Here is a 57,671-nt window from a genome sequence, read left to right as displayed (position 1 = left end):
GGTATTGGCACTGCCGGTAAACAGCAGACCGTCGATACCGGCAGACTGCGCCAGTGCTTCACCGGTAGCCCGTGCACCCTGAACCAGGTTGAGTACACCGGCAGGCAAACCCGCCTGCTCCCACAGCTTGACGGTTTCTTCCGCCACTTTTGGCGTCAGATCAGAGGGTTTAAACACCACAGTGTTACCCGCCAGCAGCGCTGGGACGATGTGACCATTTGGCAGGTGGCCTGGGAAATTATACGGACCAAATACCGCCATCACGCCCAGCGGACGGTGACGCAGTACGGCTTTGGTGCCAGCGACGTCTTTTTCACGCTCACCGGTACGCTCATTGTAAGCGCGCAGAGAAATGGCAATCTTACCCACCATGGCGCCGGCTTCAGTGCGTGTTTCCCACAGCGGTTTACCGGTTTCTTCAGCGATAGTGCGGGCAATGTGCTCGCTGTTATCTTTGACCAGGGCAGCGAAGCGCTCAACGATAGCCTGACGCTCTTCCAGGCGGGTATGACGCCAGGTAACCAGAGCCTGACGCGCACTGGCTACCGCCTGCTCAACCTGCTCGGTTGTGGCACTCTTACCTTCCCAGATCACTTCACCGCTGAATGGATTCAGCGATTGCATCGCTTCACCCTGACCGGCTTGCCAGTTACCTGCAATCCATTGTGTCATCTTGTATTCCACCCTAGTTATTGAGCAATCAGGCGAACCTGATCCCCGTTTTTCACTTCTAACACCTTGGCCATTTCCGGAGAAATGATGGCCAGATTACGTTCACCATCCAGTGCCGCTTTACCTACCGTTGCACGGAAACCGGCAAACCGGGTATTACTGATGATGTAATTATGCGAGCTGTGATGTTCGCCGATCTCAACCGTACAGCGCTGAGAGGCACGGACAGACTCAATATGGCGAAGATCGCATTCCACCGTGGGGCCGGCATCAAAAATATCAACATAGCCACGGTTGACGAAACCTTCCGCTTCCAGCAATTTTAGCGCCGGACGCGTATTGTCGTGCACCTGACCAATCACGGCCTGAGCTTCTTTGCTCAGCAGGTTGACGTAAATCGGCAGTTTCGGCATCAGATCGGCAATAAATTCTTTTTTGCCGATACCTGTCAGGTAATCTGCTTCAACGAAATCAATCGAGAAAAAGTGCTCTTTCAGCCATTCCCAGAACGGGGAGTTACCCTGCTCATCTGACACACCACGCATCTCGGCAATCACAGTGTCAGAGAAACGATGACGATGCTCGGCCAGCATAAGGAAACGGCACTTGGAGAGCAGTTTTCCGTTCAGTCCCTGACGCCATTGCGGGCGCAGGAATAAGGTACATAGTTCACTCACGCCCGTGTAGTCATTACCGAACGTCAGTACCTTCAGCACTTTATGCACATCCAGATGATGTGAATTATGAACAAGTGTGCTGAGGTGATAAGTATAGAATGGGTTATCCAGTCCGACCGCTGCTTCCAGCGCTGTCGTACCGGCAATTTCGCCTGTCTCAGTGTCTTCCGCTACCATGAGGTAGCCTTCCGGACCCGGTGCAGTGACGTCTTTATTAAAGCTTTCAACTGAATGAGCGATCCGATTGCTGAGGATCTCCTCATTAACCGGCAATGATGTGAATCCGTGGCCAGATTCTTCGGCGCACGTCATCAGTGCAGGCAAATCCGCTTTTGTAATTGGACGTATAACCAGCATCGAACTCCCTCCTGATGCAGGTAGCAACACAGGTTGCTAACTCTGAATATCTGTTATTTCTTACTCTTCTAACAACTACCCCGGGCGAACCCCGGGGCAGCAAGCAGGGCAAGCTATTGTGCCTGCCCTTGTCTTATTATTGGTTGTACAGCTTGGCGATAGCACGTTCCAGTCGAGCCATGCCTTCTTCGACGTCCGATTTTTCAATTACCAGCGATGGAGTGAAACGTACAACGTTGGTACCCGCCACCAGTACCATCAGACCTTCTTCACCAGCCGCCAGCAGCACATCACGTGCACGGCCCTGCCAGTCTGCATTCAGGACTGCGCCCAGCAACAGGCCCTTGCCACGTACTTCAGCGAAGATTGGGTATTGCGCATTGATTTTTTCGATGCCCTCACGGAACCACTGCTCACGCTCTTTCACGCCAGCCAGGACTTCCGGCTTGCTGACTTCGTCAACCACAGCCTCAGCCACGGCACACGCCAGCGGGTTACCGCCATAGGTAGAACCGTGAGTACCGATTTTCAGGTGCTGCGCCAGCTCAGTGGTAGTCAGCATAGCGCCGATAGGGAAACCGCCGCCCAGAGATTTCGCTGTGCTCAGGATGTCCGGCGTCACGCCCAGCCCCTGATACGCATAGAACTCGCCGGTACGGCCGTTACCCGTCTGTACTTCATCAAACACCAGCAGCGCATTGTGCTTGTCACACAGCTCACGCACGCCCTGGATAAATTCCTGGGTCGGAGAAATGATACCGCCCTCGCCCTGCAATGGCTCCATCATCACCGCACAGGTGCGGTCAGAGATATGTGCTGCCAGCGCTTCAAGATCGTTATACGGCAGGTGCGTAACCGCCTGAGGTTTTGGACCGAAGCCGTCAGAATACGCAGCCTGACCACCCACTGTCACAGTGAAGAAAGTACGGCCGTGGAAACCTTGTTTAAAGGCGATGATTTCGTCTTTTTCCGGGCCGAATTTATCAGCCGCGTAACGGCGCGCCAGTTTCAGCGCGGCTTCGTTTGCTTCGGCGCCAGAGTTGGCAAAGAAGACTTTCTCTGCAAAGCTGACTTCCGTCAGTTTTTTGGCCAGGCGCAGTGCCGGCTCATTGGTCATGACGTTGCTTAGGTGCCAGATTTTCTCACTCTGCTCTTTCAGTGCTGACACCATAGCCGGGTGACAATGGCCCAAGCAGCTCACCGCGATACCACCGGCGAAATCGATGTACTCACGATCATCCTGGTCCCACACGCGGGCACCTTTACCTTTCACCGGGATGATTTGCATTGGGGCATAACAAGGTACCATGACCTCATCAAAGGTTTGACGTCCTACTTTTTGATCCGTCGCCATTATACTTTCCTTCTGTGTATATCGCTTTGCGCATAGTATTTACATAATTTTAACCGATTCCAATAGCAGAAAATGTTTTTCCTTTGCGGAAAGTGCGTCATATAACTGCGATGGATACATATTTATGCGTGAGTAAGGAAAACTTATTAAGACGATTTTAAGGAAAGGTGTTTTTCCCTGTAGGAATCAATGCCCCTGTTGATGATTTCGCGAAATGCATAAGCTTGCGACAAAGGCCGGATGAATATTTTTTGGCCAATGTTAAGAAAAGTGATACAGATCGCGCTTGTGAGACAGCCAAAAACGCCCAAAACACCCATTAGTAAGACTAATGGGTCATTAGCCAGGCCACATTTGACAAGGCCTGGCAGCGAAAAACGCGAAATGAAAAAAGAGAAAAGCCGGTATCAGCGACGCAGAAAATTGGCCAGCAGCTGATGCCCCTGTTCAGTGAGAATACTTTCCGGGTGGAACTGAACACCTTCCAGCGGCAAAGTGCGATGGCTGATGCCCATAATCTCATCCGGCTCGCCGTCTTTTTCTGTCCATGCCGTCACTTCGAAACAGTCCGGCAGCGTATCAGGTTGAACGACCAGCGAGTGATAGCGGGTCACCGTCAGAGGGTTATTCAGGCCGCAAAACACACTGTGGTTATTGTGTCGCACCGGGGAGGTTTTGCCGTGCATGACTTGCCGGGCGCGCACCACTTTGGCGCCAAATACCTGCGCCATCGACTGATGCCCCAGGCAGACCCCCAGGATCGGCAGTTTGCCGGCAAAATGGGCAATCGCCGCCAGCGAAATACCGGCATCATCCGGGGTACACGGGCCAGGGGAAATCACCAGGTGGGACGGCGCCAGCGCGGCAATCCCCGCCAGATCAATCTCGTCATTACGAACCACCTTCACCTCAGCGCCCAGCTCACAGAAATACTGGTACAGGTTGTAAGTAAAAGAGTCGTAATTATCAATGATCAACAGCATAAGTATCCCTGCCCTGGCAAAATCGGCGCCCTATTTTGCAACAGGGAGGGAGAAAGGCAAGCAGGATTGCCTCCTGCCGGCCTTTTTAGCGTCAAAAGAGCGGGATCAGTGCTTCATCTGACAGCTGTCACCGTTGTACACCGCTTTCAGGCGGCCAGTTAAGCGCAGCGGTGCGTAGCTGCAAGGCACTTCGAACACCCCGTAAGCCAGCAGGCTCAGGCTCACCTGATCGCCGGCACCAATGCCGACATGGTTTAAGAACCGATTGTCCTCACGGTAGCGGCGCTGCTTGCCCGGCATCAGCCAAGTTTGCGTGCTGTCCCAGTACCAGCGATTGAACACCGGATAGACGGGATGGGCGCTCTTGTTTTTGAAGGTCAGCTGGAAACCGCGGTTATCCGGCTGTGCATAGCGCAGGCTGACCACCACAGGATCATGGTCTGAAGCGGAATAAGGCCCGGTCGATTTCACCAGATCTCCAGTGTGCTTATCTGAGTATTCAAACAGCGTACTTTCGACCGAATTAATGTGCCACTCTTCGATCCCCGCGACTTTCCCGGCCAGCGACAGGTTAGCCAGCGCGTGATCCAAACTGCCCAGCTCGCCCTCATAGCTGTAGGAATAAGCCGGCGTGTCGTGACCTTTGTCTGCCAGATTCACCAGACCCAGCCCTTTACCCGCTTCAATGCCCTGTTCATGCAGTACTTTGCCCGCCACAGACGTGCCCGACGCCGACAGTATCTTGCGCTCGGCACTGGCCGGATCATAGTCGGTCAGAATACGAATAGGATCTTCCTTGGCGTACGCATTCATATCGCCCAGTACCAGCAGATCGCCGTCGATATTTTTCAGCGCCTCAGACAACACCATAGCGGCAGAAACACGGAACGCATTACAGTGACCCTGCAAGTCAGCCGGATCGCTGTCAAACTCGCCGCTTACCCAGTCTTCGTAGCAACCTGAGCCTTTGGATTTCAGGTGATTCACCACCACGGTCAATGGCTGTGCATCCGCCGCATCTTGCACCACAAATGTCTGCATCAGGCTGTCACGCTGGTACTTGTCCAGCTGTTTCGTTTCGCCCTGAGGGCTCACTCCGGCCAGGTGCTGCTCCGGCATGCGGATCACCTGCGCCGCTGACGCTGGCTGGACTTTGCCCGGACGGTAGATCAGCGCGACTGTGATGGCATCTGAGCCCAGAAACTGGCCCTGGTGCATGTCCGCTTGCTCAATAGTAATGAAGCTGTAGTGATCCGCCGGATCACTGAACTGCTGGTTCAGCGTGCTGACCAGATTGGCCAGCGCACTGTGTTCGCCAAAGCCGTTATTTTCCATTTCCATGATGCCGACGATATCGGCATTCATGGCTGTGAGCGCATTGACTATCTTGCTGCGCTGCAGCTGGAAATCACTCAGGGTTTTGGCACCACGGTTACAGCCCTTGGCTGCATCGGCATCGGCCTGATCTTTACACATGGCATTCAGCGCGCCGCCTATGTCACTGTCGCTGGTAAAGAAATTAAGTACATTGAAACTGGCCACTTTCAGCTGCGTGTCCGGCACCTCCTGCGGGGCCAGAGTGCGATCGTCATGGTGGATAAAATCCGCCGCCGATACGGTATTGGTAGGCAGCAGACGGTACTCTCCGTAGCTGTAACCGATCACCCCTTCAAGATTAACGACAGTATCGCCTACCCGAACATAGCCCTGCTCGGCATCCAGTCCCGGGAAATACGGAATCACGCCTTCCGGCGCTTTGGCATCCGTGTCAATATAGAGCTGATTGCGATCATTCGCCGCAGCCAGGGCTTTGGCTTGCTCGCTGCCGGCCACGTAAAGCTGGGTCGGTTTCATTAATGGGGATGCGTGGGACAGCACCATATTGTTACGGTAGGAGGAATAATCGAAACCAAAATTACGGGTCACTTTCAGCTGGCTATCTGCCACCAGCCGGACACGCATGCCTTCATAGCGCTCCATGGCGTCGGCCAGCTGCTCACCGTCCCTGACGGTAATAGCAACCGGAGCCGGTGCGACACCGGGGGCTTCAATCACCAGCTTGTCCTGCTCAGCCAGTAATTGCGTCAGATCATAGTGCTCTTTTACCCTGGCTTTCAGGCACACCGTCATCCCCGGCTGCACGTCCGCTGCGACCTTAGCGCCGGTGTAGACAAAGATACCGTCAGAAGTATCAGCATTGCCGTCACCCTGCGGATCCTGCAGAAAGAAACCTTTATAAAGGCTGGTCACTCTGGCGGTTACCACCCCGCGCACGTAATAGGCATCTGGGCTGGTGTACTGGCCATCAGGGATCACCGGGCTCTTGAGGCCGTCCCCCTGCAGTTGATAAATCGGGGTCAGGGTTTGCGTGTCACAGCTAAAAGTGTCAGCCATTGCCTGCACAGGCAGTAAGCCCATGACAGCAGCCAATGGCAAAAGTGTGGTTCGTAACATGTCTGCAATCCTTTACATTTATTGAGAGCTATATCTAAAAAGGAATGCATTATTTAACACTTATACATCTCATAAATGTGACAGCATTAACAAACACCACACATATGCATCTTATGACATCATTTTAGTGATCTTACTCTAAAAATGAGAAGAAGGAATTTGCGTCAAACGGATACAAAAAAAGCAGAAGGTGCTGCCTTCTGCTTACATTTGTACGCTTAATGAGATTTACGATTAAGGGCGGGCAACAAAGCCCACAGCCTGGTAGACCTTCTTCAGCACCTCGGCGGCCCGTGCAGAGGCTTTTTCGGCACCGGTTTTCATTACCTGATCCAGGAAAGCGCGATCTTCACGGTATGCGTGATAACGCGCCTGTAGCGGCTCCAGCATCGCCACGACCGCTTCAGCAGTATCTTTCTTCAGATGGCCATACATCTTATCGCTGTACTCGGCTTCAATGTCGGCCAGGCTCTTGCCTGTCACACCCGACATGATACCCATCAGGTTCGACACCCCTGGCTTGTTCTCGATATCAAACACCACACGTGGCGGTTCTTCAGAATCGGTCACCGCGCGCTTGATCTTCTTGGTGATCGCTTTCGGATCTTCCAGCAGACCAATCACATTGTTGCGGTTGTCGTCTGACTTGGACATCTTCTTGAGCGGATCCTGCAGGCTCATGACGCGCGCACCAACAGGCGGGATGTAAGGTTCTGGCACCACAAAGGTATCGCCATACAGGTTGTTGAAGCGAATCGCGATATCACGGGCCAGCTCCAGGTGCTGCTTCTGGTCATTGCCCACAGGCACCTGATGCGCGCCGTACAGCAGGATATCTGCCGCCATCAGCACAGGATAAGAAAACAGGCCGGCATTGATGTTTTCCGAATGACGCTGCGACTTGTCTTTAAACTGCGTCATACGGTTCAGCTCACCCATCTGGGTGTAGCAGTTCAGCACCCAGGCGAGCTGTGCATGCTCAGGGGCATGAGACTGTACAAACAGGGTGCTCTTTTCCGGGCTGACGCCCACCGCCAGACACAGCGCCAGCGCATCCAGCGTGGCTTCACGCAGCGCGGCCGGATCCTGACGGACCGTGATGGCATGCAGGTCCACCACACAGTAGTGGCAGTTGTACTCATCCTGCATTTGTTCCCACTGACGCAGCGCACCCATGTAGTTACCAATACTTAACTCACCGGAAGGCTGTACGCCACTAAATACAATGGGTTTACTCATGATGGGATATTCCTGTTTTTCCTAAACATATCCGGCGACACCTATGCCGCCTGAAAACAATAAATGACCGGCTGAACCTGAACCGGTCGGAGCAACTCTGCGATTATGCGATAGCTACAACATCCAGCAACTGGCTGAACTGATCCAGCACCCGGTCAGGGTGGCTGTCGCTGATCGGCAGGCCATAGTTGTAGCCATAAGTCAGGCCGACAACATAGCATGAGGCTGCCTGAGCCGCCAGAACATCATTGCGGGAGTCGCCGACCATCAACATCTCGCTGCAACTCAGGCAATGTTTTTCCATCAGCCAGTGCAGCGCGTATGGATCCGGCTTTTTCTTCGGGAAGGTATCGCCGCCGATCACATCGGTAAAATACTGGCTGATCCCATACTCTTCAAGAATGTGCGGTACGAACTGAGAAGGTTTGTTGGTGACAATCGCCATCGGGAACCCTGCCTGATGCAGTGTTTCCAGCGTTTCTGTCACTCCCGGGTACAGCACTGTCTTCTTGTGGCCGCCTTCTCGATAAAAACGGTTAAACATCACCAGTGCTTTTTGGTGCAGCTCGGGATCCAGCGCCGGGTCCAGTTCAATGCTCTGACTCAGGGCACGGCCAATCAGCGTCTCAGCACCATTACCTATCCAGGTCTGGGTCTGCGCTTCGGTTACGCCGGGTAAGCCCAGTGCCTGCATGGTTTTATCGGCAGCGTCGGCGAGGTCAGGCACACTGTCGAGCAAGGTGCCGTCCAAATCAAACGCGATGAATCTAATACCTTCAATCTTCATTAACGCTTCACCTTTGCCAGCTCTGCCCGCATCTCGTCAATGACGGCCTTGTAATCCGGCTGACCAAAAATAGCCGAGCCGGCCACAAACATGTCGGCACCGGCCTGAGCAATTTCGCGGATATTGTCCACTTTCACCCCGCCGTCAATTTCCAGCCGGATTGTACGGCCAGAGGCCTCAATGCGCTCGCGCACCTGACGCAGTTTTTCCAGTGTATGCGGAATGAAAGACTGACCGCCGAATCCCGGATTGACCGACATCAGCAAAATCATGTCCAGCTTGTCCATCACATGATCGAGATAATGCAGCGGCGTACCCGGGTTGAACACCACCCCGGCCTGGCAGCCGTGGTCTTTGATCAGCTGCAGGCTTCTGTCCAGATGCTCTGTCGCTTCGGCGTGAATGGTAATCATGGTCGCGCCGGCCTTGGCAAAATCCGGAATGATGCGATCCACCGGCTTGACCATCAAATGCACATCAATCGGTGCTGTAATGCCATAGTCACGCAGCGCTTTACAGATCGGGGCCCCAAAGGTGAGGTTAGGGACGTAGTGGTTATCCATTACATCAAAGTGGATAACATCGGCACCGGCGGCCAGCACTTTTTCAACGTCTTCACCCAAACGGGCAAAATCGGCAGACAAAATGGAGGGAGCGATCAGAAAATCCGTCATGTTCAGCCTCTGTACTTGAATGGGTTCCCGCTTGGTATACCTATACGGGGCAGTAAATGAGCAAAATTCTACCCGATATCCACTCCGATGTCTTACCGATTTGTTCCGTGATCCTATCTGTGTTTACAGGCTAAGCTAAACCTTAAGGAAGCGCAGAGGACAGGAGTTGCACATGAAGCACAAGCCAGCGTCAAAGAAAACCAATCTGTGGCGCAGCGTGGGCGCTGCTCTGTTGGGAGTTCAGTCAGATCACAGCCGGCAACAGGATTTCAGCCAACCGAGTGCCCTGCCCTTTATTGTGGCAGGACTGGCCGCTATCTTTCTGTTTGTGGGAATGCTGGTGATTATCAGTCGTTTTGTGGCGGGCTGAACAGCGCCAGCAGTTCGTCTACTTTATTGCGGCCACCGCCATTTCGGCTGATCGTGCGTTTGACCCGCACCACTGACAACTCTGCACCGTGATACAGGCGGCGGGTCAGTGTGGTGTCATGATTGGAAATCAGCACCGGAATGTGCCTTTCTGTTGCGGCTTTTTCTGCCACATCGGCCAGCGCTGCCTGATCATCCAGGCTGAAACCATTGCCGGCATAGGACGTAAAATTGGCCGTGGTTGACAGAGGAGCATACGGCGGATCGCAATAAATCACACTGCCTTTGCGGGCGCGGGAAAACGTCTGGTGGTAGCCTTCACAGATAAAGGTCGCTTTTTTGGCCTTTTCTGCAAAGTGGTACATTTCTGCTTCCGGGAAATAGGGCTTTTTATACGAACCAAACGGCACGTTAAAGCCACCCTTTTTGTTGTAACGGCACAAGCCGTTAAAACCATGGCGGTTCATATAGAGAAAATACAGAGAACGCAGGTAAGTATCCTGAGTCTGGTTAAACGCTTCGCGGATAGCCAGATAGGCACCTTTCTGGTTGTATTCCGGAGTGAAATACTGCCGTGCGTCTTCGATATAACGCTCGGGTTCATGCTTAATCACATTGTAAAGATTGATTAAATCCGGATTGATATCAGCCAGCAGATAGTCGTCGTAGTCCGTGTTTAGAAACACAGAGCCCGCACCGACAAAAGGTTCAACCAGTTTTCGTGCAGGTGGCAGATGTCGTCTGATGTCCTCGACCAGAGAAAACTTGCCTCCGGCCCATTTCAGAAAGGCACGCTGCTTTTTCATTTGGTTAACCTACCACCCATAACGACTGTCTTTTCAAAGGTGGCGGATTGTAACCTATTTCTCACCTGACCCATACTGCTTGGGGACAATTATCCCCCCAACAACTGAATTACTGCCGACCGGACACCATGCGGTTACTGAACCCGATCGATTTCACGGTGGATCTGAGTATAAGATTTCACCCAGGGCTGCACCGATTGCACTTTCGCCGGTAGCTGTGCCTGGGCCCGGCGGGCGGCAGCCACACTGCTGTAATCACCTGTGACCACAATATACCAGCGCACTCCCTGCCGCTGCGTCTGATATACCTGAGCGATATCTTCAATCCCGTATTCATTGAGGAAACTGCGGGTAGCCTCCAGCGAATGCATAGCGGCCAGCTGCAACGCATAATGACGGCTATTGACCGACTTGAGCGTCTCTCTATCTGCGGTCATGACGGCCTGCAAGCCGGTCAGCTGAGGTGCTGTGGGTGCTCTGTCTGCCGGCGCTGTGCTGACAGGTTCGGCACCTTGCGCTTGCTCCGCTGCTGAAGCCACGGCGGGTATACCAGCCTGTGCCCCCTCTGCCGCGAGAGGGTTAGCCGCCTGACTGAGAGCGTCCTGGGCAGCCACGGCCAGCTCGCCTGAGCCACCGGTTTCCTGCTCGGTGATCATGGCATCCACCACATCCGAAGGCAGGACTACACGCTGACCTGCGGTATTGCTGCGGCCAACGGTCAATCCTTCAATCTTGACCGGCTCGGGCAAGATCTCCGCGTTAGCCTCGGCAGAGGCCGGCGCCCCTGTTTCTGCTACCTGGTTAACGCTATTGTCTGTGCGGTCAATGGCTACGCTGTCCGTTGTCATAGGTGACCGCTCATCATCCTCAGCCGGTGACACAACAAGGCCATCCGCTGATTGTGCCAGCACTTCATCTGCTGCCGCCATATCCGGGCTGAATGATTGCGTCTCGGCTTGAGATGATGCCGTCTGATCGGGAAAGTACCAGAACACGAGGCCAGCCGCTGCAATGACCAGCAACAACAGCAAGAGTGCTGCCGGGGAAAAAGCTCTGGAGCTTGTATTGGCCATATTCGCCACCTCCGTGTGATTGAGTGCCGATAAGGCGCCTGGGGTCGGTGTCACCTCCGCCGCCTGCGCTTTGAGGGCCCGGCGCTGATTGGCATCGAGTGAATGGGTGGCCAGAACCAATTCCAGAAACGCCTGTACTTCCTGTTCAGGCAACAAGGGAATTTCCAGCTCCAGTGGCGTCTGTCCCTGACCATGAGAGACCTGATGCAAGGCTTTGGTTAACCGACCAGTCTGACTAAAGAGTAGTACATTCACCTGCCAGTCTGCTGAATCTTGTGATTTCACAACCAGAGCCCACAGCTCGCCAATCAGTGCCGGACTGAGCAAATGCGCATCATCGATCACGAGCAGCAACTCGACCGGTTTTCCGGCCAGCAGACGCTCGACACTCTGGTGCAAGGGATCACTCTCGTTAAACACGGCGCCCGGAATCAGCTGATTAAGCAATATGGTTCTGTGCTGGCTGTCATTCTGTGCCGGGTGACACATCAGCAATGCCTGCCGGGTATGGGTAATACCGTCTGAGTCGGCCCATTGCTCAAGGTAACGTTGCGCCAGCCAGGATTTACCGGCCCCGGGTTCGCCGCTGATTTGGATCAAATGGGAGCTGAATCGGGTCAGGAACTGTACCCGGGAAAGCAATTGGATCTGGCTGTCCAGATCCAGTGACGTCAGAGAAGCGGCTATTGTCATGTATGATTACAACATCAGGGTTCTATCACCTGACGCAGGATGTCATTGGGTACATCAGAAACGACCTCAGCACGACCAATTCCAGTCGGTAATACCAGCCTGAGCTTACCTGACAACACTTTCTTATCCCGCATCATGTGCTTGATATAATGGTCAAAGTTCATAGTTTCCGGTGCAACAACCGGTAGGTCTGCCTGCACCAGCAATGAACGGATTTTTTCCGCTTCCGCTGATGTCATCAAACCTAACAGACAAGCCGTTTGTGCCGCTTGTACCGTGCCGGCAGCAACAGCTTCACCGTGAAGCCAATTACCATACCCCATCTCAGCTTCAATCGCATGACCAAAAGTGTGACCTAGATTCAGCAGCGCGCGTACACCTGACTCTTTCTCGTCCGCGGCAACCACATCGGCTTTGATCTGGCAGCAACGTGCAATCGCCTTGCTCAATGCTCCGGCATCCAGCGTACGCAATTGATCCAGATGTTGTTCCAGCCAGTGGAAGAAATCCTGGTCAACGATAATGCCGTATTTGATCACTTCCGCCATCCCGGCTGCAAACTCGCGGGCAGGCAGGCTTTTCAGACAGTCGGTGTCAATGATCACCGCCTGTGGCTGATAAAAGGCTCCGACCATGTTTTTACCCAAAGGGTGATTGACGGCCGTTTTACCGCCGACCGATGAGTCTACCTGCGCCAGCAGGGTTGTCGGAACCTGAATAAAATCCACCCCACGCTGGAAACAGGCAGCGGCAAAGCCCACGACATCGCCAATCACGCCACCACCCAGTGCCACCAGCACCACGTCGCGGCCATAACTGCCTTCCAGCAGAAATGTCATGATTTGATTAAAAGTATCGAGGGTTTTGTACTGCTCGCCGTCAGGGAGGTTGAGCAGGGCCACGTCCTTTGCCAGTGGACTGAGCGTGGCCTGCAGGGTGTCGGCATAAAGAGGGGCGACAGTGTCATTACTGACGATAACAACCCGTCGACCAGTCACAGAGGTGAAATAGTCCGGATCAGACAGTAATCCGGTGCCAATTGAAATATCGTAACTTCTCTCACCCAGACTGACTGTAATCCGCTCCATGACTCGTTGTTTCTCCGTCGTTAACGCTCTTCCAGCATTTTGATAATTTGATTAGCAACGACCTTAGCACTCTGGTCGTCGGTACGTACTGTGTAATCCGCTACTTCTTCATACAATGGATTACGCTCTTCTGCAAGCGCTTCAAGCACTTCACGAGGTTTATCGGTTTGCAGCAGAGGGCGCTTCTTGTCACGCTGAGTACGTGCCAGCTGTTTCTCAATGGTGGTTTCCAGATACACCACGATACCACGAGCTGACAGACGGTTTCGGCTCTCTTTGCTTTTCACCGAGCCTCCCCCGGTCGCCAGGACTATGCCTTGCTCCTGGGTAAGATCGTCGATGACCGCTTCTTCACGGGCACGGAAGCCTTCCTCGCCTTCTACGTCGAAGACCCAGCTGATGTCGGCGCCGGTACGCTCTTCGATCACAGTATCTGAGTCAAGAAACTCCATATGTAACTGCTGTGCAAGGTGTCTGCCAATGGTGCTCTTACCGGCTCCCATTGGTCCTACCAAGAAAATATTTCGTTTTTCAGCCATGTTTAGCAAATATACGCGCGATTAAAAAATAGACAAAACCGCCCACAGGCTATTGATTTGCAAGCCTGAGGCGCCAACTTCCTCACATTTCATTCGTGATAAGACCGAAAATTATCTCAGGACTCACTGCTGTTTGGCAATAGCCAGTCTCAGTCAAGCACCTCATCTCAGCAAAATAAACACCCCCTGCGCCTGCGCCTGGCCTCACTATCGGAGGATTTTCGGGGTCACGAAAATTAATAATTCACGCCTGGTATCACGTTCGAGCTCTTGCCTGAACAGACTGCCCAGCAAAGGGATATCCCCCAGCAAGGGCACTTTACGCACGGCCTGACTGAACTGATGCTGGAAAATGCCGCCCAGCACTATGGTCTCGCCATTATCCACCAGTACCTGGGTGCCAATCCGCTGGGTATCAATCGCAACTGCTTCTCCTGTGCCTGTCATCACCGTCTCGCCGGGCTTATTCTGCGTAACCTCAAGATCCAGCACCAGTTTATCATCCGGGGTGATCTGCGGCGTTACCATAAGGCTCAGTACGGCTTTTTTAAAGGAAACAGACACGGCGCCACTTGACGAGGCTTCGAGATAGGGAATCTCTGTCCCCTGCTCAATATAGGCCATTTTTTTGTTCGTCGTGACCAGTCGGGGACTGGAAATGATTTCTGCTTTCTCCTCGGCCTGCAGGGCCGACAATTCCAGATCCAGCAGTTGATCCCCCCATCTCGCCACCTGAAAGGCGATTCTGGCGGCGCCAGCCTGAGCGCCGAGGTTCACATTGAGATAATCACTGACATCCGGCTCGAGATTATCGGCCCCCAAAGCCGCCAGGTTTCCTTCAATGGACCCTCCGAGCGTCACGCTGCCACTGGTGTCTAACATCCCCCAACGTACGCCAAGATCCGTGATATCCTTTTCATTCATGCTGACAATGCGTGCTTCTATCTGCACCTGCTTGACCGGTTTATCCAAGGTGTCAATGATAGCAAGCAGGGTATCCATGCTGTCGGCCACCTCCTTGACAACAAGGGCGTTCGTTCTGTCATCCACATGCAGTGCGCCATACTCGGTCAGCAACCCCGACTGGCCGGGTTTACCCGCCAGCATGTCGGCTAAATCCGTGGCTTTAGCGTAACGGACCAGAATCACTTCAGTTTTAAGTTCCTGTCCCTGCAAGGGATAACGAGAAGTCTGCGCCTCCTGAGCAGCCATTGCCGCTCTTGGCGCCACCACCATAATATTGCCGTGGCGCTGATAGGCCAGCCCTTTCATCTGCAGCACAATATCCAGCGCCTGAGACCAGAGCACATCTTTGAGGTTAAGGGTAATATTGCCCTGTACATCATCGGAAACCACCAGGTTATGCTGCTGGTGATCGGCCATCACCTGTAACAACTGGCGCACCGGGACATCCTGAAAGTTAAGCGACAATCGCTTCCCATCTCCCGAGGATACCCCCTCAGACTCTGCCATGGCCGAGGCAGTGGCAAGCACAGCGATCATGCTGAATGTCAGCATGAACAGCGCACAAAAAGTATGCATGTTTTTTCTTTCCTGAATATGTATGCTCAGACCGAAGTCAGGAGAGGTTTTCTGGCACAATGAACCACCTGCCCCGTTGAGAAATATGAAGAATGTGATGCGTCTCAACAGGACAGCCGGGCACGCCGCGGGTCTGTAAAAGTAATCCTGTTTGCCTGGCATCCACGCTGAGTACTCTGACTCTGGGCCCGATAATCTGATCTGGTCTGGCTTCGAACAGCCGACCGTCATCAGCACTCAGCAACGCCGCCCATCCGTACTCATCCTTGACGCTGCCCTTCATCATCAGCCCTTTAAGCAGCATGTCGGTTGCCGATATCTGACACGTTACAGGTTCAGTTTCTATCACCTCAAAGCGCTGAAACGGAGAACCAAGCGGACTGACGCTAAACGCCGGTGCCTCTGCCAGGCTGAATCCTGTGACCGGCAAAGCCATTGGCAGCAAAGCAAAGCTGAACATGCGGTATAAAAAGTGGCGGTAAGAAAAGTCACGGAGGCAAAAAGTGATCATTGGCGCACCTCCAGTTTCGGGTCGTCAGCCAGAATCGAGTCACCACTCGGCACTGGCATCTGATAAAGGTGCGCACTTCCTGTGACCCGCAGCTCATCCGATTGTCCGTCGGCAGGCTGCATCGTCAGTTCATTAACCACCAGCAGCCAGTGCATGGATGCCAGCCGGGCTAACAATGTTCCTGCCGAACCATAGTCACCCTGCCATGCGAAGAGCAAAGGCTGCACACTGTACCACTGGTGATTTTCTCTTTTTCCCCACCTGAGATGCTGCAAGGTTACCTCTGCCTCCACACTGAGTGTTTCGATGTCAGCCAGTACTTGCGGCCAGGCTGATTGATCAGGCAACCGGGCCGCTTGCTGTCGGTAAAGGGCCATCATTTTACCTGTCCGTTCAGACCACTCAGGCAGCAACGCCGCCTGGGTGCGCTGCAGGGTAAGCTGCGCCATCAGTGACTGGGCCTGCGCTTGCAAATCATGATGCTGCTGGAGCAACGCTTTGATGCTCCAATGCCAAAAAAGCAGAATTAGCAGCCCCAGCAACCCCAGGCAGACAACCAACTGGTAACGCAGTGGCCAGCCTGGCATCGTCTCCAGTGTCAGATCCCGCCAGTCAGTCATGAACATCCTCCAATGGCGGCGAAACTAAACGCATGGTGACTGAAAATCGCTGAACGGCTGCTTCGCCGGCGGAGAGCGGCTCACCAGGTCCCGCGGAATGCTGGTGGCGTTGTACAGAATGCAGCTGACTGTTACTCACCCAATCCTGATGCTCGATGCGGGCCAGAAAATCCGGCAATGCCGTCAGTTGCCTGGTCTGGCCGGCCAGAACCAGGTTATTGTCTTTGAGTGTCAGCTTCTCCAGCCCGGCGGACAGCGGCAGGAGATCAGGCAAATTATTGAGCAGGTGGATCAAGGGAAAACGCGCATGATGCCAGCGGCTAACCGCCGCCAAGCGAGACTGGTACAACTGGTGCTGGCGCTGATAATCCGCCAGTTTGGCAAGATCAGGTGCCAGTGCGAGTATTTGCTGCTGAATGCGATCGTTACTGCTTTTCTGGCGTGCCGCCCGCTCTCCGTGATAAAGCCGCAAACTCCCCATGATCAGCACTGCCAGCACAACCGTCGCCGCCAGGCAGTACCAGAACCGGCGGGCATGCGCGACACGCAGTGCTTCACGCCAGGGCAAGAGATTGACCGGGATCAGCATGATAATGCCCCCCGGACCGCCAAAGCCGCAACTCTGGCCCAGGCGGTATCCAGCGGCATCGCCGCCGACGACCGGTGCTGTAGAGAAAACACCTGCCCGGGCGTCAGAAAAGCAACGGGCAATCCGCATGCTTGCTGCCACAAAGTCAGCTCGTCGTCTGACAAAGCTCGGCCCGTTAGCCACAGTCCGGTTAGCGGCGACAGGGAATGATAATGTTGCAGTTGCCGGATCAGTTCCGAGGAGGGCGCATTACCAGCCCGGCTCAGCAAAAAGGTACGATGCAGCGGCAGGTTATGTGAAAAACCGGCGGCCAGATCAGTATCCTCAGGGCCCAGACAGACCAGTGCCGGATTCGCTCCCATTGCCGTTATTGCCTGCCGGTGACAGTATTCCAGCAGCCACAAGAGTGCACGCGCCTGCAATTCCATGATCACCGGTTCAAAACCGGCCTCACGTACGCTCTGAGTTCTTGCTTCAACTAAGGTCGTCTTGGCCGCAAAGACCTGAAAACGCAAGGCACTGTCCGTTGCCCCCTGTCCGGGAGCCGGAGATGGATAATAATCCAGGCTCAGTGCCTCGGGATCCATCGACAAGGTACCCGCCAGTATCTTTGCCAGTTCGCTTCCGATATCCTGTCCCCAGCGTTGTTCTAGCGTAAGCTCGCGCTGCACCACCTCATTGTCGGGCAGTGACAGCACAGTGCGAACCGAACGCTTTGGAAGCAGAGTCCGTATTTTACGCAAGGCTGACAACAAGATAGGTCCGGACAGGCTATTGTGATGGAGCCCGCCACCGGGGGACGTCCCGGCAAATTCTGCAGGAGACAAAGCGACTTCAGCGTAATGCAATAACGCAAGCCGTCCTTTATTTTGCTTAAGCACGACCGCCTTTACACTATGGTGGCCGATATCTATCCCGGTCCAGACTGGCTTGTGCAACATGGCGTGGTATGCTCCCCTGGTAAAGACAAGGCAAAATTATTCGAATAAACACCTCTGACGGCGTTAAATTTATTTGAGTTATCTTTATACTACTGACTGAAATAGCGCGGATGGCCTAACGAAGGTGTAACGGGAATTCTCAAGTGAAGTTCATAAAGCGATTATTTATTTTTGCAATCATTTGCATCATTCTTGGAGTCAGCACGATTTTTGGTTTCTACCTTTATCTGAAACCGAATCTCCCTGATGTCGCAACGCTTAAAAACGTTGAGTTACAAACACCTATGCAGGTCTACAGTGCTGACGGCGAACTGATTTCCCAGTTTGGTGAAAAGCGCCGCATTCCGCTGACTCTGGATCAAATACCTCAGCAGATGATCAATGCGGTGATCGCGACCGAAGACAGCCGCTATTACGATCACCCGGGCATCGACCCTATCGGCATCGCCCGTGCGGCCTTTGTGGTAGCGACCTCAGGTTCGGCTAAGCAAGGCGCCAGTACCATTACCCAGCAGCTTGCGCGTAACTTTTTCCTCAGTAATGAGAAAAAAATCATGCGTAAAATCAAAGAGATTTTCATCGCTGTTCACATTGAACAGCTGCTGAGCAAAGATGAAATCCTGGAGCTGTACCTGAACAAAATTTACCTGGGTTACCGGGCCTATGGCGTCGGTGCAGCGGCGCAGGTCTATTTTGGTAAAGACGTCAGCCAGCTGACGCTGAGCGAAATCGCCATCATTGGCGGCCTGCCGAAAGCGCCTTCCACCATGAACCCTATCTACTCGCTGGATCGGGCAACCACGCGCCGTAATGTCGTCTTGAGCCGTATGCTGGATGAAGGCTACATCACCCGGACTGAATTCGAACAGGCCAAAGCAGAGCCAATCGTAGCCCGCTATCACGGTGCGGAAATTGCGCTCAATGCCCCTTACTTTGCCGAACGCGCCAGAGCCTGGATGCTGGATCGCTACGGTGAAGATGCCTACACCTCCGGCATGAAAGTGTTCACCACGGTTAACCCCAAATTGCAGCGGGCAGCACAACAGGCCGCCATACAAAACCTGATGGATTATGACCAGCGCCACGGTTTCCGGGGTGCGGTGGCCACCCTGTGGATGCCGGAACAGGCGGTATGGGATGAGCAGATGATCCTGGATCATCTGGCCAAACAACCAAGCTACGGGGAGCTGGAGCCTGCCGTGGTGATCAAGGTTGACCAGAAAAGCGCGGAAGTCGTCCTGCGCAGCGGCCAGCACCAGAGTCTCGAGTGGGATGGCATGAAGTGGGCACGCCGCTTCATTACCGACTCCAGCCAGGGCCCGGCACCGAAGTCAGCGCCTGAGATCCTGGCACCGGGCCAGCAAATCTGGGTACAGCAGAAAGGTGAGAGCTGGGTGCTGAGCCAGGTGCCCGACGCCAACACCGCCTTTGTCGCCATTTCGCCATACAATGGCGCAGTGCAGGCCATGGTGGGCGGGTTTAACTTTGTCCACAGCAAATTTAACCGGGCAACCCAATCTATCCGCCAGGTAGGTTCGAGCATCAAGCCGTTTATTTATTCAGCCGGTCTGAACTCAGGTATGACACTGGCGACTCTGATCAACGACGCACCGGTGAACAGCTGGGATAAAAGCATGGGCACCGCCTGGCGCCCGAAAAACTCACCGCCGACATACAATGGCCCTACCCGTCTGCGTATCGGCCTGGCGCAGTCGAAAAACGTTATGGCGGTCCGCGTCCTGCAAGATGTTGGACTGGACGATACCATCAGCTACCTGACCCGCTTTGGTTTCAAGCGTGAAGATATCCCCCGGGCAGAAGCCATCGCTCTGGGTGCCGGCAGCCTGACCCCGCTGGAAATGGTGCAGGGTTTCTCTGTGTTTGCAAATGGCGGCTACTTTGTTGAGCCTTATTTCATCGAACGCGTGGAAGATGCCTACGGCAACCTGGTGTATCAGGCCCATCCGAATGTTGTCTGTAATGATGATTGCCAGCGCAAAGAGCAGCTGGCCGGTAACCATGTGGTGGCCAGCCGCGCGGTGATGCATGACATCGCCATCAGTGAGGAAGAACTGGGCCCGACGGGCAGTGCCACTGAAGCCGATCAGCAACCGATTCGCATCGCACCGCAAGTTGTCACCGAGCAGAACGCTTTTCTGGTTCGTGAAATGCTGGAAAGCAATATCTGGGGCGGCGGTGACTGGCGCCATGGCAGTGGCTGGAACGGCACAGGCTGGCGGGGCCAGGTACTGAAACGCCGTGATATCGGGGGGAAAACCGGTACCACCAACGATTCCAAAGATGCCTGGTATACAGGGTTCGGGCCCGGTATTGTCGCCACCGCCTGGGTAGGCTTTGATAATCACAGCCGTGAACTGGGCCGTACCAGTACTAACCCCAACATTGATGATGATCAAACGGCCGGCGCGGAAGCCGGAGCCAAAACAGCGCAACCCGCCTGGATAGGCTTCATGGAGCAGGCGCTGCAGGATGTGCCAGAACAACACAAGCAATTGCCGCCCAACATAGTTCAGGTACGTATCGACCGTGACACGGGCAAGCTGACCAAAAAGAATGATTATACTTCTATGTTCGAGTACTTCATTCAGGGCAGTGAACCGAAAGAGTATGTCGGTGAAGGAGGCAGCGACGGCGGCCTGTTTGAATCCGACAGTTCGGACGAACTGTTCTGATTAACCGCTCTGAACAACAGGGTCTGAGCACGAAAAAAACAAGCGCGCCTTCAGGCGCGCTTGTTTTTTCTTAACTGTCCAGATGCAGACTGATACTGCGCCTGATTTGCTCCGCCAGCTGTTCATAGCGACCTTTGAGCGGTGAACCGGGACGGTAAGCCAGCGTAATTAAACGGCTCGGTTCAGGATCACAGGCTTTCAGATAGCACACGCCATCCCGCTTGGTCGCATGAGGCGTTGCCAGCTTAGGCAGCAAGGTTATACCACTGCCGGCTGCCACCATATTGCGCAGGGTTTCCAGACTGGTTGCCTTGAAACTGCCGTCCTCCTTCGCGCCGGCAGCAAAGCAAAAACCCATCGCCTGATCCCGCAGACAGTGTCCGTCACCCAGCATCAGCAGCGTATGACCATTCAGCTCGTGCATTGGCAACTCACTTCTGTCCGCCCAGGGATGCCCCTCCGGCACCGCCAGCACCATAGGTTCATGATAAAGAGACAGCTCTTTGAAATGCTCGCTTTCTTTTACAGCCGCCAGAATGATGCAGTCCAGTTTGCCTTCTTCTAATTGCTGCACCAGCACCTGAGTCTGCGCTTCATGCAGATACAACTCTAACTGGGGAAATGCCGCTTTAAGTGCTGGAATAATCAGAGGCAATAAATACGGCCCGACAGTAGGAATAAAGCCGACATGCAGCGGGCCGGCCATGCTTTCCCCCTGCTGACTGGCCATTTCTGCCAGTACTTTAACTTCGTGCAGCACCTTTCTTGCCTGAGTCACCAGACTGAGCCCGACATCCGTAAACAGCACCTTGCGGCTGGTGCGCTCCAGCAAAGACACCCCTAACTCGGTTTCCAGCTTACGTATCTGCCCGCTCAGGGTCGGCTGACTGACAAAGCACGCCTCTGCCGCTTTTCGGAAATGACGGTGCTCAGACAGTGCCACCAGATATTCGAGATCTCGGATATTCATCAATCAGTTCCCATTTTATTTAATAGAAATTAACGATTGATAAGATAACAGCAAACGATTAGAGCTATCAATCCAAATTTCGCATACTAGCCCCATCAACAGGAACAAGACAAAAACGTTCCACAAAATATTGAAATCAAAATATCCAGCAGGAGAACAACATGTTTACATCAAAAGAAGGTCAAGCGATTCCACAAGTTACTTTCCGTACCCGTCAGGGCGATCAGTGGGTCGACGTAACCACCGATGAGCTGTTCAGCAACAAAACCGTAGTCGTGTTCAGCCTGCCAGGCGCGTTCACGCCAACCTGCTCATCCAGCCACCTGCCGCGTTACAACGAGCTGGCTTCTGTCTTTGCTGCACACGGCGTGGATGACATCCTGTGTGTATCTGTCAACGACACTTTTGTAATGAATGCCTGGAAAGCCGATCAGGACGCGGAAAACATTACTTTCATCCCGGACGGTAACGGCGAGTTCACTAAAGGCATGGGCATGCTGGTACAGAAAAACGACCTGGGCTTCGGTGACCGTTCATGGCGCTACAGCATGCTGGTGAAAAACGGCGTTGTCACAAAAATGTTTATCGAGAACGACGAACCGGGCGACCCGTTCAACGTTTCTGACGCTGATACTATGCTGAACTATATCGCCCCTGACCATAAACTGCAGGAGTCGGTTACCATTTTCACTAAACCGGGCTGCCCGTTCTGTGCCAAGGCGAAGCAGAACCTGATCGACAAAGGTCTTCAGTTTGAAGAGGTTATCCTGGGTAAAGATGCCACCACGGTAAGCCTGCGCGCTGTCTCTGGTCGCAGCACAGTGCCTCAGGTCTTTATTGGTGGCAAGCACATCGGCGGCAGCGAAGAGCTGGAAGCCTACTTGGCTTAAGCCATTCCCCAAGGCAGGGCTGAACGCCCTGCCAGATTGCACACCGTTGAACTGAATGTCGTTGGAGAGAAAAGATGAAAACCTTAACCGTGGATGTGGCCGTCATTGGTGGTGGTACGGCTGGCCTGGGTGCTTACCGCGCCGCCAAAGCGCACACTGACAGCGTAGTCATGATCGAAGGTGGCCCATACGGCACCACCTGTGCCCGTGTGGGTTGCATGCCATCGAAATTACTCATTGCCGCTGCCGAAAGCGTCCACAACATTGAAAAAGCCCCCGCCTTTGGTGTTCATCCGCAAGGCGAAATTCAGATCAACGGCCGCGAAGTCATGGACCGGGTCAAACGTGAGCGTGACCGCTTCGTTGGTTTCGTGCTGGAGAGCGTCGATGAGATTCCGTCAGAAGACAAAATCAGCGGCTATGCCAGATTTGTTGATAACACCACACTTGAGGTCGACGGCCACACCCGTATTGAAGCCAAGCGGATTGTGATTGCCACCGGCTCCCGTCCGGCCTATCCCGGCGCATGGAATGAGCTGGGTGACCGCATGGTGATCAATGATGATGTCTTTGACTGGGAAGATCTGCCGGCCTCGGTGGCGGTATTCGGTCCGGGTGTGATCGGACTGGAGCTGGGTCAGGCGCTGCATCGCCTCGGGGTTGAGGTCAAGATCTTCGGTCTCGGCGGTCAGGTCGGTCCGCTGACAGACGATGAAGTCATGGCGTATGCCAATACTGCACTCAATGACGAGCTGTACCTGGATGCCGATGTCAAAGTCGAAAGCATGAAACGCATCGGCGACCGCGTTGAGATTCAGTTCCTCAATAAATCAGGCGAGCTGGAAACTCAGACGTTTGACTATGTGCTGGCCGCGACAGGTCGTCGCCCGAACACAGATAAGCTGGCGATTGAAAACACAGATATGGAACTGGATGAGCGCGGCGTGCCGGTCGCCGATCATTTCACTCTGCAAACTTCGGTCGCATCAATTTTCATTGCCGGTGATGCCAGCAACCAGTTGCCTTTGCTGCACGAAGCTGCCGATCAGGGCCGGATAGCCGGTGACAATGCCGGCCGCTTCCCGGATATTCGCGCCGGGCTGCGTCGTTCGAAAATTTCCGTGGTGTTCACCGAACCACAAATTGCGATGGTTGGCGAAAGTCGTCGCGAGATTACCGAGCGACTGGGCAACTGCGGCTGCTTCGAGGTCGGGACTGTCTCGTTCGAGAACCAAGGCCGCTCGCGGGTGATGCTGCGCAATAAGGGCATACTGAACCTGTACGGCGAACATGGCACCGGCCGTTTTCTGGGAGCCGAGATGATGGGGCCGAATGCTGAACATCTGGCGCATTTACTGGCCTGGGCACACCAGAGCAAGATGACAGTGGCGCAAATGCTGGACATGCCCTTTTACCATCCGGTGATCGAGGAAGGTGTCCGTACCGCACTGCGTGATCTCAACGCCAAACTGCATCTGGGGCCAGAAATGATCAAACACTGCATGGACTGCGGCCCCGGCTGTTAATGAAATCCAAATAGCACTGACGGGAAAGCAAAAGCGCCGGATAACCGGCGCTTTTTTATTAACTCGCAGACAGTGTGAATATCAGGCGACATTCACGCTCGGAATCACATGCTGCTGATCTAATCTGACTTCCAGTGCCACCTCGTCACAGGCATGCTGACGAGGACACATATCGCAGTCTTTCATGACTTTCTCCGGCAGCAGCGATTTTGAAGTCGGAATAAACTCCTGCTTCATGAAAAATTCAGGCACACGGGTCAGCACAAACACCCGCTTGATGGCCATCTGGCTGGCTTTTTCCAGCAAATGCTGAATCAGTGCCTTACCCTGCCCCTGGTGTTGCCAGCCCGCCTCTATACCCAGTGAGCGGATTTCCGCCAGCCCAGAGTCGTAGACATAAAGCGACGCACAACCTGTGACCACCCCCTGCGTTTCTGCCACGGCAAATGAGCCGATATCACGCACCAGTTCATTACGCGGCCGCGGCAGGTTCTCGCCCAGTCCGGCCCAGTAAGCCACCATACCTTCAATGGCATCAAGATCCGTCAGCCGCGCTCCCCGCACTTTCACACCCGGCGCATGGCGTTTCGACAAACGTTTTTCCGTCTGGGAAAGGGCGTGATCAACCTGATTCGGTGCGACACCGCCGAGGGCACAGCGTTTCTCCAGACAGGACTCAATCGTCAGAATCGGATACACATCCTCCGCAATCACAGGCGAGAAGGCTTTCATCTCCTCCAGTGACAGCTCTTCCAGCGCACAGCCTTTTTCGATAGCCGCGACGACAGCCACGCCCACGATATGGTGTGCTTCACGGAAAGGAATACCTTTGGCTACCAGGTAATCGGCCAGCTCAGTGGCATTCGAATACCCCTGCATCGCCGCTTCAAGCGTCCGATCTTTATTGACCTTGATACCGTCAAAACACAGCGCAGCCATTTCCATGCATTCATGCCAGGTGTCCAGTGCGTCGAACAAGCCTTCTTTGTCTTCCTGCATGTCTTTGTTGTAAGCCAGCGGCAGCGCTTTGACTGTCATCATCATGCCTGCCAGTGAACCGTATACCCGGCCACACTTACCACGGATCAGCTCCAGCGCATCCGGGTTCTTTTTCTGCGGCATCAGGGAAGAACCTGAAGTGACAGTATCGGCCAGCTCAATGAAGTTAGACTCGCCCGAATTGTAGAAGATCATGTCTTCTGCCAGCCGCGACAAATGCAGCATGGAAATCGACGCCGTCGACAACAGCTCCATCACATGATCACGGTCCGACACAGAGTCCAGACTGTTACGGGTTGCCCGGTGGAAACCCAGACTGTGAGCCAGAGCTTCACGGTCAATCGGGTAAGCCGTACCGGCCAACGCACCAGAGCCCAGCGGACAGGTATCTAACCGGTGCAGCGCATCACTGAGACGAGAATGGTCCCGTTCGAACATTTCCACATAAGCCAGACACCAGTGGGCAAAAGTCACCGGCTGAGCACGCTGCAGGTGGGTATATCCCGGCAGCACAGTGGCCTGATGTTCTCTGGCCACTGTGGTGAGCTGGCTTTGCAGATGGTCCAGCATCATGAGTAACTGATGTCCTTGCTGACGGCACCACAGTTTGAGATCGGTCGCCACCTGATCGTTACGTGAACGGCCGGTGTGCAGCTTTTTGCCCAAATCACCCACGCGGTGGATAAGCTGTTGCTCAACCCAGCTGTGGATGTCTTCGGCGTCAGACTGGAGGATCTGTTGCGGATCCTCCATCACAGCCAGCTTGAGCTCATTAAGTGCCAGCTCCAGCTTCTGCTGCTCCTCTTCGGTCAGTACCCCGACCTGACGCAGTGCTTTGGACCAGGCCACCGAGCCAACGATGTCTTGCTCCGCCAGGCGGTAATCAAAACGCAGGGAATCGTTAAACTGCTTGAACCGAGTATCTGCTGCCTGACTAAAACGTCCGCCCCATAGTGCCATGGTACTTCTCCTTTGCTGTACGACCGACTTGCTCACATGTCTTTGTTAGTAATGCGCTTTACGCTAGTTAGATTATTTTTTCTGTTCGTTCAGGGCACGGATACGGCTTGCCAGCGAGTACAGGCGGATAAAGCCACCCGCATGGCTGTGGTCGTACACTTCGTCTTCACCGAAGGTAGCGAACTCTTCAGAATACAGGCTGTTTGGCGAACGTTTCTGAACGGCAGTTACCTGACCTTTGTACAGCTTCAGTACCACTTCGCCATTGACGTCCTGCGCCAGCTCATTCGCCGCGGCCAGCAGTGAACGGCACAGAGGCGTGAACCAACGACCATCGTAAATCAGGTGAGAAGCTTTCAGACCAATGCTTTCACGGAATTCAAACGACTCTTTGTCCAGTACCAGCTGTTCAACGGCACGCAGAGCTTCCATCATGATGGTGCCCCCCGGTGTCTCATAGCAACCACGGGATTTGATACCAACCAGACGGTTCTCGACGATGTCGATACGGCCAACACCGTGCTCGGCACCCTTCTTGTTCAGGTACACCAGAGCTTCATACGGCGACATGGCTTTGCCGTCTACCGCCACAATTTCACCTTTTTCGATCAGTACAGACACTTCTTCCGGGGTGTTCGGGGCATCTTCAGGATCTTTAGTCCATACCCAGCACAGTTCATTAGACTGATTCCAGGTGTTTTCCAGTACGCCGCCTTCGGTTGAAATGTGCCAGGCATTCGCGTCACGGGAATAAATTTTTTCCAGCGTTGCCGTAGTTGGAATCTTACGCTCGGCCAGGTAATCAAGCAGGGCTTCACGGCTGCGCAGATCCCATTCACGCCACGGGGCAATCACAGTCAGTTGTGGTGCCAGGGCCGCGTAGGCACTTTCAAAACGCACCTGGTCGTTGCCTTTACCGGTGCAACCGTGACACAGGGCATCCGCCCCCACTTCCAGCGCACATTCAACCTGCGCTTTGGCGATAATAGGACGGGCCATTGAGGTACCCAGCAGGTATTTACCTTCATAGACAGCGCCGGTTTTCAGGCTTGGATAGATATAGTCTTTGACCATTTCTTCTTTCAGATCGGCGATATAACAAGCCGATGCACCTGAAGCCAGAGCCTTCTCTTCAATCCCGACCAGTTCCTCTTCACCCTGGCCCACATCGGCCACGAAGGCAATCACTTCACAGTCATAGTTCTCTTTCAGCCATGGAATGATGGCCGAAGTATCCAGACCGCCGGAATATGCCAATACAACTTTACTCACCTTGCTCATTGTTACTCTCCTTTGTTGCCTGCTCGACGGTCTACCCGTTCAGGCGATATCAATCTTTACTGTTTGAAACATCAAACGAAATAAGGGTAATTTTTATATCCAAACGCCGGTTTGCCGCCAGCGTTTGTACTCAATTCTGCTGGTTCAGAGCACAAATCGGGTGCCGATTTGCTCACCGTCAAACAAATTCACCAACTGCTCAGGGTAACGCCAGCCTGCAATTTCAACTGAACGCCCCAAGCCTTTGGCTGCCTCAAACGCGGCTTTCACTTTGACAATCATGCCATCGGTAATCACGGCCTGCTGGATCAGCGCATCCGCCTGAGGCTCGCTCAAAGAGGCAATCAGATGCCCTTTACCATCCAGCACGCCACTGACATCCGACAGCAACACCAGTTCGGCATCCAGCGCCGCGGCCACGGCCACCGCCGCCTGATCAGCATTCACATTCATCAGCTCACCGTCCGCCGTGAGGCCAATCGAGCTGACAATCGGCAGATAACCTGCCGCTATGATGCCGGACACTAAGTGGCTGTTTCCCGGGGCGGCTTTGCCGACCGCACCCAGCTCAGGGTCCAACTCAGTAACCTGACACAAACCACCGTCTGCCAGGCTTAATCCCACGGCTTTCACGCCGGACTTGATGGCCTGGCCCTGCAGCATTTTATTGGCCGTCCCCGCCAGCGCGCCGGCAATTACGCCAATTTGGTCAGCTGGAGTCACACGTAACCCCTGCTTTTTAACCGTTGGCAGATTCAGTTTTTTCATCAGGTCATCGACCAGATAGCCGCCGCCATGGACCAGCACCAAAGGCCTGTTGGCCTTAGCCTGATAGGCATTGATGGCACCAAATACTTTTTCCAGCGTGTCGGTGCACGACAGCACTGCTCCACCCAATTTGATTACTAACGGCGACTGTTCCATCCCGGTTCTCCTCTCAACAGCCAGACTTAACCAACCAACGCAGTCAATGGCGCAAAACCATTGCGAATATTTATGCATTGCATCGCCTGAGACGATGCGCCTTTTAATAAGTTATCGATAGCCGACGTGACAATTACATGCTGTCCCTGCACTTTCCAGCCGATATCACAGAAGCAAGTATTCACCACATCCTGCAAACGTGCTGCGTTATTGCCTAAAAGCCGCACCGCCTGATTCCCCGGCTGGTTATAGGCCGCTTCCATCGCTGCCGTCACTGCTTCAGGGCTCGCCCCGGGTGCCAGCTTGGCCGTAATAGTGGCCAGAATGCCCCGTTTGAAATTGCCCAGATGCGGGGTAAAGATGACATCTGTCCCCAGGTGCGCGGAAATTTCCGGTTGATGACGATGGGTAAAGACACCGTATGCCATCAGGCTGACTTCGCAAAAACTGTTGGTCATGCTGGCTTTCCGGCCTGCACCTGACACACCGCTGACGGCATTAATTACCGGCCATTGCTGGGTATCGAGCAAGCCCGCGGCCAGCAAGGGTTTCAGAGCCAGCTGCGACGCCGTCGGATAACAGCCGGGTACAGCCACTAACTGGGCGTGCGCTATCGATTCAGCATTCCACTCCGCCAGACCGTAAACAGCCGCATCCAGCCAGTTCGCATGCTGATGCGTGAAACCGTAATACTGAGTATAGAATTCATCGCCCTTCACCCGAAAAGCACCTGAAAGATCAAACACCTGACAGCCAGCAGCCAGGAAAACAGGCGCCAGGCCATGGCTGACTTCATGCGCTGTTGCCAGCAGCACAATATCGGACGCCTGTGCCACCGCGGCCACATCCGTCAAAGGTTGCAGTGGCAGATCAATCTGCCCGCGCAACTGGCCATGCAGTTCACTGATCGCCTTATTCGCGTCCAGACTGTTTTCTGACACATAAAGCCCTGCCAATTGCAGATGCGGGTGCTTATGGACCATAGCGGCCAGCTCTGCGCCGGTATAACCGCTGGCACCAATGATAGATGTGTTCAACATATTGGATCCCGTTGTCATCGTTGTGAAATTCACTATCAAGAAAATATGATTGCTGTGTTCAGCGCGTGGCGCCGGGCAGGCGCAAGAGAAAGGTGCCAGAGGCACCAGGCGATAGAGACTTAGCGTCGTCGGAAGGAATACTGCTTGTAATTCATCGCCTGGTTCATACTACTACTGATAGCCTCTGGTCATTCGGATAAAAGAGTTGTTAAACGTGATTCTTTGGTAAGAAAGGTTCGAGCGAACCCTGCAATTGCAAAGAATATTTTTATTCACTTATTATGAATTTTTATATTTACCTTTTCCTGCCTTTTGTGTCAAGAGAAGCAGAAGAAAAAATGCCTTATCTGGCGCAGAGGCAGTGTTAAAGCGCACGCTGAAACTGTAAAGGTAAAGAAAGTAAATTACAGGAATGAGACACACAGCGCCCTTATGCGGGATAAACTGATGGGATTTTGGTCTAAAAAGGGTGCACTTATTGACCTTTTGCCCCAATGAAGGCTAGATTGTTGGCTACGCCTTGGCGATTGGATGTAACAAAATTACGATATGGATGCGATATGAACGAAAAGTACAGTGCGTTAAAAAGCAATGTCAGTATGCTTGGTCACTTGCTGGGTAATACAATCAAGGACGCCCATGGCAGCGAACTGCTCGAGAAAGTAGAAACCATTCGGAAACTGTCTAAGTCGGCCTGCGCCGGCAACAGCGATGACCGGGAAAAACTGATCACAGAGTTGCAGAACCTGCCGGACGATCAGTTGCTGCCTGTGACTCACGCGTTCAGTCAGTTCCTCAACCTCACCAACATCGCCGAGCAGTACCATACGATTTCTCGCCATTGCGAGGAGCTGGTATGTAATCCGGATGAAATGGATTCGCTGTTCGCCAAACTGAAAGACGAAAAGATCGGCGAGCTCGACTCGTTGCAAGCGGTCCGCGATTTGAATATCGAACTGGTGCTGACAGCCCACCCGACCGAAATTGCACGCCGCACCATGATCCACAAGCTGGTGCAAATCAACAAATGCCTGTCTAAACTCGAGCTGAGCGAACTCTCTCACCGCGAACGACAGAAAGCCGAACGCCGCCTCGAGCAACTGATCGCTCAGGCCTGGCATTCCGACGTGATCCGTAAACAACGCCCCAGCCCGCTTGATGAAGCCAAGTGGGGATTTGCCGTGGTTGAAAATTCACTGTGGCAGGCGGTTCCGGAATTTCTGCGTCAGTTCGATGAGAAACTGCACCAGCACCTTGGTGAGAGCCTGCCGCTGGACGCTGCACCGGTCAAGTTCTCGTCCTGGATGGGCGGCGACCGTGACGGCAACCCGTTTGTGACGGCTGAAATTACCCGTGAAGTCTTACTGCTGTCGCGCTGGAAAGCCGCCGACCTGTACCTCAATGATATTCAGGAACTGGTCAGCGAGCTGTCTATGGTCGAGTGCAACAGCGAAGTGCGCGAACTGGCCAATGGTGCCCACGAACCTTACCGTGAAATCATCAAAGGCTTGCGGACGTTACTGACTCAGACCCGTGATGTACTCGATGCCCAGATTAAAGGCAGCGACAGCGTACCGAAAGTCGCTATCCTGGAAGACATCGATCAGTTGTGGCAACCACTGCATGCCTGTTACCGCTCACTGCACGAGTGCGGCATGTCTATCATTGCCGACGGGTTACTGCTTGATACCCTGCGCCGTATTCAGTGTTTCGGCGTCCACCTGGTGCGCCTGGATATCCGTCAGGAAAGCACACGCCATTCGAATGCCATTTCTGAACTGACCCGCTATCTGGGCCTGGGCGACTACGACCAATGGAGCGAGCAGGACAAAGTGGCTTTCCTGGTTCGTGAACTGGCGTCAAATCGTCCCCTGCTGCCCCGTAACTGGCAGCCATCGGAAGCGGTACAGGAAGTGCTCGATACCTGCCGTGTCGTGGCCGAGCAGCCGCGTCAGGCGCTGGGCGCTTATGTCATTTCCATGGCGCGTACCGCCTCGGATGTGCTGGCGGTCCATTTGCTGCTGAAAGAATCCGGCTGCACCTTCCGTCTGGATGTCTGCCCTCTGTTTGAAACTCTGGACGACCTCAATAATGCAGAGTCTGTCATTACCCAGCTGATGAACATCGACTGGTACCGCGGTTTCATCCAGAACCACCAAATGGTGATGATCGGCTATTCTGACTCTGCAAAAGATGCCGGTGTCACCGCAGCAGGCTGGGCGCAGTATCGCGCGATGGAAGCCCTGGTCAATGTGTGTGACGAGGCAGGTGTTGAACTGACCCTGTTCCACGGCCGTGGCGGCAGTATTGGCCGTGGCGGTGCGCCTGCGCACGCCGCCCTGCTGTCTCAGCCTCCACGCAGCCTGAAAGGTGGCTTACGGGTCACCGAGCAAGGCGAGATGATCCGCTTTAAGCTGGGTCTGCCTGACGTGGCCGTCAACAGCCTGAACCTTTACGCCAGTGCCATACTGGAAGCCAATCTGCTGCCGCCCCCGGCACCTAAACAGCAATGGCGTGATGTAATGGACGTGCTGTCAGATGTCTCTTGCGAGGCCTACCGTTCTGTCGTGCGTGGCCATGACTCCTTCGTGCCTTATTTCCGCGCGGCAACGCCAGAAATGGAACTGGGTAAACTGCCGCTGGGCTCACGCCCGTCCAAGCGGAACCCTCAGGGCGGCGTAGAAAGCCTGCGCGCCATCCCGTGGATTTTTGCCTGGAGTCAGAACCGTCTGCTGCTGCCAGCCTGGCTGGGCGCCGGTAAAGCAATTCAGCATGTCATCGATCAGGGCCATTCTGAGCTGCTGGAAGAAATGTGCCGTGAATGGCCATTCTTCTCTACCCGACTAGGTATGCTGGAAATGGTGTACAGCAAAACCAATATCCAGATTGCCGAATACTATGATCAGCGGCTGACCGATAAGAGTTTATGGCCGCTGGGACAGGAACTTCGCGATCAACTGCAACACGATATCAAGGTAGTTCTCAACGTGGAGAACAGTGACCACTTGATGGAGCAGGATCCCTGGGGGGCCGAATCTATCCGGCTGCGCAATGTGTATGTTGAGCCACTCAACATGCTGCAGGCGGAATTACTGCACCGTACCCGCCAGCAAGAGAGCGAGTCGCCGATTCTGGAAGAAGCCCTGATGGTCACCATTGCCGGTATTGCCGCCGGTATGCGCAATACCGGTTAATATTTCGGCTCTTCGTGACATGAAACAGGCCACCTTCTGGTGGCCTGTTTTTTTGTCCGTAATTTAGACAGCATATCTTTATTTCTTTCTACTAAGGTCTATATGAGTGCTGTGAATCAATTTGATTGAAACTTTGTGCACTGCGCGCAGTCTACATTATTGGACGAGCGTCACAAGATAAGTAATTGCTCACTGTTCATCATAGAATATTTATGCTTCCAGTGGTTGCAGAGAATAAATTGATGATATCCTATGTGATCTCGACCGGGCACTGCAACAAGACGATTATAAAAACGCCTCAGAGCGGAAGGGTAACGTTATGCCTGGTCGGTTTATTTTTTTGTAGTATTTTAACGGATAGAAGAGATGTCACTACCACACGTCATATTGACCGTGCTGAGTTCGCGCGATGCGACCGGCTACGACATAACAAAAGAGTTTTCTCACAGTATCGGCTATTTCTGGAAAGCCAGTCATCAGCAGGTTTACCGTGAGCTAAACAAAATGGCCACCAACAATCAGGTTACCTGCAAACTGGAACCTCAGGAAGGCAAGCCGGATCGTAAGGTCTACTCTATTACTGATCTGGGCCGTCAGGCACTGTTTGAGTGGTTCCAGGAGCCAGCCCGCAATCCGACCATCCGTGATGAATTCTCTGCCAAACTACTGGTTTGCGGTGTTCACAACTCACTGCCTATGCAGCGCCAGTTGGAAGCACTGATCGAGGAATCACACACCCTGATGAACCATTACCACGAGCTGGAAAAAGTCCATTTCGCCAATTACAAAGAAATGGATCGTCAGTCGCGCCTCGATCGCCTGACACTGCGCCGCGGGATCCATAACCGACAGGCTTGGATCGACTGGGCAGAAGAAGTTCTGGTGGAGCTGCAAGATATCGACAGCGCCGACAGCAATGTCGCCATGGCCGCTGAGTAACCCTGCAGACCCGATACTCAGGCATCATTGACTTATCGGCTCCTGCCACTCACGGGCCGATTCGTCAGTTGCCAGCCAGATACAAAAAAAGCCGCAATGCGGCTTTTTCTTTTCCTGTCCGATACAGCAATCAGGCAATGACGTCAGCTTCGGCGCGCACCCCTAAGGTATGGCAGATAGCATAAGTCAGCTCAGCACGGTTAAGGGTATAGAAGTGGAAATCTTTGACACCCTCACGGCTCAGTACCCGCACCATATCAATCGCATTGCTGGCACCTACCATCTGGCGGCTCAGTAAATCGTCATCCAGCCCCTGGTATTGCTTCTCTAGCCAGTTAGGGATTTTCACATTATTGGCCTGCGCGAAGCGCTTGGCCTGCTTCATGTTCACCACAGGCAGGATACCCGGGACGATTTCAACATCAATACCGGCGGCCACACAGCGGTCGCGAAAGCGCAGGTAGCTTTCAACATCAAAAAAGAACTGAGTAATGGCACGGCTGGCACCGGCATCGACTTTACGCTTCAGGTTAATCAGATCGGCCTGCGCACTTTTTGCTTCCGGATGCACTTCAGGGTAAGCCGCCACAGAAATGTCGAAATCCGCTTCCGCACGCAACAGCTCGACCAGATCGACCGCATACATGTCCGGCTTACCGCCCTGTGGCGGTAAATCGCCCCGCAGCGCTACGATATTGCGGATCCCGTTTTTCCAGTAATCACGGGCGATGGAACGCAGTTCATCACGCGTGGCATCGATACAGGTCAGGTGAGGTGCAGCCAGCAGGCCGGTCTGCTCTTTAATATCTTTGATGATAGAGTGAGTACGGTCTCGTTCGCCTGAGTTGGCGCCGTAAGTCACAGACACGAACTTAGGTTTCAGCGTCTTCAGACGATGGATGGATGACCAGAGGGTTTCTTCCATCGCAGGTGAACTTGGCGGAAAGAATTCAAATGATACATTGATGGCACCGTTCAGATCGGCGATGTTTTGATTTAATGCATCCAAGTGACTGGCGTAAGAATAACCCATAATTGAAACCTTCCTGCTGCTGGCCTGCGGCCTTCCCTCTGAACCCTGACGCCAAATAACCATTTAGACGTCTATATGTCCACAGGATGTCTTGTAACCAAATTAATGTCAACCGCATGAACATGAATTTTTCTCAACATCAAGATCCACTTTATTCAAGTCCAGAGTTTTACTATGCCGATTGCCCGCCAGGCAGCACTAATGCTGGGAAAAAACCAAAACAGTAAACAAAAAGGGCAGCTCAAGGCTACCCTTTGGATCTATCTCATAACGGGAAAATCTTACAAAAGCCGGGCCAGTCGGTTCAAATCCGACAGTAATGCCCCAGCGGTCACATCCCTGCCCGCACCAGGGCCGCGGATAACCAGCGGGTTGTCGCGGTACCAGCGGCTTTCAATCGCAAAGATGTTGTCGCAGGGCAACAGGTTCGCCAGCGCGTGCTCAGGCTCCAGCGCTTCCAGGCCCACCACGGCGTGACCATTTTTGTCCAGACGGGCGATATAGCGCAGCACTTTTCCCTCTCGCTTTGCTTTGCTCAGGCGTGCCTGCAAACGCTCATCAAGCACATCACTGTGCTCAAAAAAAGCGTCCAGGCTCAGGGCTTCCAGCTCTTCGGGCACCAATGACTCAACTTTGACCTGCTCCGGCTCCAGTGCCAGGCCGGATTCACGCGCTAAAATGACCAGTTTTCGCATCACGTCGCTGCCGTCCAGATCGTGACGCGGATCCGGTTCTGTCAGCCCCTGCTGCCAGGCCTGTTCAAGCAACTGGCTGAATGGCTGGCTGCCGTCGAACTGCTGGAACAGCCAGGAAAGTGTGCCCGAGAAAATGCCGGAGACGGCAATAATCGTATCTCCGCTGTCGCGCAAATCTTTGACCGTATGATTGACCGGCAACCCGGCGCCCACAGTGGCGTTATACAGCCAGTGGCGGCTGCTTTTCTCGAACGCATCGACCACAGCGCGGTAGACTTTGCCTTTTGCTGAGCCGGCAACTTTGTTGGCAGAGATCAGATGCAAGCCGTGACTGGCAAATTCCGGATAGCGCTCAGCCAGACTTTTGCTGGCAGTAACATCCAGCACCACCAGTTCATCATAGTCATGCTGGCCTGTGGCCGGCAGCCAGTCCGTACCGTCTATGGCTTCATCATCAAACCGGCTTAGTGCCTGAAGCGGCTCAATGCCCTGCAGATCCAGCCAGTAGCGCCGGCTGTCAGCCACCCCTATCAGGGTAAAGCTCATGCCGTGACGTTTTTCCAGCGCCACTTTTTCTTCTTCCAGCAATTCCAGCCAGCGGCTGCCGATATTGCCCTTACCGCACAAAATCAGACCGATACGTTTTTGCGCCTGGAACAGATTTTGGTGAATCAGCTGAACCAGGGCTTGGGTATCGGCCTGACGCAGTACCGCCACCAGGCTCAGCCCGGATTCGGCTTCCGCAATAAATTCGACCGGCTGGCCCTTGAGTTGCTGCTGGAAACCATGACAGTGCACAGGGTTGATCACCACCCCGGCCCCTACTGCGGCAACCATAGTAAAACCGTCGCGCAAACGGATCTCGGCCGGTAAGCCGCTGTCCTGCAGCAGTGCCAGCACCCCATTGGCCACTTCGGCGGTATACGCCAGCAGAATCTGCCCTTTATCGGTTTCAATTGACTGAGCCAATGGGATCAGCTGCGCTTTGGGCAGCAGAGTTGCCAGCTCGCGCTCCACCTGCTCCAGAGTCTGGGCACGTGAGACTGACAGCTCCAGCAGACAGACGTCATCCAGAGAGGTAATGATTTTGGCGCCGCGACCCGATGCCAGTACCCTTTCTACCCGGGTAGAGCCAGATTCCGGCTGCAGACTGCAGCGCAGCGTCAGGTCGATGTCACTCTGGGCGACAGGCTGAAGCGTGCGGCTGTGCAGCACAGGCGCTGCCAGACGGGCCAGCTCGTCGGCCTCATCAAGACGCAGCAGCGGCAATAAACAGGCATCACTGACCAGCCGGGGATCCGCACTGTAGACACCGGCGACATCGCTCCAGATGGTCACCCGGCTGACACCGGCCAGAGCGCCGATGACAGTGGCGGAATAATCCGAACCATTGCGTCCCAGCAGCACGGTTTCTCCGGCTTGATTGCTGGCCATAAAACCTGTGATCACCATGCGATGGCCACTGTGCTGCGCCAGTTCATTTTGCAGCAGCGGCAGTGAACGGCCACGGTCAACTTCCGGCTGCGCGGCGCGTTCGGCACGCAGGAAGCGCCGGGAGTCCAGCGCACGTGCCGCCATACCCTTGTGTGCCAGCAGCGCGGCCAAGAGCCGGGAAGACCACAATTCGCCGTGTCCGAGTACCCAAGCGTGTCTGGCCGGGGTGATATCACTGTCGGTGAGCTGGCCCAGCTCGCTGAATTCAAGGTGTAGCGAGGTCAACAATTCATCCGCTGTTGTCTCATCAAGCAGTTCTTCGATCAGGTGCTGCTGAAAGGTGCGTAAATCTTGCAGGCTTTCATGCGCCAGCCGGCCATCCTTGCTCAGCAAAGACAGCCACTGAATCAGCCGGTTGGTTGTTTTTCCGGCCGCCGAGACCACCACAAGATCCTCAGCGCTGGAATATTGCTCCAGAATATGGGCGACATTATGGTAACAGCTTGCATCCGCTAAACTGCTGCCGCCAAATTTGTGCAACTGACGTTTCAGGGTCATTCACTGATCTCCGCCGCTTTGGCAAAGGCCTGGGCCAGATCGGCAATCAAATCATCGGCATCTTCCAGGCCCACAGACAGACGCAGCAGTGACGGCAAAATACCGGCCTCGCGCTGCGCCTCATCCGACATGGCACGGTGGGTCATACTGGCCGGATGCGCAATCAGGCTTTCCGTGCCGCCCAGTGACTCAGCCAGAGAGAAATCATTCAAAGCCGCCACAAAAACGTCCAATTGCTGCATGCTGCCAGCCAGCTCAAAACTCAGCATGGAGCCAAAGCCTTTTTGCTGCCGGGCAGCAATCTCATGACCAGGGTGATCAGCCAAGCTGGGGTGGTAAATTTTACCCACCAGCGGCTGGGTTTGCAGATAGGCCAGCAACCGGGCGGAATTTTCTTCATGGACACGCATACGCGCCATCAGAGTACGCACACCACGCAGGGTCAGGTAGGCATCAAACGGTGCGCCAGTGGCGCCGATACAGTTGGCCCACCAGGACAAGTTCTCGGCGTGATCGCTGTCTTTTGCAATCAGCACCCCGCCCACCACATCGGAGTGACCATTGATATATTTAGTGGTGGAATGCACCACAAAGTCTGCGCCCAGCGCGATGGGCTGCTGCAGCGCCGGCGAGAGGAAAGTATTATCCACCGCGACCAGCGCCCCTGCGTCGTGCGCCTGCTGGCACAGCAGCTCGACATCAATCACCCGCAACAACGGGTTGGACGGCGTTTCGACCCACACCAGTTTCGGTTTTCTGGCCAGCGCTTCAGCCAGCGCCTGAGGGTTGCCCTGATCGACAAAAAGTACCTTGAAGTCACCTTTACCGGCACGGGTATTGAACAAGCGGTAAGTGCCGCCGTAGCAGTCATGAGGTGCCACAACCAGATCATCCGGCCCCAGTTGTGCCGTTGCCAGCAGGTTAATCGCCGCCGTGCCGCAGCTGGTCACCACACCGCCTGCCCCGCCTTCCAACTCCGCCAGGGTGTCTGCCAGTAAATTACGGGTTGGGTTACCTGAGCGGGAATAATCGTATTGAGGTAAGGTCCCTAATTCAGGGAAGCCATAGGTTGAGGTCAAGTAAATAGGTGGCACCACTGCACGAAATTGCTGATCGGTTTCAATCCCGCTGCGAACAGCGATAGTAGCTGTTTTCTTGTCACTCATGTAATTTGCTTCCTTGTTTCTGGGACCAGGTCAGAGGCCGACGAGAGTAAGATGCCTCAACCTTAGCGAGATTTAAAAAAGACGTCAACACTTCTAGACGTCCATATGTCTTTGCTTGTGGCAGTAAATGCCGCTAAAATTCCCCCCATACAATATTTCAAAACCCTATATCGCTGAGAAGGTAAACAATGGCAAAGTGGAACGGTGAGTACATCAGCCCTTATGCGGAACACGGCAAGAAAAATGAGCAGGTCAAGAAAATCACTGTCTCTATCCCATTAAAGGTGTTGAAAATCCTCACAGATGAACGCACCCGCCGTCAGGTAAACAACCTTCGCCACGCCACCAACAGTGAACTGCTGTGCGAGGCATTCCTGCATGCCTATACAGGTCAGCCACTGCCAACGGATGAAGATATCCGCAAAGATCGTCCTGACGATTTGCCGGCAGAAGCCAAGGCCATCATGGACAGCCTGGGCATTGAGTACGAAGACATCAACGAATAATCAACATAGCGCCCTGAGATAAAAAAAAACCAGCCATATGGCTGGTTTTTTCAATCATAAGCACACACTGTGTGTCATTACACTTCCATGTAACCCACAGGCATTTCGATACGGGCAACGCCGGATTCCACAGCCGCAACCGCGACCGCTTTAGCGACCCGAGGCAACAAACGCGGATCCATAGGTTTAGGGATAATATAGTCAGGACCGAACTCCAGCTTATCCACCCCTGCGGCTTTGGCAACTTCTGCCGGAACCGGTTCTTTGGCCAGTTCACGAATAGCATTAACCGCAGCCAGTTTCATTTCATCGTTAATCTCGCTGGCACGCACATCCAACGCACCACGGAAAATAAACGGGAAACAAATGACGTTATTGACCTGGTTCGGATAATCCGAACGGCCGGTTCCCATGATCAGATCATTGCGAACCGCATGGGCCAGCTCTGGTTTAATTTCCGGATCAGGGTTTGAACAGGCAAAGACGATCGGTTTGTCAGCCATCAGTTTCAGCGACTCAGGCGCCAGCAGATCCGGGCCGGAAACACCGACAAAGATATCCGCGCCTTCGATAACATCTTCCAGGGTGCGCTTATCTGTGTTGTTGGCAAACAGTTGCTTATACTCGTTGATATCATCACGACGGGTGTGAATCACACCTTTGCGATCCAGCATGTAGATTTTTTCACGCTGCGCGCCGCATTTGATCAGTAGCTCCATACAGGCGACGGCCGCTGCGCCGGCGCCCAGGCAGATGATCACCGCTTCTTTGATATCTTTGCCCTGTAGCTCCAGTGCGTTCAGCATACCGGCAGCCGTAACAATTGCCGTACCGTGCTGGTCGTCATGGAACACAGGTACCTGACAACGCTCAATCAGGCGTTTTTCAATCTCAAAACAATCGGGGGCTTTGATATCTTCCAGGTTAATACCGCCAAAGGTGTCGGCGATATTGGCCACAGTATCAACAAACTCGTCGATAGTGCGGTGCTTCACTTCGATATCAATTGAATCCAGGCCAGCGAAACGCTTGAACAGCAGGGCCTTGCCTTCCATGACCGGCTTAGAAGCCAGCGGACCAAGGTTACCCAAGCCAAGAATGGCCGTACCATTGGTAATAACAGCAACCATGTTGCCTTTACCTGTGTACTTATACACATTCTCTGCATTCTGGGCGATTTCACGCACCGGCTCAGCCACACCAGGGCTGTAGGCCAGAGCGAGATCTTCTACTGTATTCGCAGGCTTGCTTAGTTCAACCGAAATTTTCCCGGGGACAGGGTAAGCATGATAGTGAAGTGCTTGTTGACGAAAATCTTCAGACATAATTATTAGAATCCTGAATGGATGGATGTTCTGTTCGGTTCGGTATTGAACAATCAATCATATTCGATAGCAGCACAAAATCCTAGTTCGTACAAGCTGGTAATACCAAGACAATTACCGTGACAGGCCAGAAGATATGCAGGGAGGACGGAACGGAGTCAATGACAACAAATAAATCAGTCATTAAGGGCAGGAAGAAAGCGCAGACAGCAAAAAGGGACGCCTGAGCGTCCCTTTTTTTCGACAGTGTCTTAAAGCAATTACTTGCTAGACAGAGCGCCGAAACGCTTGTTGAATTTGTCGATACGGCCACCGGTGCTCACTTGACGTTGCTTACCAGTGTAGAATGGGTGACATTTGTCACACACATCCAGGTTGATGTCTTTTTTCATAGTTGAATTAAAGACAAAAGCGTTGCCGCAAGAACAACGTGCGTTTACAGCTGTGTATTCTGGGTGGATACCTTGTTTCATGGGAAACCTCTAAGCTAAGGCCGTGTCGCTCTCCCGATCCAAAGCCGGGCACCACACGTGGTTAATAAATACTGCCAGGCCGACGGCGCTGGACAAATAGGCGGCGTATGATAATCAATCAGCCGACACAGATCAACCTGCAATCACAGTGTCGTCTTGCTTTGCCTCACCCCCTGTGCAAGGTACACTGCCATCTACCTGTAAGTATAAGTGATATCAGCCAATACCCATGACTGCCACCATCGCCAGGGTTGCCCTGCCCGTTCCGCTGGACAAAAGCTTTGACTACCTGATCCCATCAGGCCTTCGGCCCGTGGTCGGTGGCCGGGTACGGGTGCCATTTGGCCGTCAGCAGCTAACCGGGATTGTTATTGCCCTGACCGGGCAGTCCGATTTTCCCCGCGACCAGCTCAAGCCCCTCAAGGCGGTGCTCGATAGCGAACCGCTGTGGCAGCCGCCATTGTTTCAGTTACTGGAATGGACCAGCCGCTACTACCAATACCCGTTGGGCGATACCCTGGCTAATGCCCTGCCTTCGGCCTTACGTAAAGGCAGACCGGCCAATGCCGAGATTCGTTACTGGCAATTAACAGAAAAAGGCCAAGAGCAGCCTCTGTCGGCGCTCAAGCGGGCACCGCGGCAGGCAAAAGTACTGACGCTGCTGCGCCATGGCGCGCTGAGTCACGATGCCTTGCTCGATCAGGACGTTAACAGTGCCACCCTGAAAACACTGGCCGAGAAAGGCTGGGTCGACAGTTTCCACACCACAGCGCACAGTGGCCACTGGCCAACGGATTTCGCTGTCACCGAAGAGAAACCCCGCCTCAACGAAGAACAGGCGCTGGCGATTGCCAGTGTCAACGCCAACCCGGATTATGCCTGTTATTTACTGGAAGGTGTGACGGGTTCAGGCAAGACCGAAGTCTATCTCAACCTGATTGAGCCGGTTCTGGCCGCCGGTAAACAGGCACTGGTACTGGTGCCAGAGATTGGTCTGACGCCTCAGACCATCAACCGTTTTCAGCGTCGCTTCAACGTGCCGCTGTTTACCATTCACTCCGGCCTGAATGATACCGAGCGCCTCAGTGCCTGGCTGGCCGGGCGCGACAATCAGGCCGGTATTATTATTGGTACCCGTTCCGCCCTGTTCACCCCGTTCGCGGATCTCGGCATCATTATTGTCGATGAAGAGCATGACCCGTCTTATAAGCAGCAGGACAGCCTGCGCTATCATGCCAGAGACATGGCCGTGCTGCGGGCGAACAAAGAAAACATTCCGATTGTGCTTGGTTCAGCCACCCCGGCACTGGAAACCCTGCACAATGCCAGAACCGGCAAATACCACCACCTGCATCTGACCCGCCGCGCCGGTAACGCGCAGGCCGCCCGCCACGGGGTACTGGACATGAAAGGGCTCCATCTCGAGGCGGGACTGTCCGCCCCGCTGATTGCCCGTATGCGCCAGCACCTGAGCGCCGGCAATCAGGTGATGCTGTTCCTCAACCGCCGCGGATTTGCGCCGGCCCTGATGTGCCACGAATGCGGCTGGCTGGCGGAATGTAAGCGATGCGACGCGTATTACACCTACCATCAGCATTCCGGTGAGCTTCGCTGCCACCATTGCCAGACCCAGCGTCCGGTCATGCCACAATGTCAGCAATGCGGCTCGACCCAGCTCCAGACAGTCGGAGTCGGCACCGAGCAACTTGAACACCAGCTTGCCAGCTTGTTCCCTGAGTTCCGCACAGTGCGCATTGATCGCGACAGTACCCGCCGCAAAGGCAGCCTGGACAATTACCTTGAAGCGGTCAGGAACCAGGAATACCAGATCCTGATCGGCACCCAGATGCTGGCCAAAGGTCACCACTTTCCGGATGTCACTCTGGTGGCTCTGGTCGATGTCGACAGTGCGCTGTTCAGCAATGACTTTCGTGCGGCGGAGCGGCTGGCACAGCTGTTCATCCAGGTCGCAGGCCGCGCAGGCCGTGCCAGCAAGCCGGGCGAAGTGCTGCTGCAAACCCACCATCCGGAACACAGTCTGCTTCAGGCCCTGCTCTATAAAGGGTACGACCACTTTGCTGTTCAGGCGCTGACAGAACGCCGTCAGGCCATGCTGCCGCCGTTTACTTACCTGGCACTGTTCCGGGCCGAAGCAGCGCAAAGTGAACTGACCGAGCAGTTTCTGCATCAGGTGCGCGGGATCCTGGAAACCAGCCCGCTGTTTCAGGCTCACACTCTGGTGCTGGGGCCCAATCCGGCACCTCTCTCCCGCCGCGCCGGTCGCTACCGCTGGCAGTTACTGCTTCAGGCGCCCGACCGTAAAACCCTGCAAACTCTGCTTTCTGTGGCCCGTCCTGCCATTAACTTGCTGCCATTGGCGCGGAAAGTGCGCTGGTCGCTGGACGTCGAACCTCAGGATTTAAGCTGAAGATAAGATAATTAATGCGATTTGGATCACAAGCCCAATGTAATTTATGCTATTTGGCACATGTTTAAACCCGCATAAAGCGCCTACAATAACAGGCTTGTTGGACCAGGTTTCTGCACCGATTTGGTTGCGATCCTCCAGCATTATTGAGAGAAATGTCTTAGAGAGGAACTATTTATGGCGACAATGAAGGATGTTGCCCAGCTAGCCGGAGTCTCTACCGCGACTGTGTCGCGTGCGCTGATGAACCCGGAGAAAGTGTCAGCTTCGACCCGTAAAAAAGTCGAACAGGCTGTCATGGATGCTGGCTATTCCCCGAATTCCCTGGCTCGTAACCTTAGGCGCAATGAATCTAAAACCATTGTCGCTATCGTCCCCGACATCTGCGATCCCTATTTCACGGAAATTATCCGGGGCATAGAAGAAGCGGCGATGGAATATGGTTATCTGGTGCTGTTGGGCGACAGCGGGCAACAGAAAAGCCGGGAAAACTCATTCGTGAATCTGGTGTTCACCAAGCAGGCGGACGGCATGTTACTGCTGGGTACAGATTTACCCTTTGATATCAGCAAACCGGAACAGAAAAACCTGCCGCCTATGGTGATGGCCTGCGAGTTTGCCCCAGAGCTGGAGCTGCCAACCGTCCACATTGATAACCTGACCGCCGCATTTGAAGCCGTGAACTACCTGACTCAGATGGGGCACAAGCACATCGCCCAGATCACAGGTCCCGACAGTGCCATGCTCTGTCAGTTCCGCTCCCAGGGCTATCAGCAGGCCCTGCGCCGCGCCGGCACTGAGCTGAATCCGGCTTACACGGTAAAAAGTGATTTCACCTTTGCCGGTGGAGCCCGCGCCGTGACCACCCTGTTATCGCTGCCAGAGCCGCCGACTGCCCTGCTGTGCCACAACGATGTCATGGCCATAGGCGCTATGCAGCAAGCCAAGCGCTTAGGGATCAATGTCCCTCAGGATCTGTCCATCGTCGGGTTTGATGACATTCAGTTCGCCGAATACTGCGATCCGCCACTGACCACAGTGTCGCAGCCGCGCTATGAAATTGGCCGTCAGTCGATGCTGATGCTGCTGGACATACTGCAAGGTAAGGACATAGCTGCCGGTTCGCGCCTGCTGGATGCCAAACTGGTGATCCGGGAAAGTGCTGCGCCACCGTCAAATCAACCGCAATAGCCACCGCGACCTGAGCTGAAAAAATCACCACTTTGAGCAAAAGGTCACAGAATGATCGGGAAGCTCTGCCTCTCTGGCAGGTACAGGCTTCCCGACACTAGCCAGTGTGAGCACTTCTTTGTACCATGTCTGACCATTAGTCCAACAATCATCAAAACATTGTGGCAACCAAAGATTACGTCAAGCGAGGCCGGGCCGCGAAAAAGCCCGCCAGAAAAACGCCTTCCCGCAACAGCAAACCCAGTGGACAGTTCCCGGTAAAATGGGCACTGATCGCCCTGTGCCTGGTCATTGCCCTTGGCTATGGCTTATATTTTCTGTCTTCGTCACCCAAGCCTGCGGCAACCAATGCGACTCCGGTTCAGCCGACGCCGGCCACAGTCAAAGACAAAACGCCGCCGGTACCTGCCGTCAAGCCCAAGCAGGAAACCAGCACCACAGCCGACACTAAACCGGTGACTGCGCCCAAGCAACAAGAAAAGTTACCGCCTAAACCGGCAGAAAAATGGCGCTACATCGAAGAGCTGGAAAATAAAGAAGTGCAGGTGGAAGCGAAAAAGGTGCCGGACAAGCCGGGTCGCCCTTATTTGATGCAATGCGGCGCTTACCGCTCGCCAGGCCAGGCAGAAGAGCGCAAAGCCATGATTGCCTTTCAGGGCCTCACCAGCCAGATCAAAGTGTCTCAGGGAGAAAAAGGCAGCTGGTATCGCGTAGTACTCGGTCCTTACCCTCAGAAACGCAAAGCTGAAAGCGATCGCAATATGCTGCGACGAGCCGGGATTGAACCTTGCGCCATCTGGTACTGGGACGCCTGAGTCGTTTGCTGACCTGAGAACAGCTAACTACACTGATGAAGGATGCTGAAGCAGACAAAACGCTGCCAGGGCATCCTTTTTTTATGGTCTTCACTGCGCAGATTCTCTTGTTTGCCTTGAAATCGGAAACCGCCATCCCCAGATCTGCGGCTATACCCATACCGGCCCACGAGCCGGACTGATGCTAAGAGGTAATACCGTGACAACCATAGTCTCTGTACGTCGCAATGGAAAAGTCGTCATCGCCGGTGATGGCCAGGTCTCACTGGGCAATACCGTCATGAAGGGCAATGCCCGCAAAGTCCGCCGCTTATACAACAATCAGGTACTGGCAGGATTCGCCGGCGGTACTGCCGATGCCTTCACCCTGTTCGAGCGCTTCGAGCGCAAGCTGGAAATGCACCAGGGGCACCTGATGAAAGCCGCGGTTGAACTGGCAAAAGACTGGCGTACCGACCGCAGCCTGCGCCGCCTGGAAGCCTTGCTGGCCGTTGCAGATGCCACCGCCTCGCTGATCATCACAGGTAACGGTGATGTGGTTCAGCCGGAAAATGACCTGATTGCCATCGGATCAGGCGGTAATTTTGCGTTATCCGCAGCCCGGGCGCTGCTGGAAAACACCGAGCTGGATGCTCGCACCATAGCTGAGAAGTCGCTGACCATTGCTGGTGATATCTGCGTTTACACCAATGACTTCCAGACTGTTGAAGAACTCGATACCCAGTAAGGATTCCCCATGTCTGAAATGACTCCCCGCGAAATTGTTCATGAACTGAACCGCCATATTATCGGCCAGGACAAGGCCAAGCGTGCCGTGGCTATCGCGCTGCGTAACCGCTGGCGTCGCATGCAGCTGCCGGAAGAGCTGCGTGTTGAAGTAACCCCGAAAAACATACTGATGATAGGTCCAACCGGTGTCGGTAAAACCGAGATCGCCCGCCGTCTGGCCAAACTGGCCAACGCGCCTTTCATCAAAGTCGAAGCCACCAAGTTCACCGAAGTCGGTTATGTCGGCAAAGAAGTGGAAACCATTATCCGCGATCTGACTGACGTTGCGGTCAAAATGACCCATCAGCAGGCCACCGAAAAAGTCCGCTTCCGTGCTGAAGAACTGGCAGAAGACCGCATCCTGGATGTCTTGCTTCCGCCACCGCGTGATGCCTGGGGCAAGAACGAAGAAAGCGACACCAATTCGGCCACCCGTCAGTCATTCCGCAAAAAACTGCGTGAAGGCAAGCTGGATGACAAGGAAATAGAAATTGACGTGGCGGCCCCACAGATGGGAGTCGAGATCATGGCCCCTCCCGGCATGGAAGAGATGACCAATCAACTGCAGGGCATGTTCCAGAATCTGGCGGGCAACACCACTAAAAAGCGCAAGATGAAAATCAAAGATGCGCTCAAAGCGGTGACCGAAGATGAAGCCGCTAAACTGGTCAATCAGGAAGAGCTGAAAGAGCAGGCTATCCACGCCGTCGAGAACAACGGTATCGTCTTCATTGATGAGATCGACAAAATCTGTAAGCGTGGCGAAAGCTCAGGCCCGGATGTGTCCCGCGAAGGTGTCCAGCGTGACCTGCTGCCACTGGTGGAAGGTTCAACGGTCTCGACTAAGCATGGCATGGTCAGAACCGATCACATCCTGTTCATCGCTTCCGGCGCCTTCCAGGTCGCACGTCCGTCGGATCTGATCCCAGAGCTGCAGGGCCGTCTGCCGATTCGTGTTGAACTCGAAGCTCTGACCAGCGAAGACTTCAAGCGTATCCTGACCGAGCCGAACGCGTCTCTGACCGAGCAGTACCGCGCCCTGATGGCCACGGAAAATGTCACCATCAGCTTTACCGAAGATGGCATAGCCCAGATTGCCGATGCGGCCTGGCAGGTCAACGAGCGCACAGAAAATATCGGTGCCCGTCGTCTGCACACTGTGCTGGAGCGCCTGATGGAAGAGCTGTCTTATGATGCGTCCGAACAGGGCGGTAAAGAGCAGATCATTGATAAAGCCTATGTGCATGCTCATCTGGGCGAACTGGTTGAAGACGAAGATCTGAGCCGCTTCATCCTGTAACCGGCTCTATCCCCCCTGTGGTTAGCTTAACCACTGGACGATCCTTACAAGCGGGATGCCAGATTATCGACTGGCATCCCGTTTTTTATCTTCTTGTTGCGCCAGAACAAGATCCCTGTCGGTAATCCGGCCATACTCCACCCTATGCTGTCTTTATCTTGGGATTATGGCTTTGTCCTCTTTCTCCGTCTGGCTGGATGCAACCCGGCCCAAAACTTTGCTGCTGGCCGTGGCCGCTTTGCTATGCGGTAACAGCCTGGCCGCAGCCGAGGGACATTTTTCGCCGGCGATCGCCCTGCTGGCGCTGCTGACGGCTTTGCTGCTTCAGATACTGTCTAATCTGGCCAACGATTATGGCGATGTGCGCAAAGGTACGGATAACCTCCACCGGCTGGGGCCGCAGCGCGGACTGCAACAGGGCCGAATCAGCCTCACTGCCATGCGTGCAGCCATAACCGTGACTCTGGCATTTACCACTCTGAGCGGCATCGCCCTGCTCTGGCTGGCCCGGCCATCCCTCACAGTCCTGCTCAGTTTTATGGCGCTGGGAGTGGCTTCTGTGCTGGCAGCACTGGCCTATACCTTAGGCGCTAAACCTTATGGTTATCGCGGGCTGGGTGATCCTGCCGTGCTGATCTTCTTTGGCTGGGTCGCCGTCGGCGGCAGTTACTACCTTCAGAGCCACCAGTTCCAATGGGCCATCTTACTGCCTGCCACCGCCAGCGGACTGCTGGCAGTCGGGGTGCTGAACCTCAACAACCTGCGTGATCTCGATAACGACAGGGCCTGCGGGAAACTCACCCTGGCTGCCCGGCTCGGGCCGAGGGCAGGCCGCTGGTATCACCTGCTGCTCATGGTTGCCAGCCTGCTTGGCTTTGCGGCCTATGCCCTGCTGACGGCCCGTTCGGCGTGGGGATGGTTATTTATGCTGGCCGCCCCTTGGTTGCTGGCGCATGCTGCTAACGTGCTGGTCACGCAAAAAGCGCAATCATTGGCTCCGATGCTGGGTTTACTGGCTAAAATCGCCCTGATGACTAACCTGCTGTTTGCCATCGGATTGCTTGCCGACCGCTAAAGCATGGCGTCGAGATTGCAATGCAGCCTGAGCTGGTTATACTTTCAGCAAGTTAGTGAATAGGCGCTTTCTGCTTCCTGTCCTGCTTAATATTACTGCCAATAAAGAAGCGAGCTTATGGAATACAATACCTCTGAACTCTGTGATATTTACCTCGACCTGGTTGACGTGGTTGAGCCAATGTTCAGCTCTTACGGTGGCCGAAGCTCATTCGGAGGCCAGATCACCACAGTGAAATGTTTTGAAGACAATGGTCTGCTTCAGACCGTGCTGGCAGAACCGGGCGCTGGGCGAGTCCTGTTAATTGATGGTGGCGGTTCGCTTCGTCGTGCACTGATTGATGCCGAGCTGGCACAACTGGCAGTACAGAGTGAGTGGGAAGGGATAATCGTGTATGGCTGTGTACGCCATGTCGATGAACTGGATGAGCTGGACATCGGTATTCAGGCCATGGCCTCCATTCCTGTCGGGGCAGACAAGCAAGGCACGGGCGAAGTCGATGTAGCCGTGAATTTCGGCGGCGTCACTTTCCTGCCGGAAGATCACCTTTATGCCGACAATACCGGGGTGATTTTGTCGCCGGAACCGCTGGATATCGACTGATATCACACAGACTCTCTGAGCATCTGAAAGAAAAACAGAGCCAACCGGCTCTGCTTTTTCTTGCCGATGGCGGCGGTGGAAATTACTCCACTGTCTCCATTTTACCCAGCAGCGTACGAACACGCTCCTGCCACGCCTGATGATCATTGCGCAGCTTCTCGTTATCCTGAACCAGCGACTCACGATCGGCACGCAGTTCCTGAGCAAGGTTTACCAGGTTATCGTTCTTCTCTTTCAGTTCTTCCACTTCCATCTGCAGCAGGGAAATGGTGTCGACAGCCATTTGCACTTTGGCTTCCAGCTGTTCCAGCATCTCTAAAGACATAGTTTTCACCCTATCAGCACCTGCGCAAGACCGCAGCTTAAGCTACGCCTACCAGGCAAATTACAATTCCAACGTAGCCCCTATTCTAACTAGGCCTTATTCGTCTGGCATCTACTAATACCATGCTTTGTCACAATCGGATAAAAATTATCCAAACTTCCACAACATTTTACCTTTGGCTAGCCGGAATGCGCTGTCAGCCGTGCTGAACTGTTAGCGAACACTCAGTTTTTCTCTGCGCATTTTGAACCGCTTCCACCGACATGCTAGTGTGCCTGCCTCGCAAACCAAAATAGAGTATTAACTCTACACCTTACTGTTCGCCACCTTTCGAAATCGACCAATAAAACAAATAACATGCTCGAACGCACATTTTTGATTCACTCCTCTTTCGGTAAAATCACCATTCGAGTATTTTTTGGTCACATAACGATAACATCTTTCTTACCTAACACTCGACATAAGGATTGGCACATGACAAAACGACAACCCCCTTCGCTGCTCGGTGAATGCCTGGCAGAATTCATCGGCACCGGACTGCTCATCTTCTTTGGTGTGGGCTGTGTCGCCGCACTGGTGTTAGCCGGTGCTGACTTCGGCCAGTGGGAAATCAGCATTATGTGGGGCCTTGGCGTCACCATCGCGATTTATTGCACGGCGGGTGTCTCCGGCGCGCACATCAACCCGGCCGTCACTATTGCATTAGCCCTTTTTCACGGCTTTGATAAAACCAAAGTGCTCCCTTACATTCTGTCTCAGCTGGCTGGCGCGTTCTGCTCAGCCGCTCTGGTGTACGGCCTGTACAGCAATTTGTTCACCGAGTTCGAAAGCGCGCATGGCATTATTCGCGGCAGTGCAGAAAGCCTGGCCACGGCAGGGATTTTTTCCACCTACCCGAATCCTGCCCTGTCATTCAACGGTGCTTTTGCGGTCGAGTTTGTCATCACTGCCGTGCTGATGTTTGCCATTCTGGCCATAGGTGATGAGAAAAACGGCGCTCCCCGCGGCGCGCTGGGGCCGGTACTGATAGGCGTTCTGATCGCCGTGATCGGTGGTTCGCTCGGTCCGCTGACCGGTTTTGCCATGAACCCGGCCCGCGACTTTGGCCCCAAATTTTTTGCTTACCTGGCAGGCTGGGGCGAGATGGCGCTGACTGGCGGCAAAGACATCCCTTACTTTATCATCCCTGTTCTGGCGCCGATTGCCGGTGCAAGCTTCGGGGCCTGGCTGTACCCGAAAGCCGTTGGCGTCTACCTGCCGGGTAACCGCTGTACCCTGCCGAACCAATGTGAATCAGACGATGAGAAAGAAGTCGCGCAAGCCTGATTGCAGCACTATCTATAATTAATCCAAAGAGAAGAGGACACTCAGATGACCACAGAACAAAAGTACATAGTCGCACTCGATCAGGGAACCACCAGTTCACGCGCCGTGATCTTGGATCATGACGCCAACATAGTTTGCACCGCGCAGCGCGAATTCACCCAAATCTACCCCAAAGCTGGCTGGGTTGAGCACGACCCGATGGAAATCTGGGCCAGCCAGAGCTCTACCATGGTCGAAGCCCTGGCCAAAGTCGGCATCCGCACCGACCAGATTGCCGGTATCGGTATCACCAACCAGCGCGAAACCACCATTGTCTGGGACAAGAACACAGGTAAACCTGTCTATAACGCGATTGTCTGGCAGTGCCGCCGTACTGCTGAAATCTGCCAGCAGCTGAAACAACAGCCGGGGCTGGAAGCTTACATTCGTGACAACACAGGCCTGGTGGTCGACCCCTATTTCTCAGGCACCAAAATCAAGTGGATTCTGGACAACGTTGAAGGCGCACGCGAACAGGCTGAAGCGGGTAACCTGCTGTTCGGCACCGTAGATACCTGGCTGATCTGGAAACTGACTCAGGGCCGCGTGCATGTCACCGACTACACCAACGCCTCACGGACTATGCTGTTTAACATCAACTCGCTGGAGTGGGATGAAAAACTGCTCAAATCCATGGATATCCCGCTGTCTATGATGCCGGAAGTGAAAGCCTCTTCCGAAATCTACGGTCAGACCAACATTGGCGGTAAAGGCGGAACCCGGGTGCCTATCGCGGGCATTGCCGGTGACCAGCAGGCCGCCCTGTTCGGTCAGATGTGTGTGGAACCCGGTCAGGCCAAAAATACCTACGGCACAGGCTGCTTCCTGCTGATGAACACAGGCAAAGAAAAAGTCAATTCGCAGAACGGCCTGCTGACCACCCTGGCCTGCGGCCCGAAAGGCGAGCCGGCATACGCACTGGAAGGAGCGGTCTTCATGGCTGGCGCCTCTATCCAATGGCTGCGTGATGAGCTGAAACTGCTCGGTGATGCCAAAGATTCTGAGTACTTTGCAGAAAAAGTGGGCAGTGCCAACGGCGTGTATGTCGTGCCGGCTTTCACTGGTTTAGGCGCCCCTTACTGGGACCCGTATGCGCGCGGTGCCATTGTCGGCCTGACCCGTGGTGTCAACAACAACCACCTGATCCGCGCTACACTCGAAAGCATCGCTTACCAGACTCGCGATGTCCTGGATGCCATGCAGGCTGACTCGGGGATCCATCTGGCCGCGCTGAAAGTGGACGGCGGTGCGGTGTCCAACAACTTCCTGATGCAGTTCCAGTCTGATCTGCTGAACACCGAAGTACACCGCCCTGTGGTCACTGAAGTCACAGCACTGGGCGCCGGGTATCTGGCCGGTCTGGCGGTAGGCTTCTGGGACAGTATTGATGAGCTGAAAAACAAGGCCGTGCTGGACCGCTGTTTCACGCCTTGTCCGGATGACAGCAAACGCGCCCGACGCTACAAAGGCTGGAAACGTGCGGTGGAATGCGCTAAAGGCTGGGCTACCGATGAAGACGAATAATCACCACGCGATTGTGTGGCGCTGAGTCTTTTCACGCCGATTGTTTCACGCTCAAAGCAAGCCTGCCCTTACCGGCGGGCTTGTTTTTTATCGAAACATTGCAGCAGGAAACGCTGCGCTGAGGTCTGTGTTACAATTCGCGCAGAGAATCGACACCCTGATATCTTTATACTGAGTAGTTCTGGAGTTCCCATGAAACGCGATTTAGCAATGGCTTTTTCCCGTGTCACTGAAGGTGCCGCGCTGGCCGGTTATAAATGGCTCGGCCGTGGTGATAAAAATGCCGCTGACGGCGCCGCGGTAGAAGTCATGCGCACCCTGCTAAACAAAACCGAAATTACCGGTGAGATAGTCATCGGTGAAGGGGAAATTGACGATGCCCCTATGCTGTACATCGGCGAACAGGTCGGTGCCGGTGGCGATGCGGTCGATATCGCGGTCGACCCGATCGAAGGCACACGGATGACCGCCATGGGTCAGAACAACGCACTGGCGGTGCTGGCAGCCGGTGAAAAAGGCGCGTTTCTCAAAGCACCTGACATGTACATGGAAAAGCTGGTGGTCGGTCCGCAAGCCAAAGGACAGATAGACCTCAATCTGCCACTGGAAGACAATCTGGTCAATATCGCCGCCGCGCTGGGTAAACCTTTGGAGGCCCTGGTGGTGACCACGCTGGCCAAACCACGCCATGACGGAATTATTGCCAACATGCAGGCCATGGGTATTCGTGTCTATGCCGTGCCGGACGGCGATGTGGCCGCTTCCATTCTTACTTGCATGCCAGACAGTGAAGTCGACGTGATGTACTGCATCGGCGGCGCGCCGGAAGGTGTGGTTTCGGCGGCGGCCATCCGGGCATTAGGCGGTGATATGCAAGGACGTCTGCTGCCACGTTTTCTGGTCAAAGGCGGCAGTGATGACAACTATCGCACGGGTCAGCAGGAAATGGACCGCTGCCGCGAAATGGGTATTGAGCCCAATCAGGTACTGTTGCTGGAGCAAATGGCGAAAAGCGACAATGTGATCTTTGCCGGCACAGGCATCACCAAGGGCGACTTGCTGGACGGCATTACCCGTAAAGGCAACATAGCTACCACCGAAACCCTGCTTATCCGCGGTAAATGCCGAACGATTCGCCGAATCAAGTCGATTCATTATCTGGACAGAAAAGATCCGGCTATCTTGCCTCATATTCTCTGACATCGCTCTGTCCTCCCGGTGCCTGTCCGGCACCAGGATAACCACCTGATCATAATAAGACTTTTACGGCTTTTTTTCGAAAGCTGGACTATGCTATTTAGTAAAGCCATTGCTTTATATACTTGGCTGGCCACATAATAGGCGCATGAATACAAGTAATACGACTATGAAAACCATAGATAAAATTCTCCACAGAATGAAGCAAGACGGCCCGGTCACTGCCAAAACCCTGTCTGAGGAACTGAGCCTGACGACTATGGGAGTGCGCCAGCACTTGCAGGGGCTGGAAGACGACGGCCTGGTGGGCTTTGAAGACATCAAAGCCAAAGTCGGCCGGCCGACCCGTCACTGGCACCTCACGGCCAAAGGCCACGAGCAGTTTGCCGATCGCCACGGTGATCTGATCATTCAGATGCTGGATTCGGTGGAAAACCTGTTCGGCCAGGAAGGCTTGCAGAAGATTTTGCTGCAGCGCGAAGAAGGCACGCTGAGCCAGTATCAGCAGGCCATTGCAAAGGCCACAGATTTAAAAGAAAAACTTCAGATTCTGACTACACTGAGGGAAAAGGAAGGTTACATGGCACAGCTGGAGTCCGATGAACACGGCTTCATTCTGATTGAGAACCATTGTCCTATCTGCCATGCCGCGAAGCGTTGCCCCTCTCTTTGTCGATCTGAACTGGCGGTCTTCCAGCGTCTGCTGGGAGACGGCGTGACCATAGAGCGCAACGAACACATTATTGCCGGCCAGCGCCGATGCAGCTACCGCATTAATCCGTCCTGAGAATCTGACTAGGTAAATCTGACAATGTAAAAGGAGATCAACAATGGCTGACTGGATCCCTGCCAAGGTTATCAGTAATCGTCACTGGAACAGCGAACTGTTCAGTTTAACGCTGGAGGCGAATATTGAGCCGTTTAAAGCCGGGCAATTTACTAAGCTGGCGCTGGAATGCGACGGCAAAATGATCCAACGCGCCTACTCCTTTGTCAATCCACCCAGCAGCCATCAGATTGAAATCTACGCCACCAGAGTGGCTGACGGCTTGCTGTCCCCCCGTCTTCACGCACTGGAAGCCGATGACGAGGTCTTCATCACCGCCCGGGCTAACGGCTTCTTCACCTTGGATGAAGTGCCAGACGGGGATAGCCTGTGGCTGTTGTCAACCGGGACGGCCATCGGGCCCTATCTTTCCATTTTGCGTGAAGCCACCGTCTGGCAGCGGTTTCGTAAAATCGTCCTGGTTCATGCCGTCCGCTTTTCCGCCGATCTCAGCTATCAGGCAGAAATCAACGCACTCAAAGCGGCCCACCCTGAACAGCTGATCGTCCAGCCGTTTGTCAGCCGGGAGCCGGCACCGCTGGCGCTCACTGGCCGTATTCCGCAGGCCATTTCAGACGGCCAGCTTGAACGCCATGTGGGCATACCGCTCGATCCGAAAACCGCGCAACTGATGCTGTGTGGTAACCCGGCGATGGTGAAAGACACCAAGGCAGTACTGGAAGCACGCGGATTTGTGAAAAACCTGCGCCGTAAACCCGGCCAGATCACTGTCGAGCACTATTGGTAATCCCAGGCAAAGCCAGCCAAAGTCGGGCTAGCTGTACACTCAGGTTACTTTTATTGAGCGTCTCATCAATGAGACGCTTTTTTCATTCCCCGCCATCTAGTGTTAAGTGAGTCACAGATTTGACGCTTGGGGGAATGAGTTATGCAGACGTTACCATCCTTTGATGAACTCAAAAGACTGGCCGAAACGGCACCAGAAGAGCTGGAAGCCTTACGACTGCGGATGAGCGAGGAAATCATTGAGAATGCCAGCCCTGACATGCAGCCACGCCTGCGAGCCCAAATGAGCCATATCAACCAGGTCATAGCACGGGGTAAAAACCCGATTCATACCAATATGCTGCTGCGGGCTGAACTACAACAACAATTACAGCGCTTTGCCCGTTCCCTTACCGCGCCTGAAACCCTGACGGAACATGAAGCGAAAGTGATGCCGTTTCGCCGTCAGGCATAATGCCAGCCTTCCAAACACAACGGGCCAGTCAAATACTGGCCCGTTTCCGAGTACGGCTTGAAATGACGGCTGTCGCGCCTGCCGTGTTGTCAGTCTATAACTGTCTTCTTGATTCCGGCTACCTTTTCGATTTCAGATAGGTTTCACTTTCCATATCCCGAATTTCTATCGTCAGGCTGTCAATCGACGCGGCGTGCTGCTCCAGCAGCGGCATCAGACGCTCTGCCAGTCCGCGCTTGCAATCATTGTCACGCCCGGACAACAAAGCCAGTTCAAGGTGAATAAAATTATGGGCATCACCGCCTTCTCCTACCTGCCACTGGTGGCAAGGATAAGCGCGAGATTTTACAGAGGCGGGCTCAAACACGCCGCAGGTTAACAACGACTGGTGTAAGTCTTCCAGTAATGCGGCAACGTTTACGCGCTCAGCGACAGGATCGGCAAATTCCAGTTTCAGGTGTGGCATACAACTCTCCTTGTTGGTCAGGGGCGACCCGATATTCCATTAACTGGCGCCTAACTTAGCCGATTTTACTGACGACAGCGACACAGGCATGCAGAAATCCCCTGTTGATCACTATTCACCGTCAATGTGGCTAACCGTACTGAGCTGGCACTGAAAATTTATTACAGCTCAGAGTTCACTTTTGCCGTTGAAACAGGTACAACCGGGCATGGATTTGTTCGAGATTAAGGAAGTTTACGTCTATCAGGCGTATACTATCGGACGTTTAAGCCAGCATGATCGGCCAGGCTGCACTGAACACACTACTGCCTGACAGCGGTGTACTCAGTTTAGTCTGACTTTAGACATCACATAGATATGGAGAAAATCTTATGCGTCATCCTGTAGTTATGGGTAACTGGAAACTAAACGGCAGCAAAGAAATGGTCACCAACCTGCTGACAGGTCTGGATGCCGCGCTGGCTGGCGTTGAGGGCGTTGATGTGGCAGTCGCGCCACCTGTGATGTACCTGGATCTGGCACAGCGCCTGATCAGCCAGGGCAAAAGCAACATCATCCTGGGTGCCCAAAACGTTGATGTGAACGCCAGCGGTGCGTACACAGGCGATATCTCACCAGAGATGCTGAAAGATTTCGGCGCCAGCCACATCATCATCGGCCACTCTGAGCGTCGTGAATACCATCACGAGTCAGACGAGTTCGTGGCTCAGAAATTCGCCTTCCTGAAAGAGCACGGCCTGACACCTGTACTGTGTATCGGTGAATCTGAAGCACAGAACGAAGCCGGTGAAACCGTTGCCGTTTGTGCCCGTCAGCTGGATGCCGTGATCAAAACACAAGGCGTTGAAGCTCTGAACGGCGCCATCATTGCCTATGAACCTATCTGGGCAATCGGTACAGGTAAAGCCGCGACCGCCGAGCAGGCGCAAGATATTCACGCTGCGATCCGTGCCCACATCGCATCTTTCAGCGCTGACGTTGCGAAAAACGTAGTGATCCAGTACGGCGGTTCTGTGAAAGCAGGTAACGCAGCTGAGCTGTTCGCAATGCCAGACATCGACGGTGCTCTGGTTGGCGGTGCCGCACTGGATGCAGAAGGTTTTGCAGCGATTGCCAAAGCCGCAGCAGAAGCAAAGAAATAAGACACCATCAGGGGCGGCAAACGCCGCTCCTGCAGCGTCCTGTCTTCTGGCAGGCGCACAAAAAAGCCGACTCACTTAGTGTCGGCTTTGTTTTACCTGTCCCGCCCTGAAATGATCAGAACAGCTTATCGGCAACCTTGTACAAATCGGTGCGCACCGGGCGTTTCATATTCTCGATGGCATCAATAATGTCGTGATGGACCATTTTTTCATTTTGTACCCCTACGCAACGGCCGCCCTCACCCTGCATCAGCAGATCAACCGCGTAGGCACCCATACGAGAGGCCAGAATACGGTCAAAAGCCGTTGGCTGTCCGCCACGCTGAATATGGCCCAGCACGGTGGCGCGGGTTTCACGGCCGGTTTCTGACTCAATGTACTTCGCCAGCTGGTTGACGTCTGTCATCAGCTCGGTAATCGCCACAATCGCGTGCTTCTTACCTTTGTAGATACCTTCTTTGATTTTGGCCAGCAGCTGTTCTTTGTGCAGGCCGGTTTCCGGGGTGATGATGTATTCACAACCACCGGCAATCGACGCCATCAGGGTAAGATCGCCGCAATGACGTCCCATTACCTCAACGATAGAAATACGCTGGTGTGAAGATGACGTATCGCGTAAACGGTCAATGGCATCAATCACGGTATTCAGCGCCGTCATAAAGCCGATGGTATAATCGGTACCCGCCACATCATTGTCTATGGTGCCGGGCAGACCGATGCACGGATAACCCATCTCGGTCAGCTTTTTTGCCCCCATGTAAGAGCCATCACCGCCAATCACCACCAGCGCATCGATACCGTGAATTTTCAGGTTCTCGATCGCCTGAGCACGGACTTTTTCATCACGGAATTCAGGAAAACGGGCAGAACC

51 protein-coding genes (2 of these 51 cut by a window edge) are annotated in these 57,671 nt (G+C 54.1%); 21 read left to right on the top strand and 30 right to left on the bottom strand.

Going from position 1 to position 57,671, the window contains the following annotated elements:
• The 8 genes from astD to rpe form a co-directional block, all read right to left on the bottom strand.
• Positions 1–672: the 5' end (the start) of a succinylglutamate-semialdehyde dehydrogenase gene (astD, locus tag D6M16_RS20780; protein ID WP_120513791.1), read on the bottom strand. The gene continues 786 nt to the left of window position 1, outside the view; the window shows 672 of its 1,458 coding nt (coding positions 1–672); it begins with the start codon at positions 670–672; its stop codon lies beyond the left edge, outside the window.
• Between the two features lie 17 nt (positions 673–689).
• On the bottom strand, positions 690–1,706 hold the full coding sequence (gene astA, locus D6M16_RS20775; protein WP_120513790.1) for an arginine N-succinyltransferase: 1,017 nt from the start codon (positions 1,704–1,706) through the stop codon (positions 690–692).
• 136 nt (positions 1,707–1,842) lie between these two features.
• Positions 1,843–3,060, bottom strand: a complete 1,218-nt coding sequence (locus D6M16_RS20770) for an aspartate aminotransferase family protein (protein WP_120513789.1) — start codon at positions 3,058–3,060, stop codon at positions 1,843–1,845.
• A gap of 407 nt (positions 3,061–3,467) precedes the next feature.
• Positions 3,468–4,043, bottom strand: a complete 576-nt coding sequence (locus D6M16_RS20765) for an aminodeoxychorismate/anthranilate synthase component II (RefSeq protein WP_120513788.1) — start codon at positions 4,041–4,043, stop codon at positions 3,468–3,470.
• Positions 4,044–4,148: 105 nt separating this feature from the next.
• Positions 4,149–6,497 carry an ExeM/NucH family extracellular endonuclease gene (locus tag D6M16_RS20760; protein ID WP_120513787.1) on the bottom strand — a complete coding sequence of 783 codons (2,349 nt, stop codon included), beginning with the start codon at positions 6,495–6,497 and terminating at the stop codon, positions 4,149–4,151.
• Positions 6,498–6,731: 234 nt separating this feature from the next.
• Entirely contained in the window at positions 6,732–7,736 is a 1,005-nt protein-coding gene (trpS, locus tag D6M16_RS20755; protein ID WP_120513786.1) for a tryptophan--tRNA ligase, read from the bottom strand.
• Between the two features lie 103 nt (positions 7,737–7,839).
• Positions 7,840–8,523: a phosphoglycolate phosphatase gene (locus tag D6M16_RS20750; RefSeq protein WP_120513785.1), complete on the bottom strand. Its 684-nt coding sequence runs from the start codon at positions 8,521–8,523 to the stop codon at positions 7,840–7,842.
• The gene (gene rpe / locus D6M16_RS20745) at positions 8,523–9,197 is read right to left on the bottom strand and encodes a ribulose-phosphate 3-epimerase (RefSeq protein ID WP_120513784.1); all 675 of its coding nucleotides are present in this window, start codon (positions 9,195–9,197) and stop codon (positions 8,523–8,525) included. The genes D6M16_RS20750 and rpe overlap by 1 nt, the downstream gene beginning before the upstream one ends.
• 172 nt (positions 9,198–9,369) lie before the next feature.
• Here rpe and D6M16_RS20740 point away from each other — a divergent pair, with 172 nt between their 5' ends.
• Positions 9,370–9,567 carry a DUF2970 domain-containing protein gene (locus tag D6M16_RS20740; protein ID WP_120513783.1) on the top strand — a complete coding sequence of 66 codons (198 nt, stop codon included), beginning with the start codon at positions 9,370–9,372 and terminating at the stop codon, positions 9,565–9,567.
• Here D6M16_RS20740 and dam read toward each other — a convergent pair.
• The 9 genes from dam to pilM all read right to left on the bottom strand — a co-directional run bounded on the left by dam (position 9,545) and on the right by pilM (position 17,968).
• Positions 9,545–10,372 carry an adenine-specific DNA-methyltransferase gene (gene dam, locus D6M16_RS20735; protein ID WP_120513782.1) on the bottom strand — a complete coding sequence of 276 codons (828 nt, stop codon included), beginning with the start codon at positions 10,370–10,372 and terminating at the stop codon, positions 9,545–9,547. The two genes, D6M16_RS20740 and dam, sit on opposite strands and share 23 nt — an antisense overlap.
• Positions 10,373–10,506: 134 nt before the next feature.
• Positions 10,507–12,138 carry an AAA family ATPase gene (locus D6M16_RS20730; RefSeq protein WP_120513781.1) on the bottom strand — a complete coding sequence of 544 codons (1,632 nt, stop codon included), beginning with the start codon at positions 12,136–12,138 and terminating at the stop codon, positions 10,507–10,509.
• 14 nt (positions 12,139–12,152) lie between these two features.
• On the bottom strand, positions 12,153–13,226 hold the full coding sequence (gene aroB / locus D6M16_RS20725; protein ID WP_120513780.1) for a 3-dehydroquinate synthase: 1,074 nt from the start codon (positions 13,224–13,226) through the stop codon (positions 12,153–12,155).
• A 20-nt stretch (positions 13,227–13,246) separates the two neighbouring features.
• Positions 13,247–13,765, bottom strand: a complete 519-nt coding sequence (gene aroK, locus D6M16_RS20720; RefSeq protein ID WP_027250635.1) for a shikimate kinase AroK — start codon at positions 13,763–13,765, stop codon at positions 13,247–13,249.
• Between the two features lie 207 nt (positions 13,766–13,972).
• Positions 13,973–15,307, bottom strand: a complete 1,335-nt coding sequence (locus tag D6M16_RS20715; protein WP_240435672.1) for a type IV pilus secretin PilQ — start codon at positions 15,305–15,307, stop codon at positions 13,973–13,975.
• 37 nt (positions 15,308–15,344) lie between these two features.
• Positions 15,345–15,818 (bottom strand): hypothetical protein, encoded by a 474-nt coding sequence (locus D6M16_RS20710; RefSeq protein WP_120513779.1) that lies wholly within the window; start codon positions 15,816–15,818, stop codon positions 15,345–15,347.
• On the bottom strand, positions 15,815–16,438 hold the full coding sequence (locus tag D6M16_RS20705; protein ID WP_162941124.1) for a type IV pilus inner membrane component PilO: 624 nt from the start codon (positions 16,436–16,438) through the stop codon (positions 15,815–15,817). Before D6M16_RS20705 ends, D6M16_RS20710 begins: the two co-directional genes overlap by 4 nt.
• Positions 16,431–17,027: a PilN domain-containing protein gene (locus tag D6M16_RS20700; RefSeq protein WP_162941123.1), complete on the bottom strand. Its 597-nt coding sequence runs from the start codon at positions 17,025–17,027 to the stop codon at positions 16,431–16,433. Before D6M16_RS20700 ends, D6M16_RS20705 begins: the two co-directional genes overlap by 8 nt.
• A complete protein-coding gene (gene pilM / locus D6M16_RS20695) occupies positions 17,021–17,968 on the bottom strand; it encodes a type IV pilus biogenesis protein PilM (protein WP_120513776.1) in 948 nt (315 codons plus the stop codon). Before pilM ends, D6M16_RS20700 begins: the two co-directional genes overlap by 7 nt.
• A 143-nt stretch (positions 17,969–18,111) precedes the next feature.
• On the opposite strand from pilM, the gene D6M16_RS20690 reads away from it, so the two are divergent.
• Complete coding sequence (locus D6M16_RS20690; protein WP_120513775.1) at positions 18,112–20,661, top strand: penicillin-binding protein 1A; 2,550 nt, start codon at positions 18,112–18,114, stop codon at positions 20,659–20,661.
• Positions 20,662–20,731: 70 nt separating this feature from the next.
• On the opposite strand, the gene oxyR is transcribed toward D6M16_RS20690, so the two are convergent.
• Positions 20,732–21,631 (bottom strand): DNA-binding transcriptional regulator OxyR, encoded by a 900-nt coding sequence (oxyR, locus tag D6M16_RS20685; protein WP_120513774.1) that lies wholly within the window; start codon positions 21,629–21,631, stop codon positions 20,732–20,734.
• A gap of 161 nt (positions 21,632–21,792) precedes the next feature.
• Between oxyR and D6M16_RS20680 the strand changes: the two genes are divergently transcribed.
• The gene (locus D6M16_RS20680) at positions 21,793–22,521 is read left to right on the top strand and encodes a glutathione peroxidase (RefSeq protein WP_120513773.1); all 729 of its coding nucleotides are present in this window, start codon (positions 21,793–21,795) and stop codon (positions 22,519–22,521) included.
• Between the two features lie 74 nt (positions 22,522–22,595).
• Positions 22,596–24,047: a dihydrolipoyl dehydrogenase gene (locus D6M16_RS20675; protein ID WP_120513772.1), complete on the top strand. Its 1,452-nt coding sequence runs from the start codon at positions 22,596–22,598 to the stop codon at positions 24,045–24,047.
• Positions 24,048–24,128: 81 nt separating this feature from the next.
• Here the strand turns inward: D6M16_RS20675 and argH are convergent, their stop codons facing one another.
• The 4 genes from argH to argC form a co-directional block, all read right to left on the bottom strand.
• Positions 24,129–26,006, bottom strand: a complete 1,878-nt coding sequence (gene argH / locus D6M16_RS20670; protein WP_120513771.1) for an argininosuccinate lyase — start codon at positions 26,004–26,006, stop codon at positions 24,129–24,131.
• Between the two features lie 72 nt (positions 26,007–26,078).
• Positions 26,079–27,287, bottom strand: coding sequence for an argininosuccinate synthase (locus tag D6M16_RS20665; RefSeq protein ID WP_046220339.1), 1,209 nt, complete (start codon positions 27,285–27,287; stop codon positions 26,079–26,081).
• A gap of 144 nt (positions 27,288–27,431) precedes the next feature.
• Positions 27,432–28,211 (bottom strand): acetylglutamate kinase, encoded by a 780-nt coding sequence (argB, locus tag D6M16_RS20660; RefSeq protein ID WP_120513770.1) that lies wholly within the window; start codon positions 28,209–28,211, stop codon positions 27,432–27,434.
• A gap of 26 nt (positions 28,212–28,237) precedes the next feature.
• The gene (gene argC, locus D6M16_RS20655) at positions 28,238–29,251 is read right to left on the bottom strand and encodes an N-acetyl-gamma-glutamyl-phosphate reductase (RefSeq protein ID WP_120513769.1); all 1,014 of its coding nucleotides are present in this window, start codon (positions 29,249–29,251) and stop codon (positions 28,238–28,240) included.
• A gap of 560 nt (positions 29,252–29,811) precedes the next feature.
• Between argC and ppc the strand changes: the two genes are divergently transcribed.
• Complete coding sequence (ppc, locus tag D6M16_RS20650) at positions 29,812–32,445, top strand: phosphoenolpyruvate carboxylase (RefSeq protein ID WP_120513768.1); 2,634 nt, start codon at positions 29,812–29,814, stop codon at positions 32,443–32,445.
• Positions 32,446–32,811: 366 nt separating this feature from the next.
• Positions 32,812–33,384 (top strand): PadR family transcriptional regulator, encoded by a 573-nt coding sequence (locus D6M16_RS20645; RefSeq protein ID WP_120513767.1) that lies wholly within the window; start codon positions 32,812–32,814, stop codon positions 33,382–33,384.
• Positions 33,385–33,514: 130 nt separating this feature from the next.
• Here the strand turns inward: D6M16_RS20645 and metF are convergent, their stop codons facing one another.
• From metF to D6M16_RS20630, 3 genes are all read right to left on the bottom strand, one after another.
• Complete coding sequence (metF, locus tag D6M16_RS20640) at positions 33,515–34,417, bottom strand: methylenetetrahydrofolate reductase (RefSeq protein WP_120513766.1); 903 nt, start codon at positions 34,415–34,417, stop codon at positions 33,515–33,517.
• 281 nt (positions 34,418–34,698) lie between these two features.
• Positions 34,699–37,104 (bottom strand): bifunctional aspartate kinase/homoserine dehydrogenase II, encoded by a 2,406-nt coding sequence (locus D6M16_RS20635; protein WP_120513765.1) that lies wholly within the window; start codon positions 37,102–37,104, stop codon positions 34,699–34,701.
• Positions 37,101–38,270: an O-succinylhomoserine (thiol)-lyase gene (locus D6M16_RS20630; RefSeq protein ID WP_120513764.1), complete on the bottom strand. Its 1,170-nt coding sequence runs from the start codon at positions 38,268–38,270 to the stop codon at positions 37,101–37,103. Before D6M16_RS20630 ends, D6M16_RS20635 begins: the two co-directional genes overlap by 4 nt.
• Positions 38,271–38,458: 188 nt before the next feature.
• Here D6M16_RS20630 and metJ point away from each other — a divergent pair, with 188 nt between their 5' ends.
• On the top strand, positions 38,459–38,776 hold the full coding sequence (gene metJ, locus D6M16_RS20625; RefSeq protein WP_027250617.1) for a met regulon transcriptional regulator MetJ: 318 nt from the start codon (positions 38,459–38,461) through the stop codon (positions 38,774–38,776).
• Between the two features lie 77 nt (positions 38,777–38,853).
• Here the strand turns inward: metJ and D6M16_RS20620 are convergent, their stop codons facing one another.
• Positions 38,854–40,101 (bottom strand): malic enzyme-like NAD(P)-binding protein, encoded by a 1,248-nt coding sequence (locus tag D6M16_RS20620; RefSeq protein ID WP_120513763.1) that lies wholly within the window; start codon positions 40,099–40,101, stop codon positions 38,854–38,856.
• A 260-nt stretch (positions 40,102–40,361) separates the two neighbouring features.
• Positions 40,362–40,574, bottom strand: a complete 213-nt coding sequence (rpmE, locus tag D6M16_RS20615) for a 50S ribosomal protein L31 (protein WP_046220348.1) — start codon at positions 40,572–40,574, stop codon at positions 40,362–40,364.
• Positions 40,575–40,803: 229 nt separating this feature from the next.
• On the opposite strand from rpmE, the gene priA reads away from it, so the two are divergent.
• The 7 genes from priA to rraA all read left to right on the top strand — a co-directional run bounded on the left by priA (position 40,804) and on the right by rraA (position 48,754).
• Positions 40,804–43,002: a primosomal protein N' gene (priA, locus tag D6M16_RS20610; RefSeq protein WP_120513762.1), complete on the top strand. Its 2,199-nt coding sequence runs from the start codon at positions 40,804–40,806 to the stop codon at positions 43,000–43,002.
• 177 nt (positions 43,003–43,179) lie between these two features.
• The gene (gene cytR, locus D6M16_RS20605) at positions 43,180–44,193 is read left to right on the top strand and encodes a DNA-binding transcriptional regulator CytR (RefSeq protein WP_120513761.1); all 1,014 of its coding nucleotides are present in this window, start codon (positions 43,180–43,182) and stop codon (positions 44,191–44,193) included.
• A 161-nt stretch (positions 44,194–44,354) separates the two neighbouring features.
• Positions 44,355–45,008: an SPOR domain-containing protein gene (locus D6M16_RS20600; RefSeq protein WP_120513760.1), complete on the top strand. Its 654-nt coding sequence runs from the start codon at positions 44,355–44,357 to the stop codon at positions 45,006–45,008.
• A 199-nt stretch (positions 45,009–45,207) separates the two neighbouring features.
• A complete protein-coding gene (hslV, locus tag D6M16_RS20595) occupies positions 45,208–45,735 on the top strand; it encodes an ATP-dependent protease subunit HslV (protein ID WP_027250611.1) in 528 nt (175 codons plus the stop codon).
• Between the two features lie 9 nt (positions 45,736–45,744).
• Positions 45,745–47,076: an HslU--HslV peptidase ATPase subunit gene (hslU, locus tag D6M16_RS20590; RefSeq protein WP_120513759.1), complete on the top strand. Its 1,332-nt coding sequence runs from the start codon at positions 45,745–45,747 to the stop codon at positions 47,074–47,076.
• A gap of 166 nt (positions 47,077–47,242) precedes the next feature.
• Positions 47,243–48,151 carry a 1,4-dihydroxy-2-naphthoate polyprenyltransferase gene (locus D6M16_RS20585; protein WP_120513758.1) on the top strand — a complete coding sequence of 303 codons (909 nt, stop codon included), beginning with the start codon at positions 47,243–47,245 and terminating at the stop codon, positions 48,149–48,151.
• Positions 48,152–48,268: 117 nt separating this feature from the next.
• Entirely contained in the window at positions 48,269–48,754 is a 486-nt protein-coding gene (gene rraA, locus D6M16_RS20580; RefSeq protein ID WP_046220353.1) for a ribonuclease E activity regulator RraA, read from the top strand.
• 82 nt (positions 48,755–48,836) lie between these two features.
• Here the strand turns inward: rraA and zapB are convergent, their stop codons facing one another.
• Positions 48,837–49,079, bottom strand: a complete 243-nt coding sequence (gene zapB, locus D6M16_RS20575) for a cell division protein ZapB (RefSeq protein WP_120513757.1) — start codon at positions 49,077–49,079, stop codon at positions 48,837–48,839.
• A gap of 474 nt (positions 49,080–49,553) precedes the next feature.
• Between zapB and D6M16_RS20570 the strand changes: the two genes are divergently transcribed.
• The 6 genes from D6M16_RS20570 to D6M16_RS20545 all read left to right on the top strand — a co-directional run bounded on the left by D6M16_RS20570 (position 49,554) and on the right by D6M16_RS20545 (position 55,192).
• Positions 49,554–50,405 (top strand): MIP/aquaporin family protein, encoded by an 852-nt coding sequence (locus D6M16_RS20570; protein WP_120513756.1) that lies wholly within the window; start codon positions 49,554–49,556, stop codon positions 50,403–50,405.
• Positions 50,406–50,450: 45 nt separating this feature from the next.
• Positions 50,451–51,968, top strand: coding sequence for a glycerol kinase GlpK (glpK, locus tag D6M16_RS20565; protein WP_120513755.1), 1,518 nt, complete (start codon positions 50,451–50,453; stop codon positions 51,966–51,968).
• Between the two features lie 192 nt (positions 51,969–52,160).
• Positions 52,161–53,168: a class II fructose-bisphosphatase gene (glpX, locus tag D6M16_RS20560; RefSeq protein ID WP_120513754.1), complete on the top strand. Its 1,008-nt coding sequence runs from the start codon at positions 52,161–52,163 to the stop codon at positions 53,166–53,168.
• 166 nt (positions 53,169–53,334) lie between these two features.
• Entirely contained in the window at positions 53,335–53,952 is a 618-nt protein-coding gene (locus D6M16_RS20555) for a helix-turn-helix transcriptional regulator (protein ID WP_120513753.1), read from the top strand.
• 43 nt (positions 53,953–53,995) lie between these two features.
• Complete coding sequence (locus D6M16_RS20550; RefSeq protein WP_120513752.1) at positions 53,996–54,739, top strand: ferredoxin--NADP reductase; 744 nt, start codon at positions 53,996–53,998, stop codon at positions 54,737–54,739.
• Between the two features lie 141 nt (positions 54,740–54,880).
• Positions 54,881–55,192 (top strand): DUF3135 domain-containing protein, encoded by a 312-nt coding sequence (locus D6M16_RS20545; protein ID WP_120513751.1) that lies wholly within the window; start codon positions 54,881–54,883, stop codon positions 55,190–55,192.
• A gap of 118 nt (positions 55,193–55,310) precedes the next feature.
• On the opposite strand, the gene D6M16_RS20540 is transcribed toward D6M16_RS20545, so the two are convergent.
• The gene (locus D6M16_RS20540) at positions 55,311–55,658 is read right to left on the bottom strand and encodes a 5-carboxymethyl-2-hydroxymuconate Delta-isomerase (protein WP_046220361.1); all 348 of its coding nucleotides are present in this window, start codon (positions 55,656–55,658) and stop codon (positions 55,311–55,313) included.
• A gap of 371 nt (positions 55,659–56,029) precedes the next feature.
• Between D6M16_RS20540 and tpiA the strand changes: the two genes are divergently transcribed.
• Complete coding sequence (gene tpiA, locus D6M16_RS20535) at positions 56,030–56,800, top strand: triose-phosphate isomerase (RefSeq protein ID WP_120513750.1); 771 nt, start codon at positions 56,030–56,032, stop codon at positions 56,798–56,800.
• Positions 56,801–56,915: 115 nt separating this feature from the next.
• Here the strand turns inward: tpiA and pfkA are convergent, their stop codons facing one another.
• Positions 56,916–57,671 carry the 3' portion of a 6-phosphofructokinase gene (gene pfkA / locus D6M16_RS20530; protein ID WP_046220363.1) on the bottom strand. 207 nt of this gene lie beyond the right edge of the window, so only the last 756 of its 963 coding nucleotides appear in the window; its start codon lies off the right edge, out of view; the stop codon is at positions 56,916–56,918.

Source organism: Photobacterium salinisoli, from assembly GCF_003614885.1.
Classification (GTDB): domain Bacteria; phylum Pseudomonadota; class Gammaproteobacteria; order Enterobacterales; family Vibrionaceae; genus Photobacterium; species Photobacterium salinisoli.
This window is presented reverse-complemented; position numbering and strand designations above follow the sequence as displayed.

Coding starts and splice junctions, on each gene's coding strand:
- D6M16_RS20765 (WP_120513788.1), bottom strand. CDS start 4,043: ATGCTGTTGATCATTGATAATTACGACTCTTTTACTTACAACCTGTAC.
- D6M16_RS20550 (WP_120513752.1), top strand. CDS start 53,996: ATGGCTGACTGGATCCCTGCCAAGGTTATCAGTAATCGTCACTGGAAC.
- metF (WP_120513766.1), bottom strand. CDS start 34,417: ATGGGTTATTCTTACGCCAGTCACTTGGATGCATTAAATCAAAACATC.
- D6M16_RS20730 (WP_120513781.1), bottom strand. CDS start 12,138: ATGACAATAGCCGCTTCTCTGACGTCACTGGATCTGGACAGCCAGATC.
- zapB (WP_120513757.1), bottom strand. CDS start 49,079: ATGTCTTTAGAGATGCTGGAACAGCTGGAAGCCAAAGTGCAAATGGCT.
- oxyR (WP_120513774.1), bottom strand. CDS start 21,631: ATGAATATCCGAGATCTCGAATATCTGGTGGCACTGTCTGAGCACCGT.
- pilM (WP_120513776.1), bottom strand. CDS start 17,968: ATGTTGCACAAGCCAGTCTGGACCGGGATAGATATCGGCCACCATAGT.
- D6M16_RS20620 (WP_120513763.1), bottom strand. CDS start 40,101: ATGTCTGAAGATTTTCGTCAACAAGCACTTCACTATCATGCTTACCCT.
- argB (WP_120513770.1), bottom strand. CDS start 28,211: ATGGAACAGTCGCCGTTAGTAATCAAATTGGGTGGAGCAGTGCTGTCG.
- dam (WP_120513782.1), bottom strand. CDS start 10,372: ATGAAAAAGCAGCGTGCCTTTCTGAAATGGGCCGGAGGCAAGTTTTCT.
- D6M16_RS20665 (WP_046220339.1), bottom strand. CDS start 27,287: ATGAGCAAGGTGAGTAAAGTTGTATTGGCATATTCCGGCGGTCTGGAT.
- hslU (WP_120513759.1), top strand. CDS start 45,745: ATGTCTGAAATGACTCCCCGCGAAATTGTTCATGAACTGAACCGCCAT.
- cytR (WP_120513761.1), top strand. CDS start 43,180: ATGGCGACAATGAAGGATGTTGCCCAGCTAGCCGGAGTCTCTACCGCG.
- ppc (WP_120513768.1), top strand. CDS start 29,812: ATGAACGAAAAGTACAGTGCGTTAAAAAGCAATGTCAGTATGCTTGGT.
- D6M16_RS20740 (WP_120513783.1), top strand. CDS start 9,370: ATGAAGCACAAGCCAGCGTCAAAGAAAACCAATCTGTGGCGCAGCGTG.
- D6M16_RS20635 (WP_120513765.1), bottom strand. CDS start 37,104: ATGACCCTGAAACGTCAGTTGCACAAATTTGGCGGCAGCAGTTTAGCG.
- trpS (WP_120513786.1), bottom strand. CDS start 7,736: ATGAGTAAACCCATTGTATTTAGTGGCGTACAGCCTTCCGGTGAGTTA.
- glpK (WP_120513755.1), top strand. CDS start 50,451: ATGACCACAGAACAAAAGTACATAGTCGCACTCGATCAGGGAACCACC.
- D6M16_RS20710 (WP_120513779.1), bottom strand. CDS start 15,818: ATGATCACTTTTTGCCTCCGTGACTTTTCTTACCGCCACTTTTTATAC.
- priA (WP_120513762.1), top strand. CDS start 40,804: ATGACTGCCACCATCGCCAGGGTTGCCCTGCCCGTTCCGCTGGACAAA.
- D6M16_RS20675 (WP_120513772.1), top strand. CDS start 22,596: ATGAAAACCTTAACCGTGGATGTGGCCGTCATTGGTGGTGGTACGGCT.
- rpmE (WP_046220348.1), bottom strand. CDS start 40,574: ATGAAACAAGGTATCCACCCAGAATACACAGCTGTAAACGCACGTTGT.
- D6M16_RS20760 (WP_120513787.1), bottom strand. CDS start 6,497: ATGTTACGAACCACACTTTTGCCATTGGCTGCTGTCATGGGCTTACTG.
- glpX (WP_120513754.1), top strand. CDS start 52,161: ATGAAACGCGATTTAGCAATGGCTTTTTCCCGTGTCACTGAAGGTGCC.
- aroK (WP_027250635.1), bottom strand. CDS start 13,765: ATGGCTGAAAAACGAAATATTTTCTTGGTAGGACCAATGGGAGCCGGT.
- D6M16_RS20700 (WP_162941123.1), bottom strand. CDS start 17,027: ATGCTGATCCCGGTCAATCTCTTGCCCTGGCGTGAAGCACTGCGTGTC.
- metJ (WP_027250617.1), top strand. CDS start 38,459: ATGGCAAAGTGGAACGGTGAGTACATCAGCCCTTATGCGGAACACGGC.
- D6M16_RS20555 (WP_120513753.1), top strand. CDS start 53,335: ATGAAAACCATAGATAAAATTCTCCACAGAATGAAGCAAGACGGCCCG.
- D6M16_RS20545 (WP_120513751.1), top strand. CDS start 54,881: ATGCAGACGTTACCATCCTTTGATGAACTCAAAAGACTGGCCGAAACG.
- D6M16_RS20585 (WP_120513758.1), top strand. CDS start 47,243: ATGGCTTTGTCCTCTTTCTCCGTCTGGCTGGATGCAACCCGGCCCAAA.
- rpe (WP_120513784.1), bottom strand. CDS start 9,197: ATGACGGATTTTCTGATCGCTCCCTCCATTTTGTCTGCCGATTTTGCC.
- D6M16_RS20770 (WP_120513789.1), bottom strand. CDS start 3,060: ATGGCGACGGATCAAAAAGTAGGACGTCAAACCTTTGATGAGGTCATG.
- argH (WP_120513771.1), bottom strand. CDS start 26,006: ATGGCACTATGGGGCGGACGTTTTAGTCAGGCAGCAGATACTCGGTTC.
- D6M16_RS20630 (WP_120513764.1), bottom strand. CDS start 38,270: ATGAGTGACAAGAAAACAGCTACTATCGCTGTTCGCAGCGGGATTGAA.
- D6M16_RS20715 (WP_240435672.1), bottom strand. CDS start 15,307: ATGCATACTTTTTGTGCGCTGTTCATGCTGACATTCAGCATGATCGCT.
- aroB (WP_120513780.1), bottom strand. CDS start 13,226: ATGGAGCGGATTACAGTCAGTCTGGGTGAGAGAAGTTACGATATTTCA.
- D6M16_RS20645 (WP_120513767.1), top strand. CDS start 32,812: ATGTCACTACCACACGTCATATTGACCGTGCTGAGTTCGCGCGATGCG.
- D6M16_RS20680 (WP_120513773.1), top strand. CDS start 21,793: ATGTTTACATCAAAAGAAGGTCAAGCGATTCCACAAGTTACTTTCCGT.
- D6M16_RS20705 (WP_162941124.1), bottom strand. CDS start 16,438: ATGACTGACTGGCGGGATCTGACACTGGAGACGATGCCAGGCTGGCCA.
- argC (WP_120513769.1), bottom strand. CDS start 29,251: ATGTTGAACACATCTATCATTGGTGCCAGCGGTTATACCGGCGCAGAG.
- astA (WP_120513790.1), bottom strand. CDS start 1,706: ATGCTGGTTATACGTCCAATTACAAAAGCGGATTTGCCTGCACTGATG.
- D6M16_RS20750 (WP_120513785.1), bottom strand. CDS start 8,523: ATGAAGATTGAAGGTATTAGATTCATCGCGTTTGATTTGGACGGCACC.
- D6M16_RS20570 (WP_120513756.1), top strand. CDS start 49,554: ATGACAAAACGACAACCCCCTTCGCTGCTCGGTGAATGCCTGGCAGAA.
- D6M16_RS20540 (WP_046220361.1), bottom strand. CDS start 55,658: ATGCCACACCTGAAACTGGAATTTGCCGATCCTGTCGCTGAGCGCGTA.
- rraA (WP_046220353.1), top strand. CDS start 48,269: ATGGAATACAATACCTCTGAACTCTGTGATATTTACCTCGACCTGGTT.
- tpiA (WP_120513750.1), top strand. CDS start 56,030: ATGCGTCATCCTGTAGTTATGGGTAACTGGAAACTAAACGGCAGCAAA.